The organism is Klebsiella sp. TF21-TM, from assembly GCF_019753495.1.
GTDB classification, from domain to species: Bacteria; Pseudomonadota; Gammaproteobacteria; order Enterobacterales; family Enterobacteriaceae; genus Klebsiella; species Klebsiella quasipneumoniae.
In genome coordinates this window covers 1-55812 of the sequence record NZ_JAIJYL010000027.1, presented here as the reverse complement: position 1 = coordinate 55812, position 55812 = coordinate 1, and the positions used below count along the sequence as shown (strand labels likewise).

59 protein-coding genes and 4 pseudogenes (1 of these 63 only partly in view) are annotated in these 55812 nt (G+C 59.8%); 49 read left to right on the top strand and 14 right to left on the bottom strand.

All coding sequences use genetic code 11. The annotated features are described in order from the left end of the window. Nucleotides 1-465: the final stretch of an amino acid deaminase gene (locus K5R89_RS21620; RefSeq protein WP_214184091.1), read on the top strand. 756 nt of this gene lie to the left of the window's left edge; only the last 465 of its 1221 coding nucleotides appear in the window; the start codon falls outside the window, past its left edge; its stop codon occupies nucleotides 463-465. 207 nt (nucleotides 466-672) lie between these two features. Here the strand turns inward: K5R89_RS21620 and K5R89_RS21615 are convergent, their stop codons facing one another. Both K5R89_RS21615 and K5R89_RS21610 read right to left on the bottom strand, forming a co-directional pair. Beyond that, nucleotides 673-1689 carry an Ldh family oxidoreductase gene (locus K5R89_RS21615; protein ID WP_180263678.1) on the bottom strand — a complete coding sequence of 339 codons (1017 nt, stop codon included), beginning with the start codon at nucleotides 1687-1689 and terminating at the stop codon, nucleotides 673-675. A gap of 11 nt (nucleotides 1690-1700) precedes the next feature. Continuing rightward, nucleotides 1701-2108 (bottom strand): annotated as a pseudogene (locus K5R89_RS21610) (aspartate:proton symporter); the annotation flags it as partial. On the opposite strand from K5R89_RS21610, the pseudogene K5R89_RS21605 reads away from it, so the two are divergent. Beyond that, nucleotides 2104-2482, top strand: a pseudogene (locus K5R89_RS21605) (FAD-dependent oxidoreductase); the annotation flags it as partial. The pseudogenes K5R89_RS21610 and K5R89_RS21605 sit on opposite strands and share 5 nt — an antisense overlap. Nucleotides 2483-2485: 3 nt before the next feature. Here K5R89_RS21605 and hpaR read toward each other — a convergent pair. Continuing rightward, the gene (gene hpaR, locus K5R89_RS21600) at nucleotides 2486-2926 is read right to left on the bottom strand and encodes a homoprotocatechuate degradation operon regulator HpaR (RefSeq protein WP_002887503.1); all 441 of its coding nucleotides are present in this window, start codon (nucleotides 2924-2926) and stop codon (nucleotides 2486-2488) included. Nucleotides 2927-2990: 64 nt separating this feature from the next. On the opposite strand from hpaR, the pseudogene K5R89_RS21595 reads away from it, so the two are divergent. From K5R89_RS21595 to K5R89_RS21515, 17 genes and pseudogenes are all read left to right on the top strand, one after another. Then, nucleotides 2991-3155: pseudogene (locus K5R89_RS21595) on the top strand (hypothetical protein). 57 nt (nucleotides 3156-3212) lie between these two features. Beyond that, entirely contained in the window at nucleotides 3213-3845 is a 633-nt protein-coding gene (locus K5R89_RS21590; protein ID WP_049014166.1) for a fumarylacetoacetate hydrolase family protein, read from the top strand. Next, a complete protein-coding gene (locus K5R89_RS21585) occupies nucleotides 3842-4606 on the top strand; it encodes a fumarylacetoacetate hydrolase family protein (RefSeq protein WP_044525284.1) in 765 nt (254 codons plus the stop codon). The genes K5R89_RS21590 and K5R89_RS21585 overlap by 4 nt, the downstream gene beginning before the upstream one ends. Further along, nucleotides 4603-6069 carry a 5-carboxymethyl-2-hydroxymuconate semialdehyde dehydrogenase gene (gene hpaE, locus K5R89_RS21580; RefSeq protein ID WP_023291851.1) on the top strand — a complete coding sequence of 489 codons (1467 nt, stop codon included), beginning with the start codon at nucleotides 4603-4605 and terminating at the stop codon, nucleotides 6067-6069. Before K5R89_RS21585 ends, hpaE begins: the two co-directional genes overlap by 4 nt. Before the next feature lies 1 nt (nucleotide 6070). Further along, nucleotides 6071-6928 carry a 3,4-dihydroxyphenylacetate 2,3-dioxygenase gene (gene hpaD, locus K5R89_RS21575; protein WP_002887492.1) on the top strand — a complete coding sequence of 286 codons (858 nt, stop codon included), beginning with the start codon at nucleotides 6071-6073 and terminating at the stop codon, nucleotides 6926-6928. Nucleotides 6929-6937: 9 nt separating this feature from the next. Further along, the gene (locus K5R89_RS21570) at nucleotides 6938-7318 is read left to right on the top strand and encodes a 5-carboxymethyl-2-hydroxymuconate Delta-isomerase (protein ID WP_217259553.1); all 381 of its coding nucleotides are present in this window, start codon (nucleotides 6938-6940) and stop codon (nucleotides 7316-7318) included. A 108-nt stretch (nucleotides 7319-7426) separates the two neighbouring features. Then, nucleotides 7427-8230: a 2-oxo-hept-4-ene-1,7-dioate hydratase gene (gene hpaH / locus K5R89_RS21565; protein ID WP_217259552.1), complete on the top strand. Its 804-nt coding sequence runs from the start codon at nucleotides 7427-7429 to the stop codon at nucleotides 8228-8230. A gap of 10 nt (nucleotides 8231-8240) precedes the next feature. Then, entirely contained in the window at nucleotides 8241-9038 is a 798-nt protein-coding gene (gene hpaI, locus K5R89_RS21560) for a 4-hydroxy-2-oxoheptanedioate aldolase (protein WP_044525283.1), read from the top strand. Between the two features lie 21 nt (nucleotides 9039-9059). Further along, complete coding sequence (gene hpaX / locus K5R89_RS21555; RefSeq protein ID WP_217259551.1) at nucleotides 9060-10418, top strand: 4-hydroxyphenylacetate permease; 1359 nt, start codon at nucleotides 9060-9062, stop codon at nucleotides 10416-10418. 9 nt (nucleotides 10419-10427) lie between these two features. Beyond that, a complete protein-coding gene (gene hpaA, locus K5R89_RS21550; RefSeq protein ID WP_023291847.1) occupies nucleotides 10428-11318 on the top strand; it encodes a 4-hydroxyphenylacetate catabolism regulatory protein HpaA in 891 nt (296 codons plus the stop codon). A gap of 223 nt (nucleotides 11319-11541) precedes the next feature. Then, nucleotides 11542-13104 carry a 4-hydroxyphenylacetate 3-monooxygenase, oxygenase component gene (gene hpaB, locus K5R89_RS21545; protein WP_002887473.1) on the top strand — a complete coding sequence of 521 codons (1563 nt, stop codon included), beginning with the start codon at nucleotides 11542-11544 and terminating at the stop codon, nucleotides 13102-13104. A gap of 19 nt (nucleotides 13105-13123) precedes the next feature. Beyond that, nucleotides 13124-13636: a 4-hydroxyphenylacetate 3-monooxygenase reductase subunit gene (locus K5R89_RS21540; protein WP_023291846.1), complete on the top strand. Its 513-nt coding sequence runs from the start codon at nucleotides 13124-13126 to the stop codon at nucleotides 13634-13636. A 295-nt stretch (nucleotides 13637-13931) separates the two neighbouring features. Further along, the gene (gene btsT / locus K5R89_RS21535; RefSeq protein ID WP_044525281.1) at nucleotides 13932-16082 is read left to right on the top strand and encodes a pyruvate/proton symporter BtsT; all 2151 of its coding nucleotides are present in this window, start codon (nucleotides 13932-13934) and stop codon (nucleotides 16080-16082) included. Between the two features lie 110 nt (nucleotides 16083-16192). Further along, nucleotides 16193-16396, top strand: a complete 204-nt coding sequence (locus tag K5R89_RS21530; RefSeq protein WP_002887451.1) for a YbdD/YjiX family protein — start codon at nucleotides 16193-16195, stop codon at nucleotides 16394-16396. An 11-nt stretch (nucleotides 16397-16407) separates the two neighbouring features. Continuing rightward, on the top strand, nucleotides 16408-17364 hold the full coding sequence (gene yjiA / locus K5R89_RS21525) for a GTPase (protein ID WP_023291844.1): 957 nt from the start codon (nucleotides 16408-16410) through the stop codon (nucleotides 17362-17364). A gap of 392 nt (nucleotides 17365-17756) precedes the next feature. After that, nucleotides 17757-18302, top strand: a complete 546-nt coding sequence (locus K5R89_RS21520) for a YfaZ family outer membrane protein (RefSeq protein ID WP_023291843.1) — start codon at nucleotides 17757-17759, stop codon at nucleotides 18300-18302. Beyond that, nucleotides 18302-18622, top strand: a complete 321-nt coding sequence (locus K5R89_RS21515; protein ID WP_032454756.1) for a hypothetical protein — start codon at nucleotides 18302-18304, stop codon at nucleotides 18620-18622. The genes K5R89_RS21520 and K5R89_RS21515 overlap by 1 nt, the downstream gene beginning before the upstream one ends. 49 nt (nucleotides 18623-18671) lie before the next feature. On the opposite strand, the gene K5R89_RS21510 is transcribed toward K5R89_RS21515, so the two are convergent. Beyond that, a complete protein-coding gene (locus K5R89_RS21510) occupies nucleotides 18672-20042 on the bottom strand; it encodes an NAD-dependent succinate-semialdehyde dehydrogenase (RefSeq protein WP_064155470.1) in 1371 nt (456 codons plus the stop codon). Nucleotides 20043-20201: 159 nt separating this feature from the next. Further along, a pseudogene (locus K5R89_RS21505) lies at nucleotides 20202-21104 on the bottom strand (Rpn family recombination-promoting nuclease/putative transposase). 215 nt (nucleotides 21105-21319) lie between these two features. Between K5R89_RS21505 and K5R89_RS21500 the strand changes: the two are divergent. From K5R89_RS21500 to K5R89_RS21465, 8 genes are all read left to right on the top strand, one after another. Then, on the top strand, nucleotides 21320-22135 hold the full coding sequence (locus K5R89_RS21500; protein WP_217259550.1) for an AraC family transcriptional regulator: 816 nt from the start codon (nucleotides 21320-21322) through the stop codon (nucleotides 22133-22135). 47 nt (nucleotides 22136-22182) lie between these two features. Then, complete coding sequence (locus K5R89_RS21495; RefSeq protein WP_072421100.1) at nucleotides 22183-22845, top strand: LysE family translocator; 663 nt, start codon at nucleotides 22183-22185, stop codon at nucleotides 22843-22845. Next, on the top strand, nucleotides 22838-24130 hold the full coding sequence (locus K5R89_RS21490; RefSeq protein ID WP_023291837.1) for a DUF445 domain-containing protein: 1293 nt from the start codon (nucleotides 22838-22840) through the stop codon (nucleotides 24128-24130). The genes K5R89_RS21495 and K5R89_RS21490 overlap by 8 nt, the downstream gene beginning before the upstream one ends. A gap of 53 nt (nucleotides 24131-24183) precedes the next feature. Beyond that, complete coding sequence (mdtM, locus tag K5R89_RS21485; protein WP_023291836.1) at nucleotides 24184-25431, top strand: multidrug efflux MFS transporter MdtM; 1248 nt, start codon at nucleotides 24184-24186, stop codon at nucleotides 25429-25431. A gap of 25 nt (nucleotides 25432-25456) precedes the next feature. Further along, complete coding sequence (locus tag K5R89_RS21480; RefSeq protein ID WP_004204157.1) at nucleotides 25457-25696, top strand: DUF2164 domain-containing protein; 240 nt, start codon at nucleotides 25457-25459, stop codon at nucleotides 25694-25696. Between the two features lie 97 nt (nucleotides 25697-25793). After that, the gene (locus tag K5R89_RS21475) at nucleotides 25794-26945 is read left to right on the top strand and encodes a double-cubane-cluster-containing anaerobic reductase (RefSeq protein WP_217259549.1); all 1152 of its coding nucleotides are present in this window, start codon (nucleotides 25794-25796) and stop codon (nucleotides 26943-26945) included. A gap of 9 nt (nucleotides 26946-26954) precedes the next feature. After that, the gene (yjiL, locus tag K5R89_RS21470; RefSeq protein ID WP_217259548.1) at nucleotides 26955-27722 is read left to right on the top strand and encodes a putative 2-hydroxyacyl-CoA dehydratase activator YjiL; all 768 of its coding nucleotides are present in this window, start codon (nucleotides 26955-26957) and stop codon (nucleotides 27720-27722) included. Then, nucleotides 27719-27973, top strand: a complete 255-nt coding sequence (locus K5R89_RS21465) for a DUF3343 domain-containing protein (protein ID WP_217259547.1) — start codon at nucleotides 27719-27721, stop codon at nucleotides 27971-27973. Before yjiL ends, K5R89_RS21465 begins: the two co-directional genes overlap by 4 nt. Here K5R89_RS21465 and K5R89_RS21460 read toward each other — a convergent pair. The 4 genes from K5R89_RS21460 to K5R89_RS21445 all read right to left on the bottom strand — a co-directional run bounded on the left by K5R89_RS21460 (nucleotide 27970) and on the right by K5R89_RS21445 (nucleotide 30891). Further along, nucleotides 27970-29034, bottom strand: coding sequence for a DUF2955 domain-containing protein (locus K5R89_RS21460; protein WP_023291832.1), 1065 nt, complete (start codon nucleotides 29032-29034; stop codon nucleotides 27970-27972). The genes K5R89_RS21465 and K5R89_RS21460 overlap by 4 nt on opposite strands. Next, the gene (locus K5R89_RS21455) at nucleotides 29024-30091 is read right to left on the bottom strand and encodes an HlyD family secretion protein (protein ID WP_087827572.1); all 1068 of its coding nucleotides are present in this window, start codon (nucleotides 30089-30091) and stop codon (nucleotides 29024-29026) included. The genes K5R89_RS21460 and K5R89_RS21455 overlap by 11 nt, the downstream gene beginning before the upstream one ends. A gap of 6 nt (nucleotides 30092-30097) precedes the next feature. Then, nucleotides 30098-30562, bottom strand: a complete 465-nt coding sequence (locus K5R89_RS21450; protein ID WP_023291830.1) for a MarR family winged helix-turn-helix transcriptional regulator — start codon at nucleotides 30560-30562, stop codon at nucleotides 30098-30100. 164 nt (nucleotides 30563-30726) lie between these two features. Further along, complete coding sequence (locus tag K5R89_RS21445; RefSeq protein WP_004204150.1) at nucleotides 30727-30891, bottom strand: DUF1127 domain-containing protein; 165 nt, start codon at nucleotides 30889-30891, stop codon at nucleotides 30727-30729. Between the two features lie 176 nt (nucleotides 30892-31067). On the opposite strand from K5R89_RS21445, the gene K5R89_RS21440 reads away from it, so the two are divergent. Next, nucleotides 31068-32480 (top strand): PLP-dependent aminotransferase family protein, encoded by a 1413-nt coding sequence (locus K5R89_RS21440; protein WP_217259546.1) that lies wholly within the window; start codon nucleotides 31068-31070, stop codon nucleotides 32478-32480. Between the two features lie 71 nt (nucleotides 32481-32551). Here the strand turns inward: K5R89_RS21440 and fosA are convergent, their stop codons facing one another. Both fosA and K5R89_RS21430 read right to left on the bottom strand, forming a co-directional pair. After that, on the bottom strand, nucleotides 32552-32971 hold the full coding sequence (gene fosA, locus K5R89_RS21435; RefSeq protein WP_008807601.1) for a FosA5 family fosfomycin resistance glutathione transferase: 420 nt from the start codon (nucleotides 32969-32971) through the stop codon (nucleotides 32552-32554). Beyond that, nucleotides 32965-33873, bottom strand: a complete 909-nt coding sequence (locus K5R89_RS21430; RefSeq protein ID WP_087827573.1) for a LysR family transcriptional regulator — start codon at nucleotides 33871-33873, stop codon at nucleotides 32965-32967. Before K5R89_RS21430 ends, fosA begins: the two co-directional genes overlap by 7 nt. An 86-nt stretch (nucleotides 33874-33959) precedes the next feature. On the opposite strand from K5R89_RS21430, the gene K5R89_RS21425 reads away from it, so the two are divergent. The 21 genes from K5R89_RS21425 (at nucleotide 33960) to K5R89_RS21325 (ending at nucleotide 54715) form a co-directional block, all read left to right on the top strand. Then, complete coding sequence (locus K5R89_RS21425) at nucleotides 33960-34742, top strand: NAD(P)H-dependent oxidoreductase (protein WP_087827574.1); 783 nt, start codon at nucleotides 33960-33962, stop codon at nucleotides 34740-34742. A gap of 141 nt (nucleotides 34743-34883) precedes the next feature. After that, on the top strand, nucleotides 34884-35468 hold the full coding sequence (locus tag K5R89_RS21420) for a TetR/AcrR family transcriptional regulator (RefSeq protein ID WP_017899140.1): 585 nt from the start codon (nucleotides 34884-34886) through the stop codon (nucleotides 35466-35468). A gap of 21 nt (nucleotides 35469-35489) precedes the next feature. Then, on the top strand, nucleotides 35490-36296 hold the full coding sequence (locus K5R89_RS21415) for a winged helix-turn-helix domain-containing protein (RefSeq protein ID WP_087827575.1): 807 nt from the start codon (nucleotides 35490-35492) through the stop codon (nucleotides 36294-36296). Continuing rightward, nucleotides 36293-36811, top strand: coding sequence for a FidL-like protein (locus K5R89_RS21410; protein ID WP_004204137.1), 519 nt, complete (start codon nucleotides 36293-36295; stop codon nucleotides 36809-36811). Before K5R89_RS21415 ends, K5R89_RS21410 begins: the two co-directional genes overlap by 4 nt. A 446-nt stretch (nucleotides 36812-37257) precedes the next feature. Continuing rightward, on the top strand, nucleotides 37258-37536 hold the full coding sequence (locus tag K5R89_RS21405; RefSeq protein ID WP_004182810.1) for a BMC domain-containing protein: 279 nt from the start codon (nucleotides 37258-37260) through the stop codon (nucleotides 37534-37536). Between the two features lie 17 nt (nucleotides 37537-37553). Next, nucleotides 37554-37838 (top strand): BMC domain-containing protein, encoded by a 285-nt coding sequence (locus K5R89_RS21400; protein ID WP_002442227.1) that lies wholly within the window; start codon nucleotides 37554-37556, stop codon nucleotides 37836-37838. Nucleotides 37839-37850: 12 nt separating this feature from the next. Next, complete coding sequence (locus tag K5R89_RS21395) at nucleotides 37851-38129, top strand: BMC domain-containing protein (RefSeq protein ID WP_004146125.1); 279 nt, start codon at nucleotides 37851-37853, stop codon at nucleotides 38127-38129. A 53-nt stretch (nucleotides 38130-38182) separates the two neighbouring features. After that, on the top strand, nucleotides 38183-39787 hold the full coding sequence (locus tag K5R89_RS21390; protein ID WP_087824316.1) for an acetaldehyde dehydrogenase (acetylating): 1605 nt from the start codon (nucleotides 38183-38185) through the stop codon (nucleotides 39785-39787). Between the two features lie 25 nt (nucleotides 39788-39812). Continuing rightward, on the top strand, nucleotides 39813-40079 hold the full coding sequence (locus tag K5R89_RS21385) for a EutN/CcmL family microcompartment protein (protein ID WP_017899143.1): 267 nt from the start codon (nucleotides 39813-39815) through the stop codon (nucleotides 40077-40079). An 8-nt stretch (nucleotides 40080-40087) separates the two neighbouring features. Then, a complete protein-coding gene (locus K5R89_RS21380; protein WP_064187909.1) occupies nucleotides 40088-41242 on the top strand; it encodes a 1-propanol dehydrogenase PduQ in 1155 nt (384 codons plus the stop codon). A 25-nt stretch (nucleotides 41243-41267) separates the two neighbouring features. Continuing rightward, nucleotides 41268-44654: a choline trimethylamine-lyase gene (gene cutC, locus K5R89_RS21375; RefSeq protein WP_217259545.1), complete on the top strand. Its 3387-nt coding sequence runs from the start codon at nucleotides 41268-41270 to the stop codon at nucleotides 44652-44654. Nucleotides 44655-44739: 85 nt separating this feature from the next. Beyond that, nucleotides 44740-45687, top strand: a complete 948-nt coding sequence (gene cutD, locus K5R89_RS21370; protein WP_087824318.1) for a choline TMA-lyase-activating enzyme — start codon at nucleotides 44740-44742, stop codon at nucleotides 45685-45687. Nucleotides 45688-45699: 12 nt separating this feature from the next. Then, nucleotides 45700-46098, top strand: a complete 399-nt coding sequence (locus K5R89_RS21365) for a BMC domain-containing protein (protein WP_049116155.1) — start codon at nucleotides 45700-45702, stop codon at nucleotides 46096-46098. Further along, nucleotides 46095-46715, top strand: coding sequence for a phosphate propanoyltransferase (locus tag K5R89_RS21360; RefSeq protein ID WP_087827576.1), 621 nt, complete (start codon nucleotides 46095-46097; stop codon nucleotides 46713-46715). Before K5R89_RS21365 ends, K5R89_RS21360 begins: the two co-directional genes overlap by 4 nt. Before the next feature lie 12 nt (nucleotides 46716-46727). After that, nucleotides 46728-47396 carry a hypothetical protein gene (locus K5R89_RS21355; RefSeq protein ID WP_049116157.1) on the top strand — a complete coding sequence of 223 codons (669 nt, stop codon included), beginning with the start codon at nucleotides 46728-46730 and terminating at the stop codon, nucleotides 47394-47396. 31 nt (nucleotides 47397-47427) lie between these two features. After that, complete coding sequence (locus K5R89_RS21350; protein ID WP_017899148.1) at nucleotides 47428-47841, top strand: multidrug efflux SMR transporter; 414 nt, start codon at nucleotides 47428-47430, stop codon at nucleotides 47839-47841. Nucleotides 47842-47860: 19 nt separating this feature from the next. After that, nucleotides 47861-48190: a multidrug efflux SMR transporter gene (locus K5R89_RS21345; RefSeq protein WP_004204123.1), complete on the top strand. Its 330-nt coding sequence runs from the start codon at nucleotides 47861-47863 to the stop codon at nucleotides 48188-48190. Nucleotides 48191-48469: 279 nt separating this feature from the next. Next, nucleotides 48470-49477, top strand: coding sequence for a tryptophan--tRNA ligase (gene trpS, locus K5R89_RS21340; RefSeq protein ID WP_087827577.1), 1008 nt, complete (start codon nucleotides 48470-48472; stop codon nucleotides 49475-49477). A 305-nt stretch (nucleotides 49478-49782) separates the two neighbouring features. Next, on the top strand, nucleotides 49783-50850 hold the full coding sequence (locus tag K5R89_RS21335) for an HlyD family secretion protein (RefSeq protein ID WP_087827578.1): 1068 nt from the start codon (nucleotides 49783-49785) through the stop codon (nucleotides 50848-50850). Then, complete coding sequence (gene rbbA, locus K5R89_RS21330) at nucleotides 50847-53591, top strand: ribosome-associated ATPase/putative transporter RbbA (RefSeq protein ID WP_217259544.1); 2745 nt, start codon at nucleotides 50847-50849, stop codon at nucleotides 53589-53591. Before K5R89_RS21335 ends, rbbA begins: the two co-directional genes overlap by 4 nt. After that, complete coding sequence (locus K5R89_RS21325) at nucleotides 53591-54715, top strand: ABC transporter permease (RefSeq protein WP_048336335.1); 1125 nt, start codon at nucleotides 53591-53593, stop codon at nucleotides 54713-54715. Before rbbA ends, K5R89_RS21325 begins: the two co-directional genes overlap by 1 nt. 41 nt (nucleotides 54716-54756) lie before the next feature. On the opposite strand, the gene K5R89_RS21320 is transcribed toward K5R89_RS21325, so the two are convergent. From K5R89_RS21320 to K5R89_RS21310, 3 genes are all read right to left on the bottom strand, one after another. Then, nucleotides 54757-55074: a hypothetical protein gene (locus K5R89_RS21320; RefSeq protein WP_072421086.1), complete on the bottom strand. Its 318-nt coding sequence runs from the start codon at nucleotides 55072-55074 to the stop codon at nucleotides 54757-54759. A gap of 322 nt (nucleotides 55075-55396) precedes the next feature. Beyond that, complete coding sequence (locus K5R89_RS27890) at nucleotides 55397-55594, bottom strand: DUF2574 family protein (protein ID WP_074186195.1); 198 nt, start codon at nucleotides 55592-55594, stop codon at nucleotides 55397-55399. A 31-nt stretch (nucleotides 55595-55625) separates the two neighbouring features. Further along, nucleotides 55626-55812 (bottom strand): hypothetical protein (locus tag K5R89_RS21310; protein WP_221853872.1); only part of this gene is annotated, 187 nt, incomplete at its 5' end.

Genomic DNA, 55812 nt, shown 5'->3' with positions numbered 1-55812 from the left:
CGCTGCCGTATCGTCATTCGCCCTGGCTGTTATATCACCCACGATCGCGGGATCTACGATCTCGCCCAACAAGCGCTGATCGCCCGCGATCCGATTGCCTGCGATCTCGCCGGCGATCTCACTTCAGCGCTGGAGCTGATGGCAATGGTGCAATCGGTGCCGGAGGCAGATCGTGCGGTGGTGAATTTCGGCAAGCGCGACTGCGCTTTCGACGCCGGGCTGCCGCAGCCGATCGCCCATTATCGTCACGGCAGGGAGTTAGCGCTGCGCGCTGAGTCGATCGTCAGCATCGGCATCATGGATCAGCACTGTATGCTGCGCCTGGCGCCAGGCAGCGATGTGCAGGTCGGCGATATTCTGCTGTTCGGCACCTCGCACCCCTGTCTGACCTTTGATAAGTGGAAGACGTTGCTGCTGGTCGATGACGACTACAACGTGCTGGACGAGCTCGACACGCTGTTTTGACAGGCATCCCGGGTGGCGGCGCTTCGCGCCTTACCCGGGCTACACAATCCGCGACGTTCGGTAGCCCGGCTAAACGTAGCGCAAGCCGGGGGATGCCCCGGTGGCGGCGCTTCGCGCCTTGCCCGGGCTACACAACCCGCGACGTTCGGTAGCCCGGCTAAGCGTAGCGCAAGCCGGGGGATGTCCCGGGGGACGGCAATTCGCGCCTTACCCGCCCTGGCGCAAGGCGCAAATCTCATCATGCAATGAACGGCTGATGGCGACCCCCTGCCGCTCACTCTGCTGGCGGCAGGCGAAACGCCGCTCGCCCGGCAGCCGCGCGCCCTGATCCTGCATCGCATTGAACAGCGTTTCGGCGCGCGCCAGCTGCTCCTGTGCCTGCGCGCCGAGAAAACGCTGCGGATCCAGCGCCAGAATCAGTTCTCCGCCGTAGGGTAAACCGCCCGCGCCGTTATCCCACGCCAGCGATTCGGAGCTGGTCATATCGCCGATAAGCGGCCCGGCCAGCAGCTCAACCATTGCCGCCAGCGCCGAGCCCTTATGGCCGCCGAAGGTTAACATCGCGCCGTTCAGTACCTCTGTGGCATCGGTAGTCGGCTGCCCCTGGCTGTCGATTCCCCACCCTTCCGGTAGCGCTTTGCCGGCGCGCTGATGCAGCTGGATCTCGCCGCGCGCCGCGGCGCTGGTCGCCATATCAACAATAAACGGCGGCTCCTCCCGCCGCGGCCAGCCAAAGGCGATAGGGTTGGTGCCGAACAGCGGACGGGTGCCGCCCGCCGGGGCGACCCAGGCATGGCTTGGCGTACAGGCCAGCCCCACCAGCCCTGCCTCAGTCAACGGTTCAATATCGGCAAACAACGCGGAAAAATGGACGCAGCGGTTAATCGCCAGCGCCGCAATACCGCTGTGCCGCGCTTTCTCCAGCAGCAGCGGCAGCGCGCGTTCGTAGGCCAGCAGCGAAAAGGCGCCCCCGGCATCCGCCCGCACAATCGCCGGCGCCTGGTCGTGGATCTGCGGCTCGGCATCAGGCGAAACCTTACCTTTACGCAAGGTATCGACAATGCCCAACAGCCGCCACAGGCCGTGGGAAGCGCAGCCGTCGCGCTCCCCGGCAGCCACGTTACGGGCGATGGCCGCCGCGTGGTCGGCGCTGAATCCATTGGCGCTGAGCACCGCCAGCGCCAGGTCATAAGCTTCTGGTAACGATAGAGTTACCGACCCCATACTGTTCTCCTTTACTCTTCTTCGTCTCCGCTAAAATTAGCCTGCGGCAGACAGCTGCGCGCGCCCCAGTAATAAATCCCCAGCGACATCGCCGCCACCAGCACCGTATCCCAGGGGTGACCAATAACATTAAGCCCGCCGAAGCTGCCCAGCCAGGAAAAGAGGATAATCAACGCATAAAAAGCGATCAGCCACAGCGAAGACTTCACCTGCTGCGCCAGGCTCACGGTATGTTCCGGCACCTTGCCTTTGCACACCACATACACCACAAACATCACGATCTGCAGCCCCAGCAGCCACGAGAGCGTATTCCAGCCGGACCAGTAGACGATCAGCGCCGAGACCATAAACGACACCGGGCCGATGATGCCGAAGGCGCGCACGCGGAACGGCCGCGGCAGATCCGGGGCGTTGCGGCGCGGCGTCGAGCGGACTGTCGCCTGCGATCGGCTGGCTATCGGCTACGGGCTGGTGCCCAATATCGAGACGGAGCTGCTGTTCGGTTGCGCCACGGCGCAGGAGGCGATCCAGGTTAACCGCTGGCAGCAGACCAGCCTCGCGGATATTTACGCCGCCGGGGAGTACACCGGTTTCGGCGGGAGCGAGCGGGCGCTGGCGGAGGGCGAAATCGCCGGGTATGCCGCCGCCGGGGCCAGTCAGCAGGCCCAGGCGTTATTTGCCCGCCAGCGCCCGCTGGCTATATGGCTGGCCGCTGCCGCAGCCGAGAGAGCCGCTGTCTCCCGCCCGTGCGGAAACGCTTATTGCCCTCGCCAGGCTGAGCGCCGAGCCGTAACCGCTACTCTTCTTCATCACCGCGCCCGGCAGGGACGCCAAGCGCAATAAACTCCTCCAGCAGCGAGGTCAGTTGCTGCAGCTTTTCAGTAGTGAACTGAGCCTCCAGCAGGCGATAGGTTTCTTCCACCTCCGCCTGGGCGCTTTCGTACAGCGCGGTTCCGGCAGGCGTCAGCGAGACGTACAGCTTGCGCTGATCGTTAACCGGCTTCAGCCGCAGCACCAGTCCATCCCGCTCCATGCGCGTCAAAATCCCGGTCAGACTGGGGCGCAGAATACAGGCGCGAAAAGCCAGATCGTGAAAGTCCATTGACGGACGTTCGGCGAGGATACGCACGATCCGCCACTGCTGTTCGGTGAGATTGTGTCGTTTGACGATCGGTCGAAAGTAGGCCATCGCCGCTTCACGCGCCTGCAACAAGGCAATGGTTAATGAATCATGCATAGTATCCCCTCAACGGCCTCATCTAAAACTTATTAACAACTTAATAATTAGCTTTAATCCTGCCATGTACAACCGGTTTCTGCACCTGAAAAGTACCAGCCTTTCCCAGAAAAATATTCAACTATTTGATTAATAACGAATAAGTTATTGATATGTAAATATTGTGTTAATCCGATCACAAAACATTCACTTCCAGTTGCTAAACCTCATCGCAAAGCATAAAAGATGATCATTAATATATTAACGAAATCCCTTTGAACCGAAATCAGTCCCAGAGGAGTGGTGAATGAAAGGTACCATCTTCGCCGTTGCGCTCAATCATCGCAGCCAGCTCGACGCCTGGCGCGAGGCGTTTCAACAGGCCCCCTACAAAACGCCGCCGAAAACCGCGGTCTGGTTTATCAAGCCGCGCAATACCGTGATTGGCGATGGCGAGGCGATCCCCTATCCGCAGGGCGAAACCGTGCAAAGCGGCGCCACCGTGGCGCTGATTGTCGGCAAAACCGCGCGCAAGGTGGCGGCGGAAGAGGCAGCGAACTATATCGCCGGCTACGCGCTGGCGAACGACGTCAGCCTGCCGGAAGAGAGTTTTTATCGCCCGGCGATCAAGGCCAAGTGCCGCGATGGTTTCTGCCCCGTCGGCGCGCTGTCGCCGGTGCGCAACGTCGATAACCTGACCATCATCACCGAAATCAACGGCCGCGAAGCGGACAGCTGGCATACCGGCGATCTGCAGCGTAACGCCGCGCAGCTGCTGAGCGCCTTGAGCGAGTTCGCCACCCTCAATCCCGGCGACGCGATCCTCATCGGTACGCCCCACTCCCGCGTTACGCTGCGTCCCGGCGATCGCGTACGCATTCTCGCCGAGGGCTTCCCGGCGCTGGAAAACCCGGTTGTCGCAGAAGGAGAGCTGGCATGAAACAGGCACGTATTGAATGGCAGGGACAGGTACGCGATGCGGTGGTCGATGAACGCGACCAGGTGCGCCTGGACGATGGCACGGTATTGAAAGAAGGTGAATTCCGCTGGCTGCCGCCCGCCGACGGCACGCTGTTCGCGCTGGGGCTGAACTACGCCGACCACGCCAGCGAGCTGGCGTTTAAGCCGCCAACCGAGCCGCTGGTGTTTATCAAAGCGCCAAACACCTTTACTGGCCACCAGCAGCAGTCGGTACGCCCGGATAACGTGGAATACATGCACTACGAAGCCGAGCTGGTGGTGGTGATCGGTAAAACCGCCCGCCGCGTCAGCGAAGCCGAGGCCATGGACTATGTCGCCGGCTATACCGTCTGCAACGACTACGCGATCCGCGACTATCTGGAAAACTACTACCGGCCAAACCTGCGGGTGAAAAGCCGCGACACCCTGACGCCGATCGGCCCGTGGATCGTCGGCAAAGAGGCGATCCCGGATCCGCATAATCTGGCCCTGCGCACCTGGGTCAACGGCGAGCTGCGCCAGCAGGGCACCACCGCCGATCTGATCTTCAGCATCCCGTTTCTCATCGCTTACTTAAGCGAATTTATGACCCTGCAACCGGGCGACATGATCGCCACCGGCACGCCGAAAGGGCTGTCCGACGTGGTGCCAGGCGACGAGGTGATCGTTGAAGTCGAGGGCGTGGGCCGCCTGGTCAACCATATCATCAGCCAGCAAGCGTATGAGGAGACACTGTCATGAAAAAGATTAACCATTGGATCAACGGTAAAAACGTTGCCGGCGCAGACTATTTTCATACCACCAACCCGGCCACCGGCGAAGTGCTGGCGGAAGTCGCCGCCGGCGGTGAAGCCGAAGTCCATCAGGCGGTAGCGGCGGCGAAAGAGGCCTTCCCGAAGTGGGCTAACCTGCCGATGAAAGAGCGCGCGCGCCTGATGCGCCGCCTCGGGGATCTGATCGATCAGAACGTCCCGGAGATCGCGGCGATGGAAACCGCCGATACCGGTCTGCCTATCCACCAGACCAAAAACGTGCTGATCCCGCGCGCCTCCCACAATTTCGAGTTTTTCGCCGAAGTGTGCCAGCAGATGAACGGTAAGACCTATCCGGTCGACGACAAGATGCTGAACTACACCCTGGTGCAGCCGGTGGGCGTCTGCGCGCTGGTGTCGCCGTGGAACGTGCCGTTTATGACCGCCACCTGGAAGGTGGCGCCGTGCCTGGCGTTGGGGAATACCGCGGTGCTGAAGATGTCCGAGCTGTCGCCGCTGACCGCCGACCGTCTGGGCGAACTGGCGCTGGAAGCGGGTATTCCGGCGGGGGTACTGAACGTGGTGCAGGGCTACGGCGCGACGGCGGGCGATGCGCTGGTACGCCACCATGACGTGCGCGCGGTATCGTTTACCGGCGGTACCGCCACCGGGCGCAACATCATGAAAAATGCCGGTCTGAAAAAGTACTCCATGGAGCTGGGCGGCAAATCGCCGGTGCTGATTTTCGAAGACGCCGATATTGAGCGCGCCCTCGACGCCGCGCTGTTCACCATCTTCTCGATCAACGGCGAACGCTGCACCGCCGGCTCGCGCATTTTCATTCAGCAGAGCATCTACCCCGAGTTCGTTAAACGCTTCGCCGAGCGCGCTAACCGCCTGCGCGTCGGCGATCCAACCGACCCGAACACCCAGGTTGGCGCGCTGATTAGCCAGCAACATTGGGAGAAAGTCTCCGGCTATATCCGCCTCGGCATTGAAGAAGGGGCGACCCTGCTGGCCGGCGGCGCGGATAAACCGTCCGACCTGCCGGCGCATCTGAAAGCCGGCAATTTCCTGCGCCCGACGGTGCTGGCGGATGTCGACAACCGCATGCGCGTCGCGCAGGAAGAGATTTTTGGCCCGGTCGCCTGCCTGCTGCCGTTCAAAGACGAGGCGGAAGGGCTGCGCCTGGCGAACGATGTGGAATACGGCCTGGCGTCGTATATCTGGACCCAGGACGTCAGCAAAGTGCTGCGTCTGGCGCGCGGTATTGAAGCCGGGATGGTGTTCGTCAACACCCAGAACGTCCGCGACCTGCGTCAGCCGTTCGGCGGCGTGAAGGCCTCCGGCACCGGCCGCGAAGGCGGCGAGTACAGCTTTGAAGTGTTCGCCGAAATGAAAAACGTCTGCATCTCGATGGGCGACCATCCGATCCCGAAATGGGGAGTCTGATATGGGTAAGTTAGCGTTAGCAGCAAAAATCACTCACGTGCCGTCGATGTACCTGTCTGAGCTGCCGGGGAAAAACCACGGCTGCCGCCAGGGCGCTATCGACGGGCATAAAGAAATTGGCAAGCGCTGCCGGGAAATGGGCGTCGATACCATCATCGTGTTCGATACCCACTGGCTGGTCAACAGCGCCTACCACATCAACTGCGCCGACCATTTCCAGGGCGTCTACACCAGTAACGAACTGCCGCACTTTATTCGCGACATGACCTACGACTATGACGGCAACCCGGAGCTGGGTCAGCTCATCGCCGACGAGGCGGTGAAGCTCGGGGTGCGCGCCAAAGCGCACAATATTCCGAGCCTGAAGCTGGAGTACGGCACCCTGGTGCCGATGCGCTACATGAACAGCGATAAGCACTTCAAGGTGGTGTCCATTTCCGCCTTCTGTACCGTTCATGACTTTGCCGACAGCCGCAGGCTGGGCGAAGCGATCCTCAAAGCCATTGAGAAATATGACGGCACCGTGGCGGTGCTGGCCAGCGGCTCGCTGTCGCACCGCTTTATCGACGATCAGCGCGCCGAAGAGGGGATGAATAGCTACACCCGCGAGTTCGATCATCAGATGGATGAGCGGGTGGTGAAGCTGTGGCGCGAGGGCAAATTTAAAGAGTTCTGCACCATGCTGCCGGAGTACGCCGACTACTGCTACGGCGAAGGCAACATGCACGACACGGTGATGCTGCTTGGCCTGCTGGGCTGGGATAAATACGACGGCAAGGTGGAGTTTATCACCGAGCTGTTCGCCAGCTCCGGCACCGGCCAGGTTAACGCCGTGTTCCCGCTGCCGGCGCAGGCGTAAGGAGGCCCCATGCCACATTTTATCGCCGAATGTACCGACAACATCCGCGAGCAGGCCGATCTGCCTGGGCTGTTCGCCAAAGTCAACGAGGCGCTGGCCGCTACCGGCATCTTTCCGATCGGCGGGATCCGCAGCCGTGCCCACTGGCTGGATACCTGGCAGATGGCCGACGGCAGGCAGGATTACGCCTTTGTCCATATGACGCTGAAGATCGGTGCCGGGCGCAGCCTGGAGAGCCGTCAGGACGTGGGAGATATGCTGTTCGCGCTGATCAAATCCCACTTCGCGGCGCTGATGGAGAGCCGCTACCTGGCGCTGTCGTTCGCCATGGAAGAGCTCGATCCGACGCTGAACTACAAACAGAACAACGTGCACGTCTTATTTAAATAACGTGCAAATTGCCCGGTGGCGCTGCGCTTACCGGGCCTACAGCGGCCATGAATTTGTAGGCCGGATAAGCGAAGCGCCATCCGGCAATACAATGCCACAGGAATCACTATGCTCGATAAACAGACCCGAACCCTGATTGCCCAGCGGCTGAATCAGGCCGAAAAACAGCGTGAACAGATCCGCGCGATCTCGCTGGATTATCCGTCGATCACCATTGAGGACGCCTACGCCGTACAGCGCGAGTGGGTCGAGATGAAGATCGCCGAAGGCCGCGTACTCAAAGGCCACAAGATCGGCCTGACCTCAAAAGCCATGCAGGCCAGCTCGCAGATCAGCGAGCCGGACTACGGCGCGCTGCTTGACGATATGTTCTTCCACGACGGCAGCGATATCCCCACCGACCGCTTTATCGTTCCGCGTATCGAAGTCGAGCTGGCGTTCGTGCTGGCCAAACCGCTGCGCGGCCCGAACTGCACTCTGTTTGATGTCTACAACGCCACCGACTACGTGATCCCGGCGCTGGAGCTGATTGACGCCCGCTGCCACAACATCGACCCGGAAACCCAGCGCCCGCGTAAAGTGTTCGACACCATTTCCGATAACGCCGCCAACGCCGGGGTGATCCTCGGCGGCCGCCCGATCAAGCCCGACGAGCTGGATCTGCGCTGGATCTCCGCCCTGCTGTATCGCAACGGCGTGATTGAGGAGACCGGCGTCGCCGCGGCGGTGCTCAATCACCCGGCCAACGGCGTGGCCTGGCTGGCCAACAAACTGGCGCCGTACGATGTCCAGCTCGAAGCCGGGCAAATCATCCTCGGCGGCTCCTTCACCCGTCCGGTCCCGGCGCGCAAGGGCGATACCTTCCACGTCGACTACGGCAACATGGGCGCCATCAGCTGCCGCTTTGTCTGAGGAGAGCAACATGAACAACGCTTTTAAAGCGGCGCTTAAGGCCGGGCGCCCGCAAATCGGCCTGTGGCTGGGGCTGTGCAGTAGCTACAGCGCCGAACTGCTGGCCGGCGCCGGCTTCGACTGGCTGCTGATCGACGGCGAACACGCGCCCAACAATGTGCAAACGGTGCTGACCCAACTTCAGGCCATCGCCCCCTACCCCAGCCAGCCGGTGGTCCGCCCGTCGTGGAACGACCCGGTGCAGATCAAACAGCTGCTGGATATCGGCGCGCAAACCCTGCTGGTGCCCATGGTGCAGAACGCCGACGAAGCGCGGCTGGCGGTCAGAGCCACCCGCTACCCGCCCGCCGGCATTCGCGGCGTCGGCAGCGCGCTGGCCCGCGCCTCGCGCTGGAACCGGGTGCCGGATTATCTTCACCAGGCCAACGACGCCATGTGCGTCCTGGTACAGATTGAAACCCGCGAAGCGCTGAAAAATCTGCCGCAGATCCTCGATGTCGACGGGGTGGATGGCGTGTTTATCGGCCCGGCGGACCTCAGCGCCGATATGGGCCATGGCGGTAATCCGCAGCACCCGGAAGTGCAGGCCGCCATTGAACAGGCCATCCAGCAAATCCGTCAGGCCGGTAAGGCGCCGGGGATCCTGATGGCCAATGAAGCGCTGGCGAAGCGCTATCTCGAACTGGGCGCGCTGTTCGTCGCCGTCGGCGTCGATACCACCCTGCTGGCGCGCGGCGCAGAAGCGCTGGCGGCCCGTTTTACCCACACCGCAACGACCACAACCGATAACAATAAATCCGTCTATTGAACGGATAATGTGGAGCGCAACATGACTACCTCTACCCTGCAACACAATGATAATAAAGCCGTTGAAGTAGAAAACCGGGTGATCAAAAAGCTGTTCCGCCGCCTGATTACCTTCCTGTTTGTTCTCTTTGTTTTCTCATTTTTGGACCGCATTAATATCGGCTTCGCCGGCCTGACGATGGGCAAAGACCTCGGCCTGACCTCCACCATGTTCGGCCTGGCGGCGACGTTGTTCTACGTCACCTACGTGCTGTGCGGGATCCCCAGCAATATCATGCTGGCGAAAGTCGGCGCGCGCCGTTGGATCGCCGGAATTATGGTGGTCTGGGGGATCGCCTCGACCTGCACCATGTTCGCCACCAGCCCGCATACGCTGTACATCCTGCGCATGCTGGTCGGTATCGCCGAGGCTGGTTTTCTACCGGGGATCCTCGTCTATCTGACCTGGTGGTTCCCGGCCTACCATCGCGCCCGCGCCAACGCCCTGTTTATGATCGCCATGCCGGTGACCATGATGCTCGGCTCGATACTTTCCGGCTATATTCTGGCGCTCGACGGCCTGTGGAACCTGAAGGGCTGGCAGTGGCTGTTTCTGCTGGAAGGCCTGCCGTCGGTGGTGCTCGGCGTCGTCACCTGGTTCTTCCTCAACGACACGCCGGATAAAGCCAACTGGCTCGATAGCGAAGAAAAACAGGCGCTGAAGGCGATGATCGATCGTGAACGGGAAAATGCGGCGGTCGTTCCGGCTTCGCCGCGTTCCACGCTGCGCGAAGTCCTGACGCCAGCGGTGCTGATGTATACCCTGGCCTACTTCTGCCTGACCAATACCCTGAGCGCCATTAATATCTGGACGCCGCAGATCCTGCAGAGCTTCAACACCGGCAGTAGCAACATCATGATTGGCCTGCTGGCGGCGATCCCGCAGTTCTGCACTATTTTCGGCATGATCTGGTGGAGCCGCCGCTCCGACCGGCGCAAAGAGCGCAAAATGCATACCATCCTGCCCTACCTGTTCGCCGCGGCGGGTTGGCTGCTGGCTTCGGCAACTCACCACAGCCTGATCCAGCTGATCGGCATTATTATGGCTTCGGTGGGATCCTTTACCGCGATGGCCATTTTCTGGACCACCCCGGATCGGGTGATCAGCCTGCAGTCGCGCGCGGTGGCGCTGGCGGTAATCAACGCCATCGGCAACGTCGGCTCTGCCGCCAGCCCGCTGTTGATCGGCATTTTGCGCGATACCACCGGCAGCTTTAGCTCCGGGCTGTGGTTTGTCGCCGGGCTGCTGATTGTCGGCGCGCTGGTGCTCACCCGCATTCCAATGAGCCAGCGTGAGGACGCCGCCGCCGCCCCGGGCTTAGCGGCGCAAAAAGGCCACTAAGGAGCGGGTATGTGCCAGCATTCCATCGCCAATATCGATATCAATAAAGATTACGACGAGAGCCTGGGCACCGAGGAGGTGCACTATCAGTCGTTTTCCCGCATGGCGGCCTTTTTTGGCCGCGACATGCAGGCGCATCGCCACGACCGCTATTTCCAGATGCACTATCTTGATACCGGGCAGATTGAGCTGCAGCTTGATGACCATCGCTATTCGGTGCAGGCGCCATTGTTTGTGTTAACGCCGCCCTCGGTGCCGCACGCCTTTATTACCGAGTCCGATAGCGATGGTCACGTGTTGACGGTGCACGAAGAACTCATCTGGCCGCTGCTGGAGGTGCTTTATCCCGGCACGCGGGAGACCTTCGGCCTGCCGGGGATCTGCCTGTCGCTGGCGGATAAACCCGACGAGCTGGCGGCGCTGGCCCACTACTGGCAGCTGATCCGCCGGGAATCCACCGCCCAGTTGCCGGGGCGCGAGCACACCCTGGCGCTGCTGGCGCAGGCGGTCTTTACCCTGCTATTGCGTAACGCAAAGCTCGACGATCACGCCGCCAGCGGCATGCGCGGCGAGCTGAAGCTATTCCAGCGCTTTAACCAGATGATCGACAGCCACTACCATCAGCACTGGACGGTACCGGATTACGCCAGGGAGCTGCACCTGACCGAATCGCGGCTGACCGATATCTGTCGCCGCTTTGCCAACCGTTCGCCCAAACGGCTGATATTCGACCGCCAGCTGCGCGAGGCGAAGCGCCTGCTGTTGTTCTCCGATAGCGCCGTCAATGAGATAGCCTGGCAGCTGGGGTTTAAAGACCCCGCTTATTTTGCGCGTTTTTTTAGCCGCCAGGTCGGCTGCTCGCCCAGCAGCTACCGGGCGCAAAAAGTACCGGTATCGTAATTCCCCGCTGGCGCTGCGCCTGCCGGGCGATGGTGCACAGGTCGGTTCAGCGCCGCGCCAGCCGGCAAACGCTGCAGAGATCACAAAATTCACTCCCGCCTGAAAAGTACCCGTCGTTGTCGCAAACGTCCCTTCACGACAAGCGCAATAACCGCTTCAATTGAACAACAAAAACAAAACATATATTTAACATCATTTTCCGATAAATACTGAAGAGGCCCCTATGAAACCTGAAGATTTCCGCGCCGACGCGAAACGCCCGTTAACTGGCGAAGAGTATTTAAAAAGCCTGCAGGATGGCCGCGAAATTTATATCTACGGCGAGCGCGTGAAGGATGTCACCACCCACCCGGCCTTCCGTAACGCCGCGGCCTCCGTCGCTCAACTGTACGATGCGCTGCACAAACCGGAGATGCAGGATTCCCTGTGCTGGGGCACCGATACCGGCAGCGGCGGCTACACCCACAAATTCTTCCGCGTGGCGAAAAGCGCCGACGATCTGCGCCAGCAGCGCGACGCCATCGCCGAGTGGTCGCGCTTAAGCTACGGCTGGATGGGCCGCACCCCGGACTACAAAGCCGCCTTCGGCTGCGCGCTGGGCGCCAACCCGGCGTTTTACGGCCAGTTCGAGCAGAACGCCCGCAACTGGTACACCCGCATTCAGGAAACCGGCCTGTACTTTAACCATGCGATCGTCAACCCGCCGATCGACCGCCACAAGCCGGCCGATGAAGTGAAGGATGTCTACATCAAGCTGGAAAAAGAGACCGATGCCGGGATCATCGTCAGCGGCGCGAAAGTGGTCGCCACCAACTCGGCGCTGACCCACTACAACATGATCGGCTTCGGCTCCGCGCAGGTGATGGGCGAAAACCCGGACTTCGCGCTGATGTTCGTCGCGCCGATGGACGCCGAAGGCGTCAAGCTGATCTCCCGCGCCTCCTATGAGATGGTCGCCGGCGCGACCGGCTCCCCGTACGACTATCCGCTCTCCAGCCGTTTCGACGAGAACGACGCGATTCTGGTAATGGATAAGGTGCTGATCCCATGGGAGAACGTGCTGATTTATCGCGACTTCGACCGCTGCCGCCGCTGGACCATGGAAGGGGGTTTCGCCCGCATGTACCCGCTGCAGGCCTGCGTACGTCTGGCGGTAAAACTGGACTTTATCACCGCCCTGCTGAAGCGCTCGCTGGAATGTACCGGCACCCTCGAGTTCCGCGGCGTGCAGGCCGACCTCGGCGAAGTGGTGGCATGGCGCAACATGTTCTGGGCGCTGAGCGATTCCATGTGCTCGGAAGCGACGCCGTGGGTCAACGGCGCATGGCTGCCGGATCACGCCGCGCTGCAGACCTATCGCGTGATGGCCCCGATGGCCTACGCCAAGATCAAGAACATCATCGAGCGCAACGTCACCAGCGGCCTGATTTATCTGCCGTCCAGCGCCCGCGATCTGAACAATCCGCAGATTGACCAGTATCTGGCGAAGTATGTGCGCGGCTCCAACGGTATGGATCACGTTGAACGTATCAAGATCCTCAAACTGATGTGGGACGCCATCGGCAGCGAATTCGGCGGCCGCCACGAGCTGTATGAAATCAACTACTCCGGTAGCCAGGATGAGATTCGCCTGCAGTGTCTGCGCCAGGCGCAGAGCTCCGGCAATATGGACAAGATGATGGCGATGGTCGACCGCTGCCTGTCCGAGTACGACCAGAACGGCTGGACGGTGCCGCATCTGCACAATAACGCTGATATCAACATGTTGGATAAGCTGCTGAAGTAATTCGCAGCGGGAGGTCATAATGCAATTAGATGAACAACGCCTGCGTTTTCGCGATGCCATGGCCAGCCTGTCGGCGGCGGTTAACGTGGTCACCACCGCAGGCGAAGCCGGCCGCTGCGGGATTACCGCCACGGCGGTGTGCTCGGTGACGGATACGCCGCCCTCGGTGATGGTGTGTATCAACGCCAACAGCGCGATGAACCCGGTGTTTCAGGGCAACGGCAAGTTGTGCATCAACGTGCTGAACCATGAACAGGAAATCATGGCCCGTCATTTCGCCGGGATGACCGGGGTGACGATGGAAGAGCGTTTTGCCCTCAGCGGCTGGCAGCAGGGCGCGCTCGGGCAGCCGGTGCTGAAGGGGTCGCTGGCCAGTCTCGAAGGGGAGATTAGCCAGGTACAAACCATCGGCACCCACCTGGTCTATCTGGTAGAAATCAGGAATATAACCCTGAGCCAGCAAGGCCACGGGCTGATCTACTTTAAGCGCCGCTTCCACCCGGTAATGATGGAAATGGAAGTCGCAGTGTAATCGCCTTGTCTGCTCCTCCCCGGTTGGGGAGGAGCGTTAACCCACAGCGTCGCAGGCCACAATATCCTGTGATCACAATCACATAATCCCGCCCTGTTCACTTCGTAGCCAACCGCTTACCCCTTCCAGTAACCGCTTAACCTCCTATACAACCACTCACCCATTTACTCATCTTTACGCGCGCGCCGGTCTGGCAAGATCGGAGGCAGCCTAGCTAATCAATACCTCCATCAACTCTTACTTAAAACCAGACGGCTTCGGCCAATTATTCATCTCATTAACGCCAGGTTTTACTATGGATACCAAAAAACTATTCAAGCACATACCCTGGGTGATTCTCGGGATCATCGGGGCATTTTGCCTCTCAGTCGTCGCCCTGCGCCGCGGTGAGCACGTCAGTGCCCTGTGGATCGTGGTGGCGTCGGTTTCCGTGTACCTCGTCGCCTACCGGTATTACAGCCTGTATATCGCGCAGAAGGTGATGAAGCTTGACCCGACGCGCTCCACGCCAGCGGTTATTAATAACGATGGCCTGAACTATGTGCCGACCAACCGCTACGTGCTGTTTGGCCACCACTTTGCCGCGATTGCCGGCGCCGGTCCGCTGGTGGGCCCGGTGCTCGCCGCGCAGATGGGCTACCTGCCGGGCACCCTGTGGCTGCTGGCGGGCGTCGTGCTGGCAGGCGCGGTACAGGACTTTATGGTGCTGTTTATCTCCTCACGGCGTAACGGCGCCTCGCTGGGCGAGATGATCAAACAGGAGATGGGTCCCGTACCGGGCTCCATCGCGCTGTTCGGCTGCTTCCTGATAATGATCATCATCCTCGCGGTGCTGGCGCTGATCGTGGTGAAAGCGCTGGCGGAAAGCCCGTGGGGCGTCTTCACCGTCTGCTCGACGGTGCCAATTGCCCTGTTCATGGGGATCTACATGCGCTTCCTGCGCCCGGGCCGCGTAGGCGAAGTATCGGTCATCGGTATCGTCCTGCTGGTGGCGTCTATTTACTTCGGCGGCGTGATTGCCCACGACCCGTACTGGGGCCCGGCGCTGACCTTTAAAGACACCACCATCACCTTTACCCTGATTGGCTACGCGTTTATCTCGGCTCTGCTGCCGGTATGGCTGATTCTGGCGCCGCGCGACTACCTGGCGACCTTCCTGAAAATCGGCGTCATCGTTGGCCTGGCGCTGGGTATCGTGATCCTTAACCCGGACCTGAAAATGCCGGCGGTGACCCAGTACATTGACGGTACCGGTCCGCTGTGGAAAGGCGCCCTGTTCCCGTTCCTGTTTATCACTATTGCCTGCGGCGCGGTCTCCGGCTTCCACGCCCTGATCGCCTCCGGCACCACGCCGAAGCTGCTGGCCAACGAAACCGACGCCCGCTTTATCGGCTACGGCGCAATGCTGATGGAGTCCTTCGTGGCGGTGATGGCGCTGGTGGCGGCATCGATTATCGAACCGGGCCTCTACTTCGCGATGAACACCCCGCCGGCGGGTCTGGGTATCACCATGCCGAACCTGCACGAAATGGGCGGTGAAAACGCGGCGCTGATTGCCGCCCAGCTGAGGGATGTCACCGCTCACGCGGCAGCGACCGTCAGCTCCTGGGGCTTCGTGATCTCACCTGAGCAAATCCTGCAAACCGCGAAAGATATCGGCGAACCTTCCGTACTGAACCGCGCAGGCGGCGCGCCGACGCTGGCCGTGGGTATCGCTCATGTGTTCCACAAAATCATCCCGATGGCGGATATGGGCTTCTGGTACCACTTCGGTATCCTGTTTGAAGCGCTGTTTATCCTCACCGCGCTGGATGCGGGGACCCGCGCAGGCCGCTTTATGCTGCAGGATCTGCTGGGTAACTTCGTGCCGTTCCTGAAAAAAACCGACTCGCTGGTCGCCGGGATTATCGGTACCGCCGGCTGCGTCGGGCTGTGGGGCTACCTGCTGTATCAGGGCGTGGTCGACCCGCTGGGCGGCGTGAAGAGCCTGTGGCCGCTGTTCGGTATCTCTAACCAGATGCTGGCCGCGGTGGCGCTGGTGCTTGGCACCGTGGTGCTGGTCAAAATGCAGCGCACCAAATATATCTGGGTCACCGTGATCCCGGCTGCGTGGCTGCTGCTGTGCACCACCTGGGCGCTGGGCCTGAAGCTGTTCAGCACCAACCCGCAGATGGAAGGCTTCTTCTTTATGGCTCAGCAGTATAAAGAGAAGATCGCTTCCGGCGGCGAACTGACCGCACAGCAGATTGCCAACATGAACCATATCGTGGTCAACAACTACACCAACGCCGGCCTGAGCATCCTGTTCCTGGTGGTGGTGTACAGCATCATCTTCTACGGCATCAAAACCTGGCTCACTGTCCGCAACAATAAAGTGCGTACCGACAAAGAGACCCCGTACGTGCCGGTACCGGAAGGCGGCGTGAAGACCTCGTCACATCATTAACCCCGATGCCGGATGGCGCTACGCTTATCCGGCCTACAAAAAAGCGCATCAACGTAGGCCGGAGAAGGCGCTAGCCGCCATCCGGCTTTATTCGTTATCTGGAACTTACAATGTTTGGTAACTTAGGTCAGGCAAAAAAATATCTCGGTCAGGCGGCGAAAATGCTGATTGGCATTCCGGATTACGACAACTACGTCACCCATATGCAAACCAACCATCCGGATCAGCCGTACATGACTTATGAAGAATTCTTCCGCGAACGCCAGCAGGCCCGCTACGGCGGCGACGGCAAAGGCGGCGTCCGCTGCTGTTAATGGAGGCAATAATGGCACCGATTGCAGTCACCCTACTCACCGGTTTTCTCGGCGCAGGTAAAACCACCCTGTTGCGCCATATTCTCAACGAACAGCACGGCTTTAAAATCGCCGTGATTGAAAATGAATTTGGCGAAGTCGCCGTTGACGATCAGCTGATCGGCGACCGCGCCACGCAGATTAAAACCCTGACCAACGGCTGCATCTGCTGTACGCGCTCCAACGAACTGGAAGACGCCCTGCTCGATCTGCTCGACAGCCGCGACCGCGGTGAAATCGAGTTCGACCGGCTGGTGATTGAATGCACCGGCATGGCCGACCCGGGGCCGATTATCCAGACCTTTTTCTCCCACGAGGTGCTTTGCGAGCGCTATCTGCTGGATGGCGTGATCGCCCTGGTGGATGCGGTCCATGCCGACCAGCAGATGGATCAGTTCACCATCGCCCAGTCGCAGGTAGGCTACGCAGACCGCATTTTGCTGACCAAAACTGATGTTGCCGGCGACACCGAAAAATTGCGCGAACGGCTGGCGCGCATTAATGCCCGGGCGCCGATTTATACCGTCATTCACGGCGATATCGATCTTAGCCAGTTGTTTAACACCAGCGGCTTTATGCTGGAAGAGAACGTCGTAAACAGCAAACCGCGTTTCCACTTTATGGCAGAGAAGCAAAACGACGTGTCATCAATCGTGGTTGAGATGGATTACCCGGTGGATATCAGCGAAGTGTCGCGTGTAATGGAAAATCTGCTGCTCTCCTTCGCCGAGCAATTGATGCGCTATAAAGGGATGCTGTGGATCGACGGCGAGCCAAATCGCCTGCTGTTCCAGGGCGTGCAGCGCCTCTACAGCGCCGACTGGGATCGCCCGTGGGGCGATGAAACGCCGCACAGCACGCTGGTGTTTATCGGCATTCAGTTGCCGGAAGAGGAGATTCGCGCGGCATTTGCCGGGCTACGACGCTAATCTGCCCGCCTGCGCGCTAAGGCGCAGGCCCCCTTCTCTCCCCGTACATCGTCAAAGACAGGGTTAAAACGTCGTCATCGCGTCGAAAAATGTAAATCAACGTTTTTATAAGTAACAGCAGAAACACTTTTGGAAATAATAAGAAATTCAATGAATAGGACGCTTAATAATTAATGCCCGCCCTGTTCAGTTTCTGTTTAGCCCCCCCATTAAACTGTGGCTAAACAGACCAAATTTGATGATTGACCTCGCCATAACCCAACGTCATTACAACATTTTCAAAACACTTCCCTGACAAACACAGCATAAAAAATCGACGTAAGTCACATTTGCAGAGGTAAACATCGATTGTTAAGGTGCCCTCAGACAAATTTAATGACGAGGAGCAAACCATGAAAAAGCTTAACATCCTGATTGTTGCTGCCCTGACCGCGGTCTCTGGTTCCGCCATGGCAATGGGGTTTACCGTTGAACAAGGTAAGAATTTTACCAACCTGAATATGGAAATGGGTAAATCCTCTTCCGGCCTGTATGCCGAAAGCCACTGGCTGAAGAATACCGATGATGGTAGCCAGACCGGCGGCGTTGGCGCGGGTTACAATCTGGAAGTTGGCCCGGTGATGCTCAACGCTGGCGCGAAAGCTATCTACCTCGGGCCGAAAAAAGGCGATAACGGCGTCGCGTTTCCGGTCGGCGGCGGAGTGAACGTGGCCCTGACCGACAGCATCCACGTGTTTGGCGAAGGGTATGTGGCCCCCGACGGCCTGAACAACAGCGTGAAAAACTATGTTGAGGCGAACGGCGGCGTGAGCTGGTCCCCGGTTGGTCCACTGACCCTGAAGGTCGGTTACCGTCACGTGAGCGTTGACGGCAAAGAGGGCCGCCCAAACCACACCCTGATTGATGGCGCCTACGTGGGCGGCGGGATTACCTTCTGATGAAATCACGTCTCGCCGCGCTCTCTGCGCTGAGCCTGGCGTTGCTGCTCACCGGCTGCACTCAGTATACCTGGGTGAAGCCGGGTTTAAGCGATGCCGACATGCATAAAAAGCTCACCGAATGTGAAGCGCAGGCCCTGGTCGATCTCCCTCCGGATAACGTGGTGACCGGGTCCAGTTCAGAAAAAAGCGACAAAAAGCATAAGAAACAGGATGTTGAAACAAGTTATACGGTAGAAGACGCGAATGAATATCAGCGGGAGACCTTAGTCGACAGCTGTATGTTCAAAAGCGGCTGGGATAAAGTCGAAGTGCAATAAATCTATTATAAAAAAACCTGCCGGATGGCAGGTTTTTTTATGGTCGGGCTTAGCGGCGAACCACCACCAGCTTTTGGTTCACAAACTCTTTGATGCCGAGATCGGAGAGCTCCCGGCCATAACCGGAACGCTTCACGCCGCCAAACGGCAGTTCGGGCGCGGTATCGGTCAGCCAGTTGATATAGACCATCCCGGTTTCAATGGCGGATGCCATCCGTTTAGCGCGTTCGATATCCTGACTGAACACCGCGCCGCCCAGGCCATAGTGAGAATCGTTGGCAAGCGCAATCGCCTCCTCATCGTTTTTCACCACGTAGATCTGCGCCACCGGGCCAAAGAACTCTTCGAAGTACGCCGGATTGTCGCGGGTAATACCGGTCAGGATAGTGGGTTCAAAGAAGTTGCCGTCTCGCGCCACGGGCTTGCCGCCCAGATGCAGCGTGGCGCCGTTTTTGACCGCCTCGTCAACCTGCTTGCTTAAGGTTTCCAGCGCATCTTTAGAGGAGAGCGGCCCCAGCGTGGTGCTTTCATCCAGCGGATCGCCTATTTTTACCTGGCGAAACGCCTCGCTAAATTTCGTCAGAAACGACTCAGCGATGTTCTCATGCAGGATAAACCGCTTGGCGGCAGTACACACCTGGCCGGCGTTGTTCAGCCGCGCCTGGACGCCGATTTTCACCGCGCGATCGAGGTCGGCATCGTCGAGCACCACAAACACATCGTTGCCGCCGAGTTCCAGGGTCGATTTTTTAATATGCTTCGCCGCCTGCGCCGCCACCACGCTGCCAGCTTTTTCCGACCCGGTCAGCGCCGCGCCCTGCACACGATCGTCGGCGATAATCTTCGCCACCTGATCCTGGGAGATAAACAGATTGGTCCACGCCCCTTCCGGTGCGCCGGCCTCGCGCACCAGATGAGCAAAGGTCTCCGCGCAGTGCGGCACAATGCTGGCGTGTTTGGCGATAACCGGGTTCCCGGCCGCCAGGTTTGGCGCCAGGACGCGCATCAGCTGGTAATAGGGGAAGTTCCACGGTTCCACCGCCACTAATACGCCGATGGGATGGTGTTCAACCCAGGCGTCGCCGAGTTCGGTGGGGTATTTCACCGGCGCCAGCATCGATTTGGCGTTATCGGCGTAATAGCGGGCGATTTGCGCGCACAGTTTCACTTCGCCGCGGCTCTGCTTAATGAGTTTCCCCATCTCCTCGCTGGCGATTTTCGCCAGATCTTCCGCCCGGCTGTCGATCAGATCCGCCAGCTTATGCAGCACCGCCAGGCGCGGTTCGATATCGCCTTTCGCCCAGGCCGAATGATAGAGCGCATCCGCCTGCCGCAGCGCCGCCTCCACGTCCGCATCGCTGTGCGCCGGGTACGTTTTAATAAGCTGATTGTTCGCAGGATTCACCGTCTGATAGGCCATATCGCATGTCTCCTTGTTATCGCTATTAAGGCAGTCAAAAATGCCGTTAAGGATATTAAGGGTAGTCGAGATGGCTGGCGATGCGGGTAAAGTTAGGTATATCCGGAATATTCCATAACGGTGGCTAACCGGGGCGACCGTCAGGCCGTCCCGGCGTTATCAATGCGCCAGCGCGGCGATCTCATCGGCGGTCAGGCCAGTGATTTTCACCACCGTCTCGCGGGCAATGCCGTCGGCCAGCATCCTCTGGGCAATGCGCAGCGCCTCGGCATGCTGTCCTTCACGCTTGCCTTTTCTGCGCCACACTTCCTGTAATCGTTCGGCGATGGTCATCAATCTCTCCCTGTGCTGAGGAACCCGTTGCGCCACTTCCTGGATAAACCGGCCAAAGCGACGCGCGTTGCCAGTTTGCAGTAGATAATTAAACAGCGTTTTTATCTGCCTGTCATTAGCGTCACCGCTAAGTAAAATCGTCGTCAGCTGCTCAACAATCGCCATTAAATCACGCTGGCGAATATGCTTCTGTATCAGCTCGAGTAATGCCACCCGCCGGTGACGAACGATCTCATCGTCGGGGATCACCGTGATATCCACCAGCGGAAAGGGCGAGGCATAAAGCTCCCTCGCCAGCGGTGGATCGGCAAAGCAGTCCAGCCAGCTGAGCGACTACGGGTATGGCGTGGTCGCTCCGTGATAGAACAGCATCGGCACCACCAGCGGCAATCTGGTATGACCGTTATCCAGATGGCGCTGCATCGCGGCGATGGCGTAGCGCATCAGGCGAAAAGCCATTTGCACGTCCGGTGAGCTCTGATGTTCGATAACCACATAAATGTATCCCTTGCCAGACGCGGTTTTGAGTGACCACAGCACATCGGAGTACCAGGCCCGCAGGCTCTCCTCGATAAAGCTTGCCGACTCCAGCTGTAAGGTATCGAGGTCGCAGCGCTGACGCAGCGCAGGCGGTAGATGGATCGCCAGGAAATCACGCGCGATGTCGGCCTGAGTGAGAAACTGTTTAAACACCGCATCATGCGGCGTCGAGGTGGTGCCCTTTGCCATCGGCTCATCCCTGCCTGCTTATCCTGCAGGGACTCTACCTCCCATGAATGTCGCTGACACCCCGGAAACCGGGATTTTACATTCCGCGACGAAAACATATTTCCCCGGACTGCAAGCGTGACATCCTTTTTCGACGCGGTACGCAAATCCCGGCGGGCGACAGCCTCGGCGCAGCATGCTATAAACGATTTATCCCCTCAGCAAAGGTCGATGCGGTGAACCATACCCGAGATATTCCCCAAACCTTCTGGCGAGACGAACGCCTGCCGTGGCTGGAGCTGCGCAGCACCTGGGGCAGCCGTCAGGCCTATAAGCGCCACAGCCACCCGCAGCTCTCGGTGGGGGCGATTATCGACGGTGAAACGCGCTGCCTGTGCAATGGTCAGGAATATCTCCTGCAGCCCGGGGATCTGATCGTGATCCCGCCGCACGCGCCGCATAGCTGTAATCCGCTGCGTGACCGGCCGCGCAGCTATCATATGCTGTACCTGGAGGCGGCATGGTGCCATGCGCAGCGTCCAGATATTCCCCCTGGCGCCAGTATCACCTCGCCGCAGCCGCTGCTGCACGACAGCCCTCTCTTTGCCTGCTTCCAGCAGATTGTCGCCCTGATGAGCCGCGGCCGCATTGAGCAACTGCACGCCCGGCTGGCGCAGCTCCTGCACGCGCTGCCGCTGTGCGCCGCCGCGCCGCAGGCGCCACATCACGCCAGCGCCCTGCTGTTTCAGCGCCTGGCGACAGATCTGCCGGCGCCGCCATCGCTGGATAAGCTGGCCCACGACAGCGCGCTACGTAAAGAGACCGTTATCCGCGCCGTGAAACAGGATACCGGCCTGACGCCCGCCAGTTTGATCAATATGGCGCGCATTGAATATGCGAAAACGCGCTTACGTGCCGGGGACCCTATTGCCGACGTCGGCTATCAGGCCGGCTTTGCCGATCAGAGCCATTTCCATAAAACCTTCGTCAGTTATACCGCCGCCACGCCGCGGCAGTATGCGCAAAGCCGATCAATTTCCGACAATAAGTAATTTTCCACCTGGCGTAGGGTGGCCTCAGCACCATTATCGAGGCCACTATGAATACCTTATCGACTCTCTTCCCCGCCGCCTTTCCGGCGTTAGCCCTGTCCCACTTTGTCGCTCTGCTCAGCCCGGGCCCCGATTTTTTTCTGCTGGTCGGTTACGCTGTACGCTACCGGATCCGCGGCAGCCTCGGACTGTGTCTCGGTATCGCCGCCGGGAATGCGTTGTATATTGTCCTGGCCATCGTTGGCTGGGGGCTTCTGCGCCAGGCGCCGCTGCTGTTTTTGCTCATCGAGCTGTTGGGCGCGGGCTACTTACTGTGGATTGGCAGCCTGCTGATTCGCAGCCGTCCCGCGGCGCTGGCGGTGGAGAGCGTTCGCGCATCGCGTCCGGGGTTCGGCAAGCAGCTGCTGCTGGGGCTGGGGTCATCGCTGCTCAACCCGAAGAACGCGCTGTTTTATCTGGCGCTGATGACCTCCCTGCTGGGGCCGGCGGTTACCTTGCTGCAGCAAACGGTAAGTGGCCTGTGGATGGTCAGCGTGGTGTTCTTCTGGGATTTACTGCTGGTGAGCGCGATTGCGCTGCCGCAGGTGCAGCACCGCCTGAGCGCCATCGTCTGGCGGGTCGAGCGGGCGGCGGGGGCGATCCTGATGATGTTCGGTCTGTGGATTATCTGGCGATTTTTGCACGACCTCGCCGTCAGGTTATATGCTTAAGTTTATGGAAAAACTCGCTGAACTGAAACGCGCCAAACTGCTGGCGCTGTCGCTGCTGCTGATCGCCGCCGCGCTATTTATCACCACCCTGCTGCTGCCGCCGACGCCATGGGTCAGCGCGCTGAAGGCCATTTCCGAAGCGGCGATGGTCGGGGCGCTGGCCGACTGGTTTGCGGTGGTGGCCCTGTTTCGTCGTATTCCGCTGCCCTTTGTCGCCCGCCATACCGCGATTATCCCGCGCAACAAAGATCGCATCGCCGACAACCTCGGCCGCTTTGTGGAAGAGAAGTTCCTCGATACCCCGTCGCTGGTGGCGCTGATCCGCCGCTATCAACCAGCTCTGATGCTCGGCAACTGGTTCAGCCAGCCGGAGAACGCCCGGCGGGTCGGCCAGCACCTGCTGCAGGTGATGAGCGGTTTTCTCGAACTGACCGATGACGCCCGCATTCAGCGCCTGCTGCGGCGCGCGGTGCATAAGGCGATCGATAAGGTCGACCTGACGCAGACCAGCGCCATGATGCTGGAGGGGCTGACCCGCGACAACCGCCATCAAAAGCTGCTGGATTCGCTGATAAATCAGCTGATCGCCCTGCTGCAGCGCGACAGCTCCCGCGCCTTTATCGCCCGCGGCATCGTGCGCTGGCTGGAGACCGAACACCCGCTGAAGGCCAGGCTATTACCCACCGAGTGGCTCGGCGAGCACAGCGCCGAGATGGTCACCGACGCCGTGAATACCCTGCTGGACGAGGTCACTCACGATCGCACCCACCAGATCCGCCAGACCTTTGACCGCGCGACGCAAAAGCTAATCGATAACCTGAAATCCGACCCGGAACTGGCGCAGAAGGCCGATAACATCAAAGCCTGGCTGAAAAATGATGAGACCTTCAACCGCTATCTTGGCGAAGTGTGGGGCGACCTGCGCGGTTGGGTAAAAAACGATATCAGCAGCGACGACTCGCGTATCAAGCAGCGCATCGCCGAGGCTGGCCAGTGGTTCGGTGAAACCTTACTCCGCGACGACGCGCTGCGCGAATCGCTTAACGAACACCTGGAGCAGGCGGCGCACCGGGTGGCCCCGGAGTTCGCCGCCTTCCTCACTCGGCATATCAGCGACACGGTGAAGAGCTGGGACGCCCGCGATATGTCGCGGCAGATCGAGCTTAATATCGGTAAAGATCTGCAGTTCATCCGCATCAACGGCACCCTGGTCGGGGGAACCATCGGCCTGTTGTTGTGGCTGCTCTCGCAGATCCCGTCGCTGCTGCATCTGCATATTGGTTAGCAATGATACTATCTGAACAATCGCGCTGAAAAATATTCCACAGGGAGGGCGAGATGATGCACCGGATGACCCGCTGGCTAACCCGGCACGCCGCCGCGCTGTTCTTCCCGGCGGCGCTCATTCTGTATGATTTTTCCGCCTATCTCACCACCGACCTGATCCAGCCGGGGATCCTGCACGTGGTGCGGGATTTCAACGCCGATGTGGCGCTGGCTCCAGCCTCGGTGAGCCTGTACATGGCCGGCGGCATGGCGCTGCAGTGGCTGCTGGGGCCGCTCTCTGACCGGATCGGACGGCGTCCGGTACTGCTCACCGGCGCGCTGATTTTCACCCTCGCCTGCCTGGCGACACTGTTCACCACCTCCATGACCCAGTTCCTGATCGCCCGCTTCGTGCAGGGCACCAGCATCTGCTTTATCGCCACCGTCGGCTACGTCACCGTACAGGAAGCCTTTGAGGAAAAAAGGTCGATCAGGCTGATGGCGGTGATCACCTCCGTCGTGCTGGTGGCGCCGATCGTCGGCCCGCTCTCCGGCGCGGCGCTGATGCATTTTATCCACTGGAAAGCGCTGTTCGGCATTATCGCCGCCATGGGGCTGGTGGCCTGGCTGGGGCTGCTGTTGACCATGCCGGAGACGGTGCGCCGCGGCGATGTGCCGTTCAGCCCCCTGGGCGTGCTGCGCGATTTTCGCAACGTCTTTCGCAACCGCATCTTTTTGCTCGGCGCCGCCACGCTGTCGCTGAGCTATATTCCGCTGATGAGCTGGGTGGCGGTATCGCCGGTGATTTTAATGGACGCCGGCGGGCTGACCACCAGCGAGTTCGCCTGGAGCCAGGTGCCGGTCTTCAGCGCCGTCATCATTGCCAACCTGTCGGTGGCGCGCTGGGTAAAAGATCCCACCCGTCCGCGCTTTGTGCTGAGCGCGGTGCCGGTACAGATGCTCGGCCTGGCCATCCTGATCGTGGGAAATCTGGCCTGGCCGCACGTCTGGCTGTGGTCGGTGCTCGGCACCTGCTTCTACGCCTTCGGCATCGGGCTGATTTTCCCGACGCTGTTCCGCTTTACCCTCTTTTCCAACGACCTGCCGAAAGGCACGGTCTCCGCCTCGCTGAATATCGTGATCCTCAGCGTCAGCGCCTTATCGATTGAAGGCGCGCGCTGGCTGTGGTTCCATGGCGGGAGACTGCCCTTCCACCTGTTGGCGGTGGTCGCGGGGCTCGCCGCCGCCTGCTGCCTCGCCGGACTGTTACGCCACCAGCGCCAGTGTGCACAAGCGGTCATTGAAGCCCGGCAGTCGTGACCCCTTTTACGGAGAAAGCCCTATCATGAGTGAGATTGAACTCAGCCCGGCGCAGCGCGACCTGCTGCGCGACAGGCTCAGCAAGTACTGCGAAGAGACGTTTAACCTCGAACTGGAGCAGTTTGACGCTGAATTTTTTGTCGACTTTATCGCCCAGGAGCTGGGGCCGCTGTTCTACAACGCCGGTATCGAAGAGGCTATCCGCACCCACCTGGCATGGAGCGAGCGGATCCAGGAAGAGATGGATTTAAAGAAGGTCTATTAACGCCGCGCGCAGACGCAGGAGATCAATAAAAGCATACAAACAACAGGGTTATAATGGCGACTCTTTCAGCATCTCCCATGTACGGGGAAGGAAAACCATGTCGCTTATCACCGATCTACCCGCCATTTTTGACCAGTTCTCGGAAGCTCGCCAGAAGGGCTTTCTCACCGTCATGGATCTTAAAGAGCAGAACGTGCCGCTGGTGGGCACCTACTGCACCTTTATGCCTCAGGAGATCGCCATGGCGGCGGGGGCCGTGGTGGTCTCGCTGTGCTCCACCTCCGATGAAACCATCGAGGAAGCGGAAAAAGATCTGCCGCGCAACCTCTGTACGTTAATCAAAAGCAGCTACGGCTTCGGCAAAACCGATAAATGCCCCTACTTCTATTTCTCTGACCTGGTGGTTGGGGAAACCACCTGCGACGGTAAAAAGAAAATGTACGAGTACATGGCCGAGTTCAAGGCGGTCCACGTGATGCAGTTGCCGAACAGCGCCAGCGACGCGGCCTCCCGCGCCCTGTGGAAAGCGGAGATCCTGCGCCTGCAGCAGGTGATTGAGGCGCAGTTTGGCGCGCCGATTAGCGAGGCGGCGCTGCGCGAGGCCATCGTGCTGAAAAACCGCGAACGCCGGGCGCTGGCCCACTTTTATCGTCTCGGGCAGCTCAATCCGCCGGCGCTCAGCGGCGGCGACATCCTGAAAGTGGTGTATGGCGCCACCTTCCGCTTCGACAAAACCGCGCTGATTGACGAGCTCAACGCCATGGCGGAGCGCATCCGTCAGGAGTGGCGGCAGGGTAAACGACTGGCCTCACGCCCGCGCATTCTGATCACCGGCTGCCCGATCGGCGGCGCGGCGGAGAAAGTGGTTCGCGCCATCGAAGAAAACGGCGGCTGGGTGGTGGGCTATGAAAACTGCACCGGCGCGAAGGCTACCGAGCGCTGCGTGGCGGAAGAGGGCGACGTCTACGACGCCTTAACCGATAAATATCTCGCCATCGGCTGCTCCTGTATTTCCCCTAACGATCAGCGCCTGCAGCTGCTGAGCCAGATGGTGGAGGAGTACCAGGCCGACGGGGTAATCGACGTCATCCTGCAGGCCTGCCATACCTATGCCGTGGAATCGCTGGCCATTAAACGCCATCTGCGCCAGCAGCACGACCTTCCTTATATGGCGATTGAAACCGACTATTCGACAGCGGACCTCGGCCAGCTCAGCACCCGCGTCGCCGCCTTTATCGAAATGCTGTAAGGAGCAGGCGTGATCTACACGGTTGGTATTGATTCCGGCTCCACCGCCACGAAAGGCATCCTGCTGGCGGACGGGGTGATTACGCGTCGTTTCCTCTGCCCGACCCCCTTTCGCCCCGCCGACGCCATCCATGAGGCCTGGGAGACGCTGCGCGCTGGCCTCGCGGAAACGCCCTTTTTAACCCTCACCGGCTATGGCCGCCAGCTGGTGGATTTTGCCGATAAACAGGTGACGGAGATTTCCTGTCATGGCCTCGGCGCCCGCCTGCTGGCGCCGGACACCCGCACGGTGATTGATATCGGCGGCCAGGACAGCAAGGTTATCCTGCTGGATGCCGGGGGCAACCTCAGCGACTTTCTGTTGAATGACAAATGCGCCGCCGGTACCGGCCGTTTTCTGGAGGTCATTTCACGAACCCTCGGCGCCAGCGTCGAACAGCTGGACGTCATTACCGACGGCGTGGAACCGCACGCCATCACCAGCATGTGTACGGTATTCGCCGAATCGGAAGTCATCAGCCTGCGGTCGGCCGGGGTCGCGCCGGAGGCGATTCTGGCGGGGGTGATTAACGCCATGGCCCGGCGCAGCGCGAACTTTATCGGCCGCTTATCGGCGCAGGGACCGCTGCTGTTTACCGGCGGCGTCAGCCACTGCGCCGCCTTTGCCCGCATGCTGGAAAGCCATGTCGGCATGGCGGTGACAACCCATCCCGACGCCCAGTATGCCGGGGCGATCGGCGCGGCGCTGATCGGCCAGCGTCAGCGGAGGCGCGGATGACAACCTTTCTGTTTTTATTTCATTCCACGGTGGGAGTGGTGCGCACGCGCAAAGCCCTGCAGGCGGCGGGAATGATCTTCGAGGTCAAAGATATTCCCCGCCAGCTGCGCAGCGGCTGCGGGCTGTGCATCCTGCTGGAGGGGACGGAAGCCGATGCGCGAAGCTGGATCCTGCCGGAGCTGACGGCGGCGTTGTATCTGCAGGACGGGGAAGCGTGGCGCTGTCTCGCCACCTTCCCATCGGCAGGTTAATCGCTTACCACAAAGCGCGTCGCCGCGAAGCAGTTCAGCAGGCGGTGCATCAGAAAGACCAGGGTCAGCGTCACCACCAGCGAGACCGTCACCGAGGTGATGCGGTACAGATCGCTGAATACCAGATCCTGATAGGGATGCAGATTCTGGCCAAACATAATGCCGATGGTGGTGATGCTGGCGAAGCCCACCCCGGCGCCCACTTTCTCCATCACGTGCAGACGGGCGCTGAAGGCCAGCCCGAGGCCAATCAGCGGCATCATCAGGACCATGTGGTTGCTGAAGTCATAGATAATCAACTGCACCACCAGAATATAGAGACAGGCCAGCACCACCCCCGCCACGCGCCAGATCGAGCTGATCACCGCCCCGCGATAGTGCATCGGGAACAGGATCAGGATCCCGGCCATCAGCGCTGACAGCGAGTCGCTGAGATCGCAGATCTGAAACACCACGAAGATGATCGTCGCCACCGTGCCGGAGAGCAGCGACTCGTGGCGGATGCGGGCGGCGTCTTTTTCAAGGCGCGGCGGCGGCTTGCGCGGCTCGACGTCCGGGATCAGGTAATGCAGCAGCGCGCTTAGCGCCACCGCCAGCACGCACGCTTCCATGTTGGAGAACATCAGGGTGTGCCAGTTACTGGTCGGGTAGCTCATAAAGTTGAGCATCGTGCTCTGACACACCACCCCCATCGACCCCAGCAGAAACAGCGGCCCCTGGCTCATAAAGCGAAAACGCATCACGTACAGGGCGAACACCACCAGCGTCATGATCACCGGCCACTGCGACAGATAGCCAACGATCAATACCATTTCGACGCAGTTCACCGCCGCGCTGAATACAAACTGGCGGGCGACATGGCGGTTGAACACCGGCACCAGCGACATCAGCATCAGCGGATAAACCACAAAAAATACGCCGTACTGCACGTCGTAGAAGGTGGAGATGCTGAGGGCAATGGTCCCGGCCACGGCGATACGCACCGTCTGGCGAAAATCATTCGCCGTGTAGACGATATTGCCGTGCGGGGTAAAGACGTGCGCCAGGGTATTAATAGACATAGTGCAACCAGCTCACCAGATGGATCTGCAGGCCGGCGAAGGTGCGGGCGAAAGGTCCCTCGCTATTGTACAGCTGCACCGTGGCGCGGGCGCCGGTCGGCAGCGGTTTCTCCAGCGGCTGATCCAGCGCGACGTGAATGCGCATTCGCTGGGCGTCGCGCACCCAGCGGGTGGACTGTTCCGGCTGCGACAGCTGACCGTTAACCGCCTCCTGCCCCGCCAGAATCCCGGCATCGCTGCTGGTGACGTGCGCCGGGAAGACTTCCCCCGGCAGGGCGTCAAAGACCACCGCCGCATCGGTGTTTACCGCGGTGTGGCGCAGGCTCTTCTCACGGAAGTCAGCGACGATATCGGTATTGTTGTTGACCAGCGCCAGCACGGCCGTCGCCGCGGTGGTGTAGATCCCCGGGTTAAGCTGCAGGTTGCTGACCATGCCGTCAGTTTCCGCACGCACTTTGGTCCAGGCCAGGTTCAGCTGCGCCTCCTCCAGCGCGTTGCGGTATTTCTGCAGGGTGACGTTGCGCTTATCGTCGCGCTCGCCGCGCTGGATCAGCAGGTTCCGGATCTGCGCGTTCAGCGCCGAGACCGACTGCTCGCTGGTCTGCCAGGTGGTCCGCACCTTGTCGAGATCGGACTGCGAGACGTTCTGCATGGTGCTCAGGCGCTGATAGCGATCGAGCGTGACCTTATCGTTACGGGCGGTGTACTGCGCTGTGCGCAGGTTGGCGCGGGCGGCGGCGATTTGCGCGTCCAGCTGCTGGTTGCTCAGCTTCGCCTGTTCAAGGGCGATCTGTGCCGCTTCAACTTTATTAATGAATGGCGTTGGGTCGAGCTCATACAGCAGGTCACCCTTTTTCACCTGGCTATTGTTATGCACGTAGACGTGCGAGACATAGCCGGAGACCCGCGACGAAACCGGGGTCACCACGCGCATGACGGTGGAGTCCGGCGTCAGCGGGATCCAGATATCGGCAACGATAAACCAGGCGAATATTCCCAGAAAAGCGGCAATACTCACCCGTACCCAGCGGGCAAATTTTTGTTCAGGCGTCATCATAGTGTGTTAGATCTTGTTATCTTCTTCGCGGATAGTCCGCAAACGGCAGGCGATTTGATTTAACGTGGCGCTGAAGGTGGCGAGGTCGGCCTCCGGGATGGTCTGGGTTACGCGCTCCTGATAGGTCTCGATCACGCGGCTCAGTTTTTCCAGAATAGCCCGCCCCTCGGCGGTCAGCGTCAGCAGGCGAATGCGTTTGTCATATGGCGATGTGGAACGCAACAGATAGCCCTGCTTTTCCAGTAATGAGAGGGTGCGCGTCAGCGGCGGCAGTTCAATCCCCTGCACCTCCGCCAGTTCGCTGACCGAGACGTTGTCTCCCAGCTGATGCAACTGCATCAGCACCGTCCAGCTGGACTGGGTGAGTCCCGTATCGGTGATAGCGGAGTCAATAATCGCGCGCCACTGGCGCACCACCATGGCCATCCGCATCCCCAGCGGGCGGCGGGCAAACAGTTCGTCTTCAGTCACAGCTTTTCCTCTCATTGTTGAGAAGAAAATAATACTTATCAGGGTAAGTATCAAGAAACGGAAGGTCGCGTCGCATCAATTGATAAATTTCGTGAATGTTTCCCCGGCGTCGCCAGCGCTTACCGGGGCAAAGAAGAAATGATGTCTGAAAAAAACCGCACTTTTTAATTGATCTGATCCCGACGCAGGCCGATATCTTTCAGCTGTTCGTCGCTCATTTTCTGCAAAGCTCTGCGCGTTTGCTCCTGAAGCCACCATTTTTTGACAAATCGCGCCAGCAGTACGAAACCGATAAATGGCTGTCTTGCCCTGTTCTCGTGAAATTCCATCCTCTACCTCCTCACCTTGCCAGAGGCTTTATCTTCACGGATTTGGGGGTAAGGAATACAGATTCACAAAACACTTTTCTTTAACATACAGATTAGCTAAAACGTACAGCAGACCCCACTTTTTACGGCCATCTGTACTGGTTATTCCATCTGTATGGCGGCAATTAAGGATACACATGACCCGCTATCAACATCTCGCGACGCTGCTGGCCGAACGCATTGAACAGGGCCTGTATCGCCACGGCGAAAAGCTGCCGTCGGTGCGCAGCCTGAGCCAGGAGCACGGCGTCAGCATCAGCACCGTCCAGCAGGCCTATCAGCTGCTTGAGCAGCAGCAGATGATTGTGCCGCAGCCGCGATCGGGCTATTTCGTCGCCCCCCGCAAGGCCCAGCCGCCGGTGCCGCCGATGTCGCGCCCGGTGCAGCGCCCGGTGGAGATCACCCAGTGGGATCAGGTGCTGACCATGCTCGACGCCCGCTACGATAAAACGATCATCCCCTTCGGCGGCGGCTCGCCGGACGTGACGCAGCCAAGCCTGAAGCCCATCTGGCGCGAACTGAGCCGGGCGATCCAGCACAACCTCACTGAGGTGTTGAACTATGACGAACTGGCCGGGCGCCGCGAGCTGCGGGAGCAGATCGCCCGCCTGATGCTCGACGGCGGATCGGTGGTGACTGCCGACGATCTGGTGCTCACCAGCGGTTGCCACAGCGCGCTGTCGCTGGCCCTGCTGTCGGTGTGCCAGCCAGGGGACATCATCGCCGTGGAATCCCCCTGCTACTACGGCACCATGCAGATGCTGCGCGGACTGGGATTAAAGACGATTGAGATCCCCACCGATCCGGAAACCGGGATCAGCATCGAGGCCCTGGAGCTGGCGCTGGATCAGTGGCCGATCAAAGGGGTGATCCTGGTGCCGAACTGCAACAACCCGCTGGGCTTTATCATGCCGGACGCTCGCAAGCGCGCAGTGCTGAACCTGGCCCAGCGCCACGATATCGTTATTTTCGAGGATGATATCTACGGCGAGCTGGCCACCGAGTACCCGCGCCCGCGCACCATTCACTCCTGGGATATCGACGGCCGGGTGATGCTCTGCAGCTCCTTTACCAAAACCATCGCCCCCGGCCTGCGCATCGGCTGGATCGCCCCCGGTCGCTACTACGACAAGCTGCTACAGATGAAGTACGCCGCCAGCAGCACCAACGTCCCCTCCACTCAGCTGGCGGCCTGTAACTTTATTCGCGAAGGCCACTACCACCGTCACGTGCGGCGGATGCGGCAGATCTATCAGCGCAATATGGAGATCTATACCTGCTGGCTACGGGAATTTTTCCCCTGCGGGATCTGCGTCACCCGGCCGAAAGGGGGTTTTATGCTGTGGGTGGAGCTGCCGGAGCAGGTGGATATGGTCTGCGTCGCCAAACAGCTGTGCCGGCTGAAGATCCAGGTCGCGCCGGGCTCGCTGTTTTCCGCGGCGGGCAAGTATCGCAACTGCGTCAGGATCAACTGCGCCCTGCCGCCGACCGAGAAACATAAAGCGGTGATGGTGAAGCTGGGAGAAGCGGTGAAGGTGGCGATGGAGTGAAGTGCAACCTGTTCTCCCCGGTGGCGCTGCGCTTACCGGGGCTACGGATGATCCCGCGTCAGCAAAGCGCTTCACTGGTCAAAAAACACCATCCCCTTATACGGCTGTTCGCGGCAGGCGGCCAGACGCTGGGCGAGGCTGCCGACGTGCAGCTCCAGCTTGTGGCCATCGGGATCGAGGAAATAGTGCGAGGCGCCTTCGCTGCGGTTTAGCTTCCAGACCGCCACGCCGGCAACCTCCAGGCGGGCGGCGAAGCTGGCGAAATCCGCCTCGCTAATGCTAAACGCATAATGGGTGTAGTCGCTCTCTTCCGGCGGGGTGATGCGCCGCTGCGGATCCAGCGACAGGCACAGCCACAGATCGCCGCAGGAGAGATAGGCGCCACTGTCCCAGCGGGCGTGCAGCGTCATGCCCAGCAGCTGCTGATAAAACGCCACGCTCGGCGCCAGCTGGCTGACCGCCAGGGTCAGGTGATTCAGTCCGCTCAGCATGTCTGTTCCTCCAGTGAATTCACAATGAACTGGCGCAGCCATTGATGCGCCGGGTCGCGGTGCCAGCGTTCGTGCCATAGCATCAGCATCTCAAAGCCGGCGACCGCCAGCGGCGGCTCGACGACTGCCAGCCCGCTCTGCCCGCGCACCAGCCGCTCCGGCAGGACCGCCACCAGATCGCTATTGCGCAGGGTCTCCAGCATAAACAGGAAATGTGGCACGGAAAGGACAACCCGCCGCGTCAGGCCAAGATTCGCCAGCGCGGTATCGGTCGCCGCGCTGAAGCCGCCTCCGTCCGGGGAGACGATCGCTTGCTCCAGCTGACAGAACGTTTCCAGACTCAGCCCTTGCCGCAGCACCGGATGTCCGGCCCGGCCCGCCAGCACGTAGCGCTCGCGAAACAGCAGGCGCTGATGCAGCCCCGGCGGCGCGCCCTCGCGAGTATGGAAAAAGAGATCCACTTCATCGCTGGACGCCTGCTGCTCCAGCCGCGCCGGCTGGAGTTCGAATACCGCCAGCCGACTGCCGGGAGAGGCCAGGCGTAGCCTGCCCAGCATCGGCATGAGGGTCGCCGAAGCCATATAGTCCGTCGCGGCCACCCGCCAGGTCTCCGCCGCCGCGGCCGGATTAAAAGGCGCCACCGGCGCCACCGCCTGCTCCAGCGCGGCTAACGCAGCGCGCAGCGGCTGGCGAAGCTCATCGGCGCGGGCGGTGGGCTGCATGCCGCGCGGGCCCGGCATCAGCAGCGGGTCGGCAAACATCTCCCGCAGCCTGGCGAGTTGAATACTCACCGACGGCTGCGACAGATTCAGCCGCTGCGCCGCCCGGGTAACGTTATTTTCACTGAGCAGCACGTCGAGCGTGCGCAGCAGATTGAGATCCAGACGATGTAAATTAATCACAACTATACCTGGGATTGAAGTAATTAATTTCTACTATAGCGCCAGCTTTCATACTCTGCAGCTCTTCCCACTTCAGAGGTGATGTTATGAAAGTACTGCTGATTTACGCCCATCCGGAACCGCGCTCCCTCAATGGCGGACTCAAAGATTTCGCCATCCGTCATCTGCTGCAGGCCGGTCATGAAGTCCAGGTCTCCGATCTCTACGCCATGCGCTGGAAGGCCGGGTATGACGCCGACGACAGCGGCGCGCCGCCGGTCGGCGAGTTCTGGCGTCCTACCCTGGACTCCAAACAGGCCTTTGCCCAAGGTACTCAAAGCGCGGATATCTCCGCCGAGCAGGAAAAGCTGCTGTGGGCCGATACGGTGATTTTTCAGTTTCCGCTGTGGTGGTTCTCGATGCCCGCGATCATGAAAGGCTGGATCGACCGGGTGTACGCCTGGGGCTTTGCCTATGGCGTCGGCGAGCATAGCGACCGCCACTGGGGCGATCGCTATGGGGAAGGCACCTTCGTCGGCAAGCGGGCGATGCTGATCGTCACCGCCGGCGGCTGGGCGGAACACTATTCACCGCGCGGGATCAATGGCCCCATCGACGACATTCTGTTCCCCATTCAGCACGGTATGCTGTTCTATCCCGGCTTCGAGGTGCTTCCGCCGCTGGTGTTTTACCGCACGGACAAAACCGATGCCGCGCAGTTCGCCGACCAGTGCGCCACGCTGGCCGAGCGGCTGGACACGCTGTGGCAAACCGAGCCCATTCCATTTCGCCGGCAAAATCATGGCGACTACCTGATCCCATCGCTGACGCTGCGTCCGGAGCTGGCGCCGGGGCAAAGCGGCCTGGCGGTGCACCTGGCAACGAAATAAACCTCAACGCGATAGCCCTTCCGGGTTATCGCTTTCATTAATATGACAATTTGTGAGCCTCCACGCATTAACGGCATCCCGTCGCGCGAAGCCGCCTCTCATATTGATAGCGATCAAAAATAATCATACCGTCTGGTCGGTATGATTCCGGCCATGAACATGGAAGCCCAGCATCGTAAAAAAGATCCCGTCCGTCTCCACCGTCAGCTGCTTGAATCGGCGGCGATGATTGCCGGCCGGGACGGTATCGCCGCCCTGTCGCTGAACGCTGTCGCCCGCGAGGCTGGGGTCAGCAAAGGCGGCCTCCTGCACCATTTTCCCAATAAGCAGGCGCTGATTTTCGCTCTGTTCGCCAGGCTGCTGGCGATTATGGAAAAGGCGATTAGCGAACTGATGGCCGCCGATAACATCGCTTACGGACGCTTTACCCGGGCCTATTTGCACTATCTGTCCAATCCGCAGTTGACGGACACGCACGAAAGCCGTCAGCTGATGGTGCTGTCGCTGGCGATGCCGGACGAACCGGTGCTGCGAAAATGCTGGCGCGACTGGATGCTGGATCATCTGGCGCAAGGCGATGCGCTGGATAACGGCCCAACCGGTACCCTGGTACGCTACGCCGCCGACGGTATCTGGTTATCTGAGCTGACCGAGGGGCGCACCATGAGCAGCGAACATCGCCAGTCGCTGGTGAACGATCTGACCAAAATGACGCTTCCCGCATGAAGCGAATAGAGTGAGGCCGCGATGCGCTACAACATCAATGCCCGTCTCATTTATGATGCAACAGACGGCACGCTAACCCTGCCCGGCAGCGATGAACCAGATAGCCAGCTATCCATCACCGCCAGCGCGCTGCTCTATTTTTTTCTCCGCCATACCGGCGTGGTCAGTCGCGATGAAGTGTTGAAAAAAGTCTGGGACGATAACGGCTTAACGTCTTCCAACAGCAACCTCAACCAGTATCTGAGCATGCTGCGCAAAACCTTCCGCCACTACGATATCGATAACATTATCGTCACCGTGTCGCGCGGCATGCTGCAGCTGAATCAGGATCTCAGCATCGAACTGCTCGACGCCGGGCCGGCGCTGGCCGAAGTCGCTAGCCCTGCCGAGCCGCCTGGCGAACCCGCGGCGTCAGAAAGGGAAACCACACCGCCTGCCGCTTCACCACATGCGCGCGGGATGTGCTGGTATCTGGCCGGCGGCTGCCTGCTGGTCATCGCCCTGCTGCTGATGGCATTCACTTTTGCCGGCACCCACGTCGCCCGGCCAATTAATCTGACGCTGATGAACCACAGCCAGTGCGAACTGCTCGCCAGCGATGAAATGCTGCGTTCGGTCTCGGCGACGGCCTATGGTAAGAATTTTGATGAGGTGCGTCAGCGACTGAAGCTCAGCTGCAAGCCGGGCGAGCGTTTTGTTTTCTTCTATGGCGACCGGCTGGAGACCAACGGCCTGGGCCGGGTGTTTCTCGCCCACTGCGCGATGCACGAAGACAACCCTTTTAGCTATTGCGATAACTACTTTTACTACTCCTGGAAACCGCAATGAGACTCGCGCCCCGCACCTTTTTCGCCCTCTCTGCCCTCGCGTTTATCGCCGCCGCCGGGTTTAGCGCGTGGCGCCTGCTGCCGGATGCCAACGACGGCGTGATGAGCTGCTCCACCAAAGCGATCATGCGTTTTGAAAACATGGAAAAAGAGAATGTGAACGGCAATATCCATTTTAATTTTGCCGCTAATGGCAACGGTTCGATGGTAGTGGAAGGCTATACCGATTCTGCCGCCGGCTGGCTCTACCTGCAGCGTTACGTCAAATTCAGCTACACCAGCCAGCGCATCTCGGCAACCGAGCGTCACTACCGCATCAAGAAATGGGAATCCAGCGCCTCGTCCATCGACGAATCGCCGGATGTCATCTTCGACTATTTCATGCGCGAGATGTCCGACAGCCACGACGGCCTGTTCCTCAATGCGCAAAAGCTTAACGACAAAGCTATCCTGCTGAGCTCAATCAACTCACCGCTCTACATCTGCACGCTGAAGTCCGGCAGCACGCTTAATTAACCCGTCCCCCCTGTACCGCCGCGAGGAAAATGCGCCCTCGCTCACGCTCGAGTATTGCCCCCTTTTCCCTGGATGCTAAAAGCGCACGTTTTGCGTTTAGCTTCGACGCCAAAACTTGAGCATACCCACAATTATAACGTGTCTATATTACCGACTTCTGGCAAGTAATTATCATCTTATTAACATTCATCTTCCGCCGATAAATAGATTAAAAAAGCGCCATACCATCATAAAAATCAATACGCATAGAACAGAACGAAAATATAAAAAGAAGCCTAAAAAAAGCTAAATCACAGAGTAAAAAACTAAAATATTCATCTACACGGATTTAAATTTCATTTACCTCCCCATTCCCTATAGTGAACCCCGAACGCCGCTTCCGCGTGTTGATGCCGTTACGCGGACGGTTTTCCCGAATCACAAAACCTGTTCTGGAGGAGATCACGATGGGTGATGCATTGGGGCTTATCGAAACCAAAGGTCTGGTGGCCTGTATTGAAGCAGCGGACTCGATGTGTAAAGCCGCCAACGTCGAACTGATCGGCTATGAAAACGTCGGCTCCGGCCTGGTCACCGTGATGGTGAAGGGCGACGTCGGCGCGGTAAAAGCGGCGGTGGATTCCGGTGTGGAATCGGCGCAGCGCATCGGAGAAGTGGTGACCTCGCTGGTCATCGCGCGTCCGCATAACGACATCAACAAAATCGTCATTAAACACAAGGCCTGAAGGCCAGGAGAACGCAAATGGGTGATGCATTAGGTCTGATCGAAACCAAAGGTCTGGTGGCCTGCATTGAAGCAGCGGATGCGATGTGTAAAGCCGCCAACGTCGAACTGATCGGCTATGAAAACGTCGGTTCCGGCCTCGTCACCGCGATGGTGAAAGGCGACGTCGGCGCGGTGAAAGCGGCGGTGGATTCCGGCGTCGAATCGGCGCAGCGCATCGGCGAAGTGGTGACCTCGCTGGTCATCGCGCGTCCGCATAACGACATCAACAAAATCGTCTCGCATTACAAAATTGCGGACTAACGGAGAAACCTGATGAAAGAAGCGCTTGGTCTTATCGAAACCAAAGGTCTGGTGGCCTGTATTGAAGCCGCGGACGCGATGTGCAAAGCCGCCAACGTCGAATTGATTGGCTATGAAAACGTCGGCTCCGGCCTGGTCACCGCCATGGTGAAAGGCGACGTCGGCGCGGTCAACGCGGCGGTAGACTCCGGCGTGGAAGCGGCGAAACGCATTGGCGAAGTCGTCAGCTCTCGCGTCATCGCGCGTCCACATAACGACATCGAAAAAATCGCGGCGCAGCACAAAGCATGACCTGACAGGGCACGCCCCGTCCCCACTCTTTTCGTCTGATGAAGGATAGACTCATGATTGAACTGGATAACGATTTGCAGTCCCGGCAGAACGCCCGGGAACTGGTGCGCAACGCCAAAAAGGCGCAGGCAATGCTGGCCACCTTTTCGCAGCAGCAAATCGACGCCATCGTGAAAAACGTGGCCCAGGAAGCAGCGCACCACGCCGAAGCGCTGGCGAAAATGGCCGCGGAAGAGACCGGTTTTGGCAACTGGCAGGACAAAGTGCTGAAAAACCGCTTCGCCTCGCTGCGCGTCTACGACGCCATCAAAGATATGAAGACCGTTGGCATCATTCATGACGACCCGGTAAAAAAAGTGATGGACGTGGGCGTGCCGCTCGGCGTGATTTGCGCGCTGGTCCCCTCAACTAACCCAACCTCTACGGTTATCTACAAAGCGCTGATCGCCCTCAAGGCGGGCAACGCCATTATCTTCTCCCCGCATCCCGGCGCGCGTCAGTGCAGCTGGAAGGCGATTGAGATCGTCAAACGCGCGGCGGAAGCGGCCGGCGCGCCGGAGGGCTGCGTTGACGGCATCACCCAGCTGACCCTCGAAGCCACCTCAGAGCTGATGCACAGCAAAGACGTTTCGCTGATCCTCGCCACCGGCGGCGAGGGCATGGTGCGCGCGGCCTACGCGTCCGGCACCCCGACCATCAGCGGCGGTCCGGGCAACGGCCCGGCATTTATCGAACGCAGTGCCGATATCCACCACGCGGTGAAAGATATCATCACCAGCAAAACCTTCGATAATGGCGTGATCTGCGCCTCCGAGCAGTCGATCATCGTCGAAGGCTGCATTTATGATGAGGTTCACCGCGAGCTGGAAGCGCAGGGCGCTTACTTCATGAATGAAGATGAAGCGGCGAAAATGGCGGCGCTGCTGCTGCGCCCGAACGGCACCATCAACCCGAAAGTGGTCGGTAAAACCGCGTTGTACCTCAGCCAGATGGCCGGCTTCTGCGTCCCGGCCAGCACCAAAGTGCTGATCGCCGAGCAGACCACCGTCTCACCGAAAAACCCCTACTCGCGCGAAAAACTGTGCCCGGTACTCGGTCTGTACGTGGCTGAGGACTGGAAAGCCGCCTGCCACCGCGTGGTAGAGCTGCTGACTAATGAAGGGCTCGGCCATACGCTGGTGATCCACACCCGCAACCAGGACGTCATCCGCCAGTTCAGCCTCGAAAAACCGGTCAACCGCATCCTGATCAACACCCCGGCGGCGCTCGGCGGCATCGGCGCCACCACCAATATCTCCCCGGCGCTGACCCTCGGCTGCGGCGCTGTCGGCGGCGGCTCCAGCTCCGACAACGTCGGCCCGATGAACCTGCTCAATATCCGCAAAGTCGGCTATGGCGTGCGGTCGATTGACGAGCTTCGCGCGCCGGGCAGCCGCCCTGAGCCAAAGCCGACCATCGTCACGCCGGCGAGCGATCCGCAGCGCAGCATTCTTGATGACGTGCGTTTCAACGCTCCGGCCAGCGCTGCGCCAGCACACGCGGCAGGCAGCGATGACCGCTTCGCCAGCCCAGGCGCCGCAGCGAATGCGGAAGGCGCAATCAACGAACAAAACGTGGAACGCGTTATCCGCCAGGTGCTGGAGCGCCTTGCTAAGTAACGCACTGATATAAGGCGATATAACGATGATTCTCGCAAAGGTGACCGGCCATGTTGTCGCCACGCAAAAATGCGATGAGCTGCGCGGCAGCAACCTGCTGTTGATCACTCGCTTAGATGACAAACAGCAGCCGATGAAGGACCAGACCTGGGTCGCCGTCGATAACGTCGGCGCCGGTATGCACGACATCGTGCTGGCGGAAGAGTATTTCGCGCTCAATAAAGACCGCTACAAAGCGATGTCGGTGGTCGCCATTGTTGAGAAGGTGTTTCGGGACGCCGAACAGGAGTGAATAGCCCAATGAGTGAATTTTTACTGAAACCGCGGATTTGCTTCGGTCAGGACGCCCTCTCGGTGCTGAACGAACTTTCCGCCCGCAGCGTGCTGCTGGTGACCGATCAAGCGATGGTGAAGTTTGGCCTCGCCGAGCGCGTCACCGCCCTGCTGCGCCAGCGCGGGATCGCCTGGCAGGTGTGGGACGACGTGGTGGCGGATCCGGATATCGCCACCGTGGTGCGCGGTATGAAGCTGATGGATAACCACTACCCGGATCTGGTTATCGCGCTCGGCGGCGGTTCGGTAATCGATGCCGCCAAAGCGGTTATTTTCTCCCTGGCGCAAACCCGTCCGCTGGCCGACCGTCCCCGTCCGTGCTTCATCGCCATCCCGACCACCAGCGGTACCGGTTCGGAAGTCACCGCCTTTTCGGTGGTGAAAGCCAACGCGGAAAAGCTGGTGCTGGTGGATGCGTCATTGCTGCCGGATATCGCCATTCTGGACCCGGCGCTGGTGGCTTCGGTGCCGCCGGCAATTACCGCCGACACCGGCATGGACGTGCTGTGTCACGCCCTTGAGGCCTACGTCTCCCGCGCCGCCAGCGACTTTTCCGACGCCCTGGCGGAGAAAGTGGTGCAGCAGGTATTTCGCTATCTGCCGACCTGCTGGCGCAGCGGCGACAACCTGCAGGCGCGCGAAAAGATGCACAACGCCTCCTGCATGGCGGGGATGGCCTTCACCAACGCGTCGCTGGGGATAACCCACAGCCTGGCCCACGCCCTCGGCGGCGTCTTCCGCGTGCCCCATGGCCGCGCCAACGCCCTGCTGATGGCGCACGTCGTCGCCTGGAACGCTGATTATCACGGGCTGTGCGATACCGATGCCGCCCGCAAATATGCCCGACTAGCCCATCTGCTGGATCTACCTGCGGCCACTACCCGCCAGGGCGTCACCAGCCTGCTGGTCGCCATTCAGGCACTTAAAGACGAAATGAGCATGCCGGCCGGCATCCGCGATACCGGCGTTCTTGCAGACGAGTTTGAACAACGGCTGGCGGAGATGATCGGCCAGGCGTTACGCGACAGCTGTACTCCGACGAACCCACGCGCGCCGGATGCTCACGCACTGACCGAACTCTATCGCCGGGCATGGACCGGCAACGCCGTTCAGGGCCACTGATAACAAGATTTGGAGAACCTTACCCATGGCACACTACAGCTTAACGCCGCGCGTCAAAGTGCTGGCAGACCGTTTACTCGCCCAGAAAAGCACGCTGTGCACCGAACATGCCACCACGCTGAACGCCCTGGATGGCGATATCGCGGGCGTTCCCGCCGCCGTTAAACCGGCGCGCCGTTTCTATGAACTGATGCGCCAGCTGCCGCTGACCATCAGCCCCGATGAACTCATTGTCGGCAACCAGAGCCGTAAACCGCACGGGGCGATTTTCCATGACGAAAACGCGACCCGTCGCCCATCGGCTTTCCAGTTCCTCAACCTCAATAGCGATCTGGATTCGCCGGACTACAGGCTGGTGGTCGAAAAAGGGGTGCTGGCGATTAAGCACCAGCTGGAAGAGAAAACCCGCGCACTCGGCAGCGCGGTCAGCCGCAGCGGTATGGATGAAGTCAACGGCTGCCGCGCCGCCATCTACGCCTGCGACGCCCTGCTGGCGCTGGCGCAAAATCTGGCCAACAGCGCCGAGCAGCTGGCGGCGGCGGAGACCAATGCTTATCGCAAAGCCGAGCTGCTCGATAGCGCAGCCATTCTCCACCACGTGCCGGCCCATCCAGCGCGTAATTTCAAAGAAGCCTGCCAGGCGTTCTATCTGTTCCAGCTGGCGCTCCAGCTGGATAACGGCAGCTATGCAGTCAACCCGGAAGGGGCGGACAAGGCGCTGCTGCCTTACTTCCAGCGCGATATCAACAGCGGCGCGCTGAATACCCAGCAGGCGTATGAGCTCGTGGAGTGCCTGTGGTTCAAGCTGGCGGAACTGAGCGAAGTCCGCGCCGCCTGCGCCATTGACGGCTATCCGATGCTCGACGCCATGTTGCATGGCGCCGCTTTTGACCATGCCGAGGTGAACGAACTCTCGGCGATGTTCATCAGCGCCCAGCGCAATCTCAGCGCGTTGAATCTGCCGGTGCGTCTGTTTAGCGGCGCACAACAGGTCAGCCATGCGCCGTTCGCCGCCTGCGCCGACACGCCGGTGATGGAAGGGTTAACCCCGCGTATGCAGCGTCTGCGTAACCACTATCTGACGGTACGCCCGAGCGTCTCTATCTATCGCGCGCTGGCCTTTACCGAAGTGGTGAAAGCTAACCCAGGCATGCCGACCATTCTGCTGCGAGCGAAAGCCTTCCGCCACGCCTGCGAAACCGCGCCGATTCTGATTCAGGACGATGAGCTGATCGTCGGCCATCCGTGCGGCAAGCCGCGCGCGGGCGCCTTCTCGCCGGATATCGCCTGGCGCTGGGTGCGCGACGAGCTCGACACCATGAGCACCCGCCCGCAGGATCCGTTTGAGATCAGCGAAGCGGATAAAAAAACCATTCGCGAAGAGATCGTCCCATTCTGGGAAGGCCGTTCGCTGGATGAGATTTGCGAAGCGCAATACCGTGAGGCTGGCGTCTGGGCCTTCAGCGGCGAGACCTTCGTCAGCGACCTCTCCTATCACCAGATTAACGGCGGCGGCGATACCTGCCCGGGCTACGACGTGCTGCTGTTCACCAAAGGGATGAACGGCATTAAAGCCGATGCCGAGGCGCATCTGGCCAGCCTGAGCATGGAAAATCCGGAAGATATCGACCGCATTTACTACTACAAAGCGGCGATTGAAACCTGCGAAGGGGTGGTCAACTACGCTCGCCGCATCGCCGCCCATGCCCGCGAACTGGCGGCTAAAGAGCAAAACGCCCAGCGCCGCGCCGAGCTGCTGACCATCGCCGACGTCAACGAAAACGTGCCGGCCAATCCGCCGAAGACCTTGCAGGAAGCGCTGCAGAGTATCTGGACCGTCGAATCACTGTTTGAAATCGAAGAGAACCAGACCGGGCTGTCGCTGGGGCGCGTCGACCAGTACTGCTATCCGATGTTCGAAGCCGATATCCGCGAAGGCCGCTTGACCCATGACACCGCGCTGGAGCTGCTGCAGGCGTTTATCATCAAATGTGCCGAACTGATGTGGATGTCGAGCGAACTGGGAGCGAAATATTTCGCGGGTTATCAGCCGTTTATCAACCTCACCGTTGGCGGCCAGAAACGTAGCGGCGGCGATGCCTGTAACGATCTGACCTATCTGATTATGGACGCCGTGCGCTTCGTGAAGGTTTACCAGCCGTCGCTGGCCTGCCGTATCCACAACCAGTCGCCGCAGAAATACATGGAAAAAATCGTCGACGTGGTGAAAGCGGGAATGGGCTTCCCGGCCTGCCACTTCGATGACTCCCACATCAAGATGATGCTGCGCAAAGGCTTCGATTTTGAAGACGCCCGCGATTACTGCCTGATGGGCTGCGTTGAACCGCAGAAATCCGGGCGCATCTACCAGTGGACCTCCACCGGCTACACCCAGTGGCCTATCGCTATCGAGTTCGTGCTTAACCGCGGGCGGATGGTGCTGTTCGATAGCTATCAGGGGCTGGACACCGGCGACCTGCGCGACCTGCGCACCTTCGAAGCATTCGACGCGGCGGTAAAACAGCAGATCGCCCATATCGTGCGCCTGTCGGCTATCGGCACCGTCATCAGCCAGCGCGTCCACCGCGATGTGGCGCCGAAGCCGCTGATGTCGCTGCTGGTCGAAGGCTGCATGGAAAGCGGCAAAGATGTCGCCGCCGGCGGCGCGATGGTCAACCACGGTCCGGGGCTGATTTTCTCCGGTCTGGCGACCTACGTCGACTCGATGGCGGCGATCCGCAAGCTGGTGTTCGAAGAGAAGAAATACCCCCTTGAGCAGATCCGCGATGCGCTGCTGGCCAACTTTGAAGGTTACGAAGCGCTGCGTCGCGACTGCCTGAACGCGCCGAAATACGGTAACGACGATAACTATGTCGACCAGTACGCGCTGGATATTACCGAATGGACCGAGAAAGAGTGCCGTAAGTACAAGATGCTCTACTCGACCCTCAGCCACGGCACCCTGTCTATCTCCAACAACACGCCCATCGGCGAGCTGACCAACGCCACGCCGAACGGCCGCCTGGCGTGGATGCCGCTCTCCGACGGCATCAGCCCGACCCAGGGCGCGGATAAGCAAGGCCCAACGGCGATTATCAAGTCGGTCAGCAAGATGAACGTGGAAACCATGAATATCGGCATGGTGCACAACTTCAAATTCCTCAAAGGGCTGCTGGATACCCCGGAAGGTCGCCATGGCCTGATTACCTTGCTGCGTACCGCCTCGATTCTCGGCAATGGCCAGATGCAGTTCAGCTATGTCGATAACGAAGTGCTGAAGAAGGCGCAGCAGGAGCCGGAAAAATACCGCGACCTGATCGTCCGCGTCGCCGGCTACAGCGCCTACTTCGTTGAGCTGTGCAAAGAGGTCCAGGACGAGATCATCAGCCGTACGGTGATTGAGAAGTTCTAGTTCTCTTAAAGAGAATTAAATGAGCTGTATTTGAGAAATAACCGGAAGTTCTCCGTCCCGTAACGGGACGGAGCGGGAGGCAAGCGTGATCGCAAAACAAGAATTAACGGGCCGCATTTTCAATATCCAGAAATATTCGATCTATGACGGCGATGGCATTCGCACGCTGGTGTTTTTTAAGGGCTGCAACATTCGCTGCCCGTGGTGCGCCAACCCGGAAGGGCTGAGCAGCCAATTCCAGGTGATGTTCTCGCACGACAAATGCATTAACTGCGGCGACTGCGTCAGCGTCTGTCCGGCGGGTATTCATTATCGGGCGGAAGAGAATGGCGAAATGAAGCACTTCGTCGATCGCCATAAAGACTGCATCGGCTGCCGCAAATGTGAAGAGATTTGCACCCAGAACGCGCTGGACATTATGGGCAAGGACGTCACCGTCAGCGAGCTGATGGAGATCATCATGCAGGACTATGACTTCTACACCTCCTCCGGCGGCGGCGTCACCATCGGCGGCGGCGAGATGAGCCTGCAGACCGATTTTGCCGTCGCCTTATTCAGCGAATGCAAAAAGATGATGATTAACACCGCCGTCGAAACCCAGGGCACCACACCGCTTGCCAACTACCAGAAGCTGGCGCCGGTCACCGACACCTTCTTATTCGACATTAAGCAGATTAACAGCGAACACCACAAGGCGATGCTCGGCATCGGCAACGAAGGGATTCGCCGCAATCTCGAATGGCTGGTAGATTCCGGCGCCAACGTCATTGTGCGTATGCCGCTCATTCGCGGCTACAACGACTCATTCGACGCCATTACCGGCGCCATTGATTACGTACAGAAGCTGGCGAAGCGCGGGAATATCCGCCGCATCGACATGCTGCCGTACCACCAGCTGGGACGCAAAAAGTACGAACGCCTGGATATGCCCTACCCGATTAGCCAGGACCCGTCTTATTCGCCGGATGAACTGGACCGGCTGGAAGCCTTCTTCCGGCAATTTGATTTTGATATTCGCTTAGTCCGCCATTAACAGGAGCCGACCATGAAAAGTTTAGGCGTAATTGAAACGCGAGGATGGGTCGCCGCCATTCAGGCCGTCGACGCCGCCTGTAAAGCCGCGGGAGTGACCTGCATTGGCTATCGCAAACCAGGCTCCGGGCTGGTGAGCGTCTGCTTTGAAGGGGAAATCAGCGCCATCCACACCGCTATCGAACGCGGCGTGGCGGTTGCCGGCGCCGAGCACACCGTGAAGTCGCTGGTCATTGCCCGTCCGGAGCGCTGCGTGGTTGAAGCCTTAAGCAACCTCAAAGGCAACCCTCCGCGCGAGGAAACAACGGAAGAACCGGTGGTTATCACCGCCCCGGAACCCTTCGTTCCGCCCGCTATCCCGAACGAAGCGGAAGATAAGCACCCAGCGCTGAAGAAAGGGAAGAAGTCATGATCGACACTTTGCTTCGCGAAAAAATCGCCGCCCGCCTGAGCGCAACGGCGCCGGCGATCCCGGTGGGGATCTCCAACCGCCACGTCCATCTCGCGCAACAGGACGTCGAGGCGTTGTTCGGTAAAGGCTACAGCCTGACGCCGTTCAAACCGCTGCGCCAGCCGGGGCAGTTCGCCGCCCAGGAGTGCGTGACCGTCGTCGGGCCGAAGGGCTCGCTGACCAACGTCCGTATCCTCGGGCCGACCCGCCCGCTATCGCAACTGGAAGTGTCGCGCGCCGACTGCTTCACGCTCGGCATTCAAGCGCCAGTTCGTGAGTCCGGTCAACTGGAGAATGCCGGTAGCGCGCTGCTGATTGGCCCCGCCGGTCACGTTGAGCTCCATTCTCAGGTGATCTGCGCCTGGCGGCATATTCATATGTCGCCGCAGGACGCGCGCCAGCTCAACGTCAGCAATGGCCAGAAGGTCAGCGTGCGCAGCAACGGCGAGCGTCAGCTGACTTTCGATGAAGTGGTGGTGCGGGTGCGCGATGACTTCGCGCTGGAATTTCACATCGACACCGAAGAAGCCAATGCCGCCGGGTTAAAAAACGGCGCGCAGGTGACGCTCATCGGCTAACGGAGGCTCGCCATGACCGACGAACAGATTGAAGGTGTAGTTGCGCGGATTTTGCAGCGCCTGCGGCCGCCGGTACTGGTAATGGTCACCGCCGCAGACGGCTACCGCGCGGCAATCCGCCAGCGCCTGGCGGGAAGCGGCTATCTGCTGCGCCTCGCGCTGGAGGAGGGTCTCGCCGACGCCGCCGCCTGGCGAGAGGTGGGCGAGATTATCCCGTCATCGGCCTGGCAGGATGCCTTGCCGTCAGCGCCATGGCGGGCGGTACTGCTGCCGTATCTCGATTATCCGCTGGCTTCAGACCTGCTGAACGGCACCCTGCGCAATCCGGTTTCCCGCTGCGCGCACGAGGCGCTGCTGGCGGGTATTCCGGTTCTGGCCCTGCGCTACCACTGCGATCCGCACAGCGAGCTCAACCAGCTGCGCGGCGCGCAGGCCGGCAGCGCCTATGCCGGGCATCTGCAGGCCACGCTGGCTCGTCTGGAAGCCTGCGGCGTCTTCCTCGGCACCATGAATGAGCTGCTGGCGAAGCTGGACGCACCCACCGCGCCGGCCGCCGCCAGCAGCGAACCGCGCCGTTATCTTACCGTCACAGACGTGGTGAATAATCCGGCGCTGGCGGCGGCCCCGCGCGCTCAGCTGACCGATGCGGCCATTGATTACTTAAAAAACAGAAAGATATGACCTTACCCAACGAAAAACCTGGAGCTTAACGATGTCTTCGAAAACAAAATGCTGGTTATGGATGCTGCTGGTTATCCTCTCCGAAACCTCGGCAACCTCGACGTTAAAAATGTTCGGTAGCAGCGAAGGCGGCAGCAAAATGCTGCTGCTCGGGCTGCTGATTGCGCTTTACTGCACCTGCTATTACTCGCTCTCAAGGGCGGTGAAAGATATACCGGTCGGTCTGGCGTACGCCACCTGGTCCGGCACCGGCATTCTGGTGGTCTCGACGCTGGGAATGGCATTCTACGGCCAGCACCCGGATACCGCCGCCATCATCGGCATGGCGGTGATCGCCAGCGGCATCATTATCATGAACCTGTTCTCGAAAATGGGCTCCGAAGCGAGCGAAGAGGCGGCGCCCGCCGCGCCAGCCGCCGCCATGGATAAGAACATCGCTAACTAACAGGAAAGGAATACCCCCTATGTTTAATCTCGGATTTTTATGGCTGGCGCTGTCTATCGGCTCCGAAATCACCGGCACCTCGATGATCAAAAAGACCAACGGTTTCAGCAAACTGGCCCCTTCGGTGCTGGTGGTCTGCGCCTACGGCCTCTGCTACTTCGCCCTCACCCGCGCAATGAGCACCATCCCGGTGGGCGTGGCCTACTCGCTGTGGTGCGGCTTCGGTATCGTCGGCGTCACCATCTGCTCCATGATCCTCTATAAGCAGAAACCGGACCTGGCGGCCATTATCGCCATGGCGCTGATTATCTCCGGCGGCGTGATCATGAACGTCTTCTCGACCATGTAACAGCGGTCGTTTTATCCTGTTACCCGGCCTGTGCGTGCAGTCCGTAGGCCCGCGCCAGCGCAGCGCCGCCGGGCATTTTACCAAACGGGGTTTACCCCACTATGGTTTCGTGGCAGGATAAAAAGATGAACAGAAACGCGATCGTAACCTATCCCCGCCGTTGGTGGCTGCCTGCATAACAGGCGGCACGATACACGTTTCCATTTTCAAAGCCGCCGGAAGGCGGCTTTGGTGTTTTCAGGACGTCTTTCGGCTGAACAGTCTGATAAGGAGTCCCTGATGAACCATCCGCAAACCATCCTCACTGGCGACCGCCCCACCGGCCAGCTACATCTTGGCCACTACGTCGGCTCGCTGCGCCAGCGCGTCGCGCTGCAGCACGACCACCAGCAGTTTATCCTGATCGCCGACCTGCAAGGGCTCACTGACAACGGCAGCAACCCGCAAAAAATAAGCCATCATATTCTCGAAGTGATGGCCGATTATCTGGCCGTCGGCATTGACCCCAGGCTCACCACGATCTGCCTGCAGTCCGCCCTGCCCGCGCTGGCGGAGCTCAGCGCGCTGTATATGAATATCGTCACCGTCGCCCGTGTGGAACGTAATCCGACGGTCAAAAATGAGATTGCCCAGAAGGGATTCGCCCGTTCGCTGCCGGTGGGCTTTCTCGCCTATCCGATTAGCCAGGCGGCAGATATCACCGCCTTCAAAGCCGAACTGGTGCCAGTGGGCGACGATCAGCTACCGATGATTGAGCAGACCAACGAGATCGTCCACAAGATGAATAGCCTCACCGGCGCGCCAGTGCTGCGCCACTGCAAGGCGCTACTCAGCGAAGTGAGCCGCCTGCCGGGCGTCGACGGCAACGCCAAAATGTCGAAATCGCTGGGCAATACGCTGACGTTATCGGCCAGTGAAGAGGAGATCCACCGCGCGGTCAGCGCGATGTATACCGACCCGACGCACCTGAGAGTCAGCGATCCGGGGCATGTCGACGGCAACGTGGTGTTCACCTATCTCGACGCTTTCCATAGCGATAAGGCACTGGTGGCTGAGATGAAAGCCCACTATCAGCGCGGCGGGCTGGGGGATCGCCAGTGTAAGAATGAACTGGAAACCTGCCTGCAGGCGCTACTGGCGCCGATCCGCGAACGGCGGGCCACCTTTATTCAGGATAAAGGGATGCTGCTGGAGCTGCTGCGTCAGGGCAGCGAGCGCGCCCACCAGTTGACGCAGCAGACGCTGCATGAGGTGAAACGAGGTCTGGGGCTGCCGGTGCTGTTCTGAGGTGATGAAAGGTTTCCGGTAGTGGATATTTTGTTAACGCGCCGACAAGACCATTCCTTTAGTGTGGACAATACCGCCTCGAATGTTACTATCACGTTAACGGTAGCTCTCACTATGCGTGTTTCATTAAGGCCAGGATCGCTGATGATGACCACATAAGTAGTACAGCGTTCGGCTGCGCATCGACGCGGTAGAGCGCTGCGTCAGCGGCCCTTCCCCACTCATTCGTCCTTCGCAAGGAGGACGCTCCGCCCGTCGGAGAAGACACGCGTATCACTTCGCACAGGGAATCAAGCGAGTCGCGTATGGACAAAATAAAGAAACGTTGGACAGGGTATTTTGTCGGCTTACTGGTGGTACTCGCCGCCGCAGCATGGTGGCTGCTGCGCCCGCCGGGCCTCCCGGAGGGTTTTGCCAGTAGCAACGGACGAATCGAAGCCACCGAGGTGGATATTGCCAGCAAAATCGCCGGGCGTATCGACACCATTCTGGTCAAAGAGGGTCAGTTCGTGCACCAGGGAGAGGTGCTGGCGAGAATGGATACCCGTGTACTGAACGAGCAGCGTCTTGAAGCCGCCGCGCAAATCAAGGAAGCAGAAAGCGCGGTCCTGGCCGCCAGAGCCTTGCTCGATCAGCGGCAAAGTGAAATGCGCGCCAGCGAAGCGGTAGTGAAGCAGCGTCAGGCGGAGCTGGATTCCACGTCAAAACGCCATGTTCGCTCAAACACCCTCTCTCAGCGTGGCGCCGTCTCCGCCCAGCAGCTGGATGACGATCGCGCCGCGGCGGAGAGCGCTCGCGCGGCGCTGGAGTCGGCGAAAGCCCAGGTCTCTGCCGCCCGCGCCGCCATCGAGGCCGCCCGCACCAGTATTATTCAGGCGCAAACCCGCGTCGAAGCCGCCCAGGCGACCGAGCGGCGGATCCTGGCCGATATTGACGATAGCGAGCTGAAAGCCCCCCGCGACGGCCGTATTCAGTATCGCGTCGCCGAGCCGGGTGAAGTGCTGGCCGCCGGTGGTCGGGTGCTGAATATGGTCGATCTCGCCGACGTCTATATGACTTTCTTTCTGCCCACCGAACAGGCGGGTCTGCTGGCGCTCGGCAGCGAAGCGCGCTTGATCCTCGATGCCGCTCCGGATCTGGTGATCCCGGCCAATATCAGCTTTGTCGCCAGCGTCGCCCAGTTCACGCCGAAAACGGTGGAGACCCGCGACGAGCGTCTCAAACTGATGTTCCGCGTCAAAGCGCGTATCCCGCCGGAGCTGCTGGCGCAGCACCTGGAGTATGTCAAAACCGGTCTGCCCGGCATGGCTTACGTGCGGCTGGATAACCAGCAGTCCTGGCCTGAAGCCCTGACGGTAAGGTTGCCGCAATGATACTGACGCCACAGGATACCTCGCCCCCCGTCGCCCGGCTGGACAACGTTGGCCAGCGCTTCGGCACCACCGTGGCGCTGCGGGATATCAGTCTGGCGATCCCGGCGCGGCGCATGGTCGGCCTGATTGGCCCGGACGGCGTCGGCAAATCGAGCCTGCTCTCTCTCATCGCCGGGGCGCGGGCTATTGAGCAGGGTAACGTGATGGTGCTCGGCGGGGATATGCGCGACGTTCATCACCGCCGCGAGGTGTGCCCGAAGATTGCCTGGATGCCGCAGGGGCTGGGGAAAAACCTCTATCACACCCTTTCGGTGTATGAAAACGTCGACTTCTTCGCCCGCCTGTTTGGCCACGATAAAGCCGAACGCGAATCTCGTATCAACGAGCTGCTGCAGAGCACCGGGCTGGCGCCGTTTCGCGATCGCCCGGCGGGTAAGCTCTCCGGCGGGATGAAGCAAAAGCTGGGGCTCTGTTGCGCCCTTATCCACGACCCGCAGCTGCTGATCCTCGATGAACCCACCACCGGCGTCGACCCGCTTTCCCGGGCGCAGTTCTGGGAGCTTATCGACAGCATTCGTCAGCGCCAGCCGGAGATGAGCGTACTGGTGGCCACCGCCTACATGGAAGAGGCTGAGCGCTTTGACTGGCTGGTGGCGATGAACGCCGGCGAGGTGCTGGCGACCGGTACCGCTGCGGAGCTGAAAGCGCAGACCGGCAGTCAGACGCTGGAGCAGGCGTTTATCGCCCTGCTGCCGGAAGCGCAGCGCCAGGCGCATAAGGCAGTGGTAATCCCGCCGCGCGACGACCGCGAGGAAGAGATCGCCATCGAAGCCCGTGGGCTGACCATGCGCTTTGGCGACTTCGTCGCCGTCGACCACGTTAACTTCCGCATCGCCCGCGGTGAAATCTTCGGCTTCCTCGGCTCCAACGGCTGCGGCAAATCCACCACCATGAAGATGCTCACCGGCCTGCTGCCCGCCAGCGAAGGCGAAGCCTGGCTGTTCGGCCAGCCGGTCGACCCGAAAGATATCGCTACCCGCCAGCGGGTGGGCTATATGTCGCAGGCTTTCTCGCTCTATAGCGAACTGACCGTCCGGCAAAACCTCGAACTGCACGCCCGCCTGTTTCATATTCCGGACGGCGAGATCTCCGGGCGGGTGGCGGAAATGAGCGAGCGCTTCATGCTCAGCGAGGTGGAAGACGCCCTGCCCACCGCCCTGCCGCTGGGCATCCGTCAGCGTCTGTCGCTGGCGGTGGCGGTCATCCATCGCCCGGAAATGCTGATCCTCGACGAACCCACCTCCGGGGTCGATCCGGTGGCACGGGATATGTTCTGGCAGCTGATGGTCGACCTCGCGCGTCAGGATCGGGTGACCATTTTTATCTCCACCCACTTTATGAATGAGGCAGAACGCTGCGACCGCATCTCGCTGATGCACGCCGGCAAGGTGCTGGCCAGCGATACGCCGCAGGCGCTGGTCGAGCAGCGCGGTGCCGCCAGCCTCGAAGAGGCGTTTATCGCCTGGCTCCAGGAGGCGCAGCCAACCGCCGCAGCTCCTGAGGAACCTGCGCCTGCTGCAGCATCCCATCCAGAACGCGCGGCCCCGCGCCAGGCCTTCAGTCTGCAACGGCTGTTCAGCTACAGCCGCCGCGAGGCGCTTGAGCTGCGCCGCGATCCGGTGCGCTCGACGCTGGCGCTGCTGGGAACGGTGATCCTGATGTTTATCATGGGCTATGGGATCAGCATGGACGTCGAGGATCTGCGCTTGGCGGTACTCGACCGCGATCAAACCCTCAGCAGTCAGGGCTGGTCGCAGAATATCGCTGGCTCACGTTACTTTATCGAACAGGCGCCGCTGCGCAGTTACGATGAGCTCGACCGGCGGATGCGCGACGGCGAGCTGGCGGTGGCGATAGAGATCCCGCCGAACTTTGGCCGCGATATCGCCCGCGGCACGCCGGTGCAAATCGGCGTCTGGGTGGATGGCGCAATGCCAAACCGCGCGGAAACGGTACGCGGCTACGTGCAGGCTATGCATCTGGCCTGGCTGCAGGAGATGGCTGCCCGGCAGAGCAGTCCGCAGCGCGCTACCTCTCTCATCTCCATTGAGACCCGCTATCGCTATAATCCGGACGTGAAGAGCCTGCCGGCCATCGTCCCGGCGGTGATCCCGCTGCTGCTGATGATGATCCCGGCGATGCTCAGCGCCCTGAGCGTGGTACGCGAGAAGGAGCTCGGGTCGATCATCAACCTGTACGTGACGCCGACCACCCGCAGCGAATTCCTGCTCGGCAAGCAGGTGCCTTACATCGTACTGGGAATGTTTAACTTCTTTTTGCTGTGCGCGCTGTCGGTCTTCGTCTTTGGCGTATCACATAAGGGCAGCTTCCTGACGCTGAGCCTGGCGGCGCTGCTCTATGTCACCATCGCCACCGGACTGGGACTGCTGATCTCAACCTTTATGAAGAGCCAAATCGCCGCCATCTTCGGCACCGCCATCATTACGCTCATCCCGGCGACCCAGTTCTCCGGGATGATCGATCCGGTGGCGTCGCTGGAAGGCCCCGGGCGCTGGATTGGACAAATCTACCCGACCAGCCACTTCCTGACTATCGCCCGCGGCACCTTCTCCAAAGCGCTGAATCTCAGCGATTTGTGGGGCTCCTTTATTCCCCTACTGATTGCGGTGCCGCTGGTGCTCGGGCTGAGCGTGTTGCTGCTGAAGAAACAGGAGGGGTGATGCGCGGATTACGTAATATTTATAACCTCGGCGTTAAAGAGCTGCGCAGCCTGCTGGGTGATAAAGCGATGCTGGCGCTGATCGTGTTTGCTTTTACCGTGTCGGTGTACTCCTCAGCTACGGTGATGCCCGGCTCGCTGCACCTGGCGCCGATTGCGGTTGCCGATATGGATAAGTCGCAGCTCTCTTCACGCATCATTAACGCTTTCTACCGCCCCTGGTTTCTCGAACCGGAGCTGATCACCGCTGATGAGATGGACGCCGGCCTGGATGCCGGGCGCTACACTTTCGCCATCAATATTCCGCCAAATTTCCAGCGCGATGTGCTGGCCGGCCGCCAGCCGGAAGTGCAGGTCAACGTCGACGCCACGCGCATGAGCCAGGCCTTTACCGGCAACGGCTATATCCAGAATATTATTAACGGCGAAGTAAACGGCTTCATTGCCCGCTATCGGGAGAACAGCGTGCTGCCGGTAGAGCTGGCGGTAAGAATGCGCTTTAACCCTAACCTGGAACAGGAGCGCTTTGGCGCGGTGATGGCGATCATCAACAACATCACCATGCTGGCTATTGTCCTCACCGGCTCGGCGCTGATCCGCGAGCGCGAGCACGGTACCATCGAGCACCTGCTGGTGATGCCGGTTACGCCATTTGAGATCATGATGGCCAAGATCTGGTCGATGGGGCTGGTGGTGCTGGTGGTCTCCGGGCTGTCGCTGCTGCTGATGGTTCAGGGGATTTTGCAGGTGCCCATTGAGGGGTCGATTCCACTGTTTATGCTGGGGGTGGCGCTCAGCCTGTTCGCCACCACCTCGATCGGCATTTTTATGGGCACCCTCGCCCGCTCGATGCCGCAGCTGGGGCTGCTGATGATCCTGGTGCTGCTGCCGCTGCAGATGCTCTCTGGCGGCTCCACGCCCCGGGAAAGTATGCCGCAGCTGGTTCAGGATATCATGTTGACCATGCCGACCACCCACTTCGTCAGTCTGGCGCAGGCGATTCTGTACCGCGGCGCCAGCTTCAGTATCGTCTGGCCGCAGTTCTTAACCTTGCTGGCTATCGGAGCGGTGTTCTTTACTATCGCCCTGCTGCGTTTTCGCAAAACGATTGGTCAGATGGCGTAAGGGCTTAAGAAGGGCCGTCGACTCCCGGCGGCCCGAATGGTTTATTTGTGGCGATTCATAAAGTGGCGAAGACCCCAGGTGAAGGCCATCGCCATGCTGAAGAGAATGAACAGCAGCACCACCCAGCTGACGGAGATGCGCAGCAGCGTGCCGGGGGTCATAAACGGCTGCAGATAGACAGTGAAGGACTGGGCGGGTGATTTCCCCAGCAGTTCATACAGGTTATCCGTCAGCCACACGCCGACCCGGCAGAACAGCCAGATTATCGCTGGCCAGCAGAGCAGCACCAGAAAGGTAAAGCGCTCCTGAAGGTAGGTGAAGAGCCGGCGCAACGGCGACCAGTTAAGCAGGATTTTCATTTCTATTCTCATATTGCCAGCCGATAACCAGAGCAGATAGCGCAAGGTACGTCGGACAGCATCCATACAGGCAATCATCCCTCTTTGTATATCAAATTTGCTGTCATATAAACCAGATCAAGTTAACAAAGTGTTAATGATATAGCGCATCAAGCCCAAAAACCGGCAAGATGCATACCCATTGTTGCAATAAATGGGGAGTGAAGTCCTCAGCGGCGGAAATAATTTCGTAATTTCGCTAACGCGTTAATATCCCGAAAGAAGAAGCAGCGCTATTATTTCGCAGAGCACAAGATAATAGCGCTGAAATAGAGAGAGATATTTAACCGTAGCCACTGATAATTATTTTTCGACTCGTATCATTGGATAAATTCACGGTACGAGCGACCACACCACGCGCGTAATTCTCAGTATTTTGCGAGGCAAAAAGATAGGTATTTTTCCCGCAGCGTTGCAGAGGTTGTTTATTCACCATACCCGTGTTGCAGGTTTCTGACACCACCCGCCCGGAGAGCGTCAGGTTGGCGGATTAGCGAAGCAGTAGCAGGACTTCAGGCGATATTTTTCCCTGAGTCAGTGCTGCATAGCTTGTCCGCGCCACAGGGGCGTAGCCCCATGTCAGATCCGTAGCCCCGGTAAGCGCAGCGCCACCGGGGAAATATACCCCACACAGCAAAAAACCCCGCACCTTTCGGGACGGGGTTCTTTTTAAACGCAAAAACAAAAAGCTCAGTCTTT

Bases quoted from the DNA above. Each gene is read 5' to 3' on its own strand.
- K5R89_RS21615 (WP_180263678.1), bottom strand. From the start codon at position 1,689: ATGGGGTCGGTAACTCTATCGTTACCAGAAGCTTATGACCTGGCGCTG.
- hpaR (WP_002887503.1), bottom strand. From the start codon at position 2,926: ATGCATGATTCATTAACCATTGCCTTGTTGCAGGCGCGTGAAGCGGCG.
- K5R89_RS21590 (WP_049014166.1), top strand. From the start codon at position 3,213: ATGAAAGGTACCATCTTCGCCGTTGCGCTCAATCATCGCAGCCAGCTC.
- K5R89_RS21585 (WP_044525284.1), top strand. From the start codon at position 3,842: ATGAAACAGGCACGTATTGAATGGCAGGGACAGGTACGCGATGCGGTG.
- hpaE (WP_023291851.1), top strand. From the start codon at position 4,603: ATGAAAAAGATTAACCATTGGATCAACGGTAAAAACGTTGCCGGCGCA.
- hpaD (WP_002887492.1), top strand. From the start codon at position 6,071: ATGGGTAAGTTAGCGTTAGCAGCAAAAATCACTCACGTGCCGTCGATG.
- K5R89_RS21570 (WP_217259553.1), top strand. From the start codon at position 6,938: ATGCCACATTTTATCGCCGAATGTACCGACAACATCCGCGAGCAGGCC.
- hpaH (WP_217259552.1), top strand. From the start codon at position 7,427: ATGCTCGATAAACAGACCCGAACCCTGATTGCCCAGCGGCTGAATCAG.
- hpaI (WP_044525283.1), top strand. From the start codon at position 8,241: ATGAACAACGCTTTTAAAGCGGCGCTTAAGGCCGGGCGCCCGCAAATC.
- hpaX (WP_217259551.1), top strand. From the start codon at position 9,060: ATGACTACCTCTACCCTGCAACACAATGATAATAAAGCCGTTGAAGTA.
- hpaA (WP_023291847.1), top strand. From the start codon at position 10,428: ATGTGCCAGCATTCCATCGCCAATATCGATATCAATAAAGATTACGAC.
- hpaB (WP_002887473.1), top strand. From the start codon at position 11,542: ATGAAACCTGAAGATTTCCGCGCCGACGCGAAACGCCCGTTAACTGGC.
- K5R89_RS21540 (WP_023291846.1), top strand. From the start codon at position 13,124: ATGCAATTAGATGAACAACGCCTGCGTTTTCGCGATGCCATGGCCAGC.
- btsT (WP_044525281.1), top strand. From the start codon at position 13,932: ATGGATACCAAAAAACTATTCAAGCACATACCCTGGGTGATTCTCGGG.
- K5R89_RS21530 (WP_002887451.1), top strand. From the start codon at position 16,193: ATGTTTGGTAACTTAGGTCAGGCAAAAAAATATCTCGGTCAGGCGGCG.
- yjiA (WP_023291844.1), top strand. From the start codon at position 16,408: ATGGCACCGATTGCAGTCACCCTACTCACCGGTTTTCTCGGCGCAGGT.
- K5R89_RS21520 (WP_023291843.1), top strand. From the start codon at position 17,757: ATGAAAAAGCTTAACATCCTGATTGTTGCTGCCCTGACCGCGGTCTCT.
- K5R89_RS21515 (WP_032454756.1), top strand. From the start codon at position 18,302: ATGAAATCACGTCTCGCCGCGCTCTCTGCGCTGAGCCTGGCGTTGCTG.
- K5R89_RS21510 (WP_064155470.1), bottom strand. From the start codon at position 20,042: ATGGCCTATCAGACGGTGAATCCTGCGAACAATCAGCTTATTAAAACG.
- K5R89_RS21495 (WP_072421100.1), top strand. From the start codon at position 22,183: ATGAATACCTTATCGACTCTCTTCCCCGCCGCCTTTCCGGCGTTAGCC.
- K5R89_RS21490 (WP_023291837.1), top strand. From the start codon at position 22,838: ATGCTTAAGTTTATGGAAAAACTCGCTGAACTGAAACGCGCCAAACTG.
- mdtM (WP_023291836.1), top strand. From the start codon at position 24,184: ATGATGCACCGGATGACCCGCTGGCTAACCCGGCACGCCGCCGCGCTG.
- K5R89_RS21480 (WP_004204157.1), top strand. From the start codon at position 25,457: ATGAGTGAGATTGAACTCAGCCCGGCGCAGCGCGACCTGCTGCGCGAC.
- K5R89_RS21475 (WP_217259549.1), top strand. From the start codon at position 25,794: ATGTCGCTTATCACCGATCTACCCGCCATTTTTGACCAGTTCTCGGAA.
- K5R89_RS21465 (WP_217259547.1), top strand. From the start codon at position 27,719: ATGACAACCTTTCTGTTTTTATTTCATTCCACGGTGGGAGTGGTGCGC.
- K5R89_RS21460 (WP_023291832.1), bottom strand. From the start codon at position 29,034: ATGTCTATTAATACCCTGGCGCACGTCTTTACCCCGCACGGCAATATC.
- K5R89_RS21455 (WP_087827572.1), bottom strand. From the start codon at position 30,091: ATGATGACGCCTGAACAAAAATTTGCCCGCTGGGTACGGGTGAGTATT.
- K5R89_RS21445 (WP_004204150.1), bottom strand. From the start codon at position 30,891: ATGGAATTTCACGAGAACAGGGCAAGACAGCCATTTATCGGTTTCGTA.
- K5R89_RS21440 (WP_217259546.1), top strand. From the start codon at position 31,068: ATGACCCGCTATCAACATCTCGCGACGCTGCTGGCCGAACGCATTGAA.
- fosA (WP_008807601.1), bottom strand. From the start codon at position 32,971: ATGCTGAGCGGACTGAATCACCTGACCCTGGCGGTCAGCCAGCTGGCG.
- K5R89_RS21425 (WP_087827574.1), top strand. From the start codon at position 33,960: ATGAAAGTACTGCTGATTTACGCCCATCCGGAACCGCGCTCCCTCAAT.
- K5R89_RS21420 (WP_017899140.1), top strand. From the start codon at position 34,884: ATGATTCCGGCCATGAACATGGAAGCCCAGCATCGTAAAAAAGATCCC.
- K5R89_RS21415 (WP_087827575.1), top strand. From the start codon at position 35,490: ATGCGCTACAACATCAATGCCCGTCTCATTTATGATGCAACAGACGGC.
- K5R89_RS21410 (WP_004204137.1), top strand. From the start codon at position 36,293: ATGAGACTCGCGCCCCGCACCTTTTTCGCCCTCTCTGCCCTCGCGTTT.
- K5R89_RS21405 (WP_004182810.1), top strand. From the start codon at position 37,258: ATGGGTGATGCATTGGGGCTTATCGAAACCAAAGGTCTGGTGGCCTGT.
- K5R89_RS21400 (WP_002442227.1), top strand. From the start codon at position 37,554: ATGGGTGATGCATTAGGTCTGATCGAAACCAAAGGTCTGGTGGCCTGC.
- K5R89_RS21395 (WP_004146125.1), top strand. From the start codon at position 37,851: ATGAAAGAAGCGCTTGGTCTTATCGAAACCAAAGGTCTGGTGGCCTGT.
- K5R89_RS21390 (WP_087824316.1), top strand. From the start codon at position 38,183: ATGATTGAACTGGATAACGATTTGCAGTCCCGGCAGAACGCCCGGGAA.
- K5R89_RS21385 (WP_017899143.1), top strand. From the start codon at position 39,813: ATGATTCTCGCAAAGGTGACCGGCCATGTTGTCGCCACGCAAAAATGC.
- K5R89_RS21380 (WP_064187909.1), top strand. From the start codon at position 40,088: ATGAGTGAATTTTTACTGAAACCGCGGATTTGCTTCGGTCAGGACGCC.
- cutC (WP_217259545.1), top strand. From the start codon at position 41,268: ATGGCACACTACAGCTTAACGCCGCGCGTCAAAGTGCTGGCAGACCGT.
- K5R89_RS21365 (WP_049116155.1), top strand. From the start codon at position 45,700: ATGAAAAGTTTAGGCGTAATTGAAACGCGAGGATGGGTCGCCGCCATT.
- K5R89_RS21360 (WP_087827576.1), top strand. From the start codon at position 46,095: ATGATCGACACTTTGCTTCGCGAAAAAATCGCCGCCCGCCTGAGCGCA.
- K5R89_RS21355 (WP_049116157.1), top strand. From the start codon at position 46,728: ATGACCGACGAACAGATTGAAGGTGTAGTTGCGCGGATTTTGCAGCGC.
- K5R89_RS21350 (WP_017899148.1), top strand. From the start codon at position 47,428: ATGTCTTCGAAAACAAAATGCTGGTTATGGATGCTGCTGGTTATCCTC.
- K5R89_RS21345 (WP_004204123.1), top strand. From the start codon at position 47,861: ATGTTTAATCTCGGATTTTTATGGCTGGCGCTGTCTATCGGCTCCGAA.
- trpS (WP_087827577.1), top strand. From the start codon at position 48,470: ATGAACCATCCGCAAACCATCCTCACTGGCGACCGCCCCACCGGCCAG.
- K5R89_RS21335 (WP_087827578.1), top strand. From the start codon at position 49,783: ATGGACAAAATAAAGAAACGTTGGACAGGGTATTTTGTCGGCTTACTG.
- rbbA (WP_217259544.1), top strand. From the start codon at position 50,847: ATGATACTGACGCCACAGGATACCTCGCCCCCCGTCGCCCGGCTGGAC.
- K5R89_RS21325 (WP_048336335.1), top strand. From the start codon at position 53,591: ATGCGCGGATTACGTAATATTTATAACCTCGGCGTTAAAGAGCTGCGC.
- K5R89_RS21320 (WP_072421086.1), bottom strand. From the start codon at position 55,074: ATGAAAATCCTGCTTAACTGGTCGCCGTTGCGCCGGCTCTTCACCTAC.